General features: G+C 68.4%; 56 protein-coding genes (1 of these 56 cut by a window edge). 21 read left to right on the plus strand and 35 right to left on the minus strand.

The features are described 5' to 3' along the window. The 4 genes from Q8L83_RS02020 to Q8L83_RS02035 form a co-directional block, all read right to left on the minus strand. Positions 1-62, minus strand: the start of a protein-coding gene (locus tag Q8L83_RS02020; protein WP_305284475.1) for a dihydrofolate reductase. Its footprint begins 457 nt before the window's first position; only the first 62 of its 519 coding nucleotides appear in the window; its start codon is at positions 60-62; its stop codon lies beyond the left edge, outside the window. Positions 63-214: 152 nt separating this feature from the next. After that, positions 215-619 carry a VOC family protein gene (locus Q8L83_RS02025; RefSeq protein ID WP_305284476.1) on the minus strand — a complete coding sequence of 135 codons (405 nt, stop codon included), beginning with the start codon at positions 617-619 and terminating at the stop codon, positions 215-217. Between the two features lie 123 nt (positions 620-742). Further along, positions 743-1579: a thymidylate synthase gene (locus Q8L83_RS02030; RefSeq protein ID WP_305284477.1), complete on the minus strand. Its 837-nt coding sequence runs from the start codon at positions 1577-1579 to the stop codon at positions 743-745. Positions 1580-1687: 108 nt separating this feature from the next. Further along, entirely contained in the window at positions 1688-2242 is a 555-nt protein-coding gene (locus tag Q8L83_RS02035) for a DUF924 family protein (RefSeq protein WP_305284478.1), read from the minus strand. Positions 2243-2435: 193 nt separating this feature from the next. Here Q8L83_RS02035 and ilvC point away from each other — a divergent pair, with 193 nt between their 5' ends. After that, positions 2436-3455, plus strand: a complete 1020-nt coding sequence (gene ilvC, locus Q8L83_RS02040; RefSeq protein ID WP_305284479.1) for a ketol-acid reductoisomerase — start codon at positions 2436-2438, stop codon at positions 3453-3455. Between the two features lie 78 nt (positions 3456-3533). Here the strand turns inward: ilvC and Q8L83_RS02045 are convergent, their stop codons facing one another. Together Q8L83_RS02045 and Q8L83_RS02050 are read right to left on the minus strand one after the other, a co-directional pair. Next, positions 3534-4256, minus strand: a complete 723-nt coding sequence (locus Q8L83_RS02045; protein WP_305284480.1) for a M23 family metallopeptidase — start codon at positions 4254-4256, stop codon at positions 3534-3536. Between the two features lie 192 nt (positions 4257-4448). Further along, complete coding sequence (locus Q8L83_RS02050) at positions 4449-5216, minus strand: tRNA1(Val) (adenine(37)-N6)-methyltransferase (protein ID WP_305284481.1); 768 nt, start codon at positions 5214-5216, stop codon at positions 4449-4451. A 107-nt stretch (positions 5217-5323) separates the two neighbouring features. Between Q8L83_RS02050 and Q8L83_RS02055 the strand changes: the two genes are divergently transcribed. Next, positions 5324-6334, plus strand: a complete 1011-nt coding sequence (locus Q8L83_RS02055) for a polyprenyl synthetase family protein (protein WP_305284482.1) — start codon at positions 5324-5326, stop codon at positions 6332-6334. Positions 6335-6349: 15 nt separating this feature from the next. Here the strand turns inward: Q8L83_RS02055 and Q8L83_RS02060 are convergent, their stop codons facing one another. Then, positions 6350-6946, minus strand: coding sequence for a DUF3617 family protein (locus Q8L83_RS02060; protein ID WP_305284483.1), 597 nt, complete (start codon positions 6944-6946; stop codon positions 6350-6352). 79 nt (positions 6947-7025) lie between these two features. On the opposite strand from Q8L83_RS02060, the gene Q8L83_RS02065 reads away from it, so the two are divergent. Next, entirely contained in the window at positions 7026-7301 is a 276-nt protein-coding gene (locus Q8L83_RS02065) for a GNAT family N-acetyltransferase (RefSeq protein ID WP_370868337.1), read from the plus strand. Next, on the plus strand, positions 7298-7462 hold the full coding sequence (locus Q8L83_RS02070; protein ID WP_305284485.1) for a hypothetical protein: 165 nt from the start codon (positions 7298-7300) through the stop codon (positions 7460-7462). Before Q8L83_RS02065 ends, Q8L83_RS02070 begins: the two co-directional genes overlap by 4 nt. A gap of 80 nt (positions 7463-7542) precedes the next feature. Here Q8L83_RS02070 and Q8L83_RS02075 read toward each other — a convergent pair whose 3' ends face one another. The 3 genes from Q8L83_RS02075 to Q8L83_RS02085 form a co-directional block, all read right to left on the minus strand. Continuing rightward, the gene (locus tag Q8L83_RS02075) at positions 7543-7842 is read right to left on the minus strand and encodes a hypothetical protein (protein WP_305284486.1); all 300 of its coding nucleotides are present in this window, start codon (positions 7840-7842) and stop codon (positions 7543-7545) included. 901 nt (positions 7843-8743) lie between these two features. After that, positions 8744-10996 (minus strand): excinuclease ABC subunit UvrB, encoded by a 2253-nt coding sequence (gene uvrB / locus Q8L83_RS02080; protein ID WP_370868338.1) that lies wholly within the window; start codon positions 10994-10996, stop codon positions 8744-8746. A gap of 248 nt (positions 10997-11244) precedes the next feature. Continuing rightward, entirely contained in the window at positions 11245-11424 is a 180-nt protein-coding gene (locus tag Q8L83_RS02085) for a hypothetical protein (protein ID WP_305284488.1), read from the minus strand. Positions 11425-11716: 292 nt separating this feature from the next. On the opposite strand from Q8L83_RS02085, the gene Q8L83_RS02090 reads away from it, so the two are divergent. Next, positions 11717-12877: a cell wall hydrolase gene (locus Q8L83_RS02090; protein ID WP_305284489.1), complete on the plus strand. Its 1161-nt coding sequence runs from the start codon at positions 11717-11719 to the stop codon at positions 12875-12877. Positions 12878-12883: 6 nt separating this feature from the next. Here the strand turns inward: Q8L83_RS02090 and Q8L83_RS02095 are convergent, their stop codons facing one another. Beyond that, on the minus strand, positions 12884-13840 hold the full coding sequence (locus Q8L83_RS02095) for a GlxA family transcriptional regulator (protein WP_305284490.1): 957 nt from the start codon (positions 13838-13840) through the stop codon (positions 12884-12886). Between the two features lie 83 nt (positions 13841-13923). Between Q8L83_RS02095 and Q8L83_RS02100 the strand changes: the two genes are divergently transcribed. After that, on the plus strand, positions 13924-14616 hold the full coding sequence (locus Q8L83_RS02100) for a DJ-1/PfpI family protein (RefSeq protein ID WP_305284491.1): 693 nt from the start codon (positions 13924-13926) through the stop codon (positions 14614-14616). Between the two features lies 1 nt (position 14617). Here the strand turns inward: Q8L83_RS02100 and Q8L83_RS02105 are convergent, their stop codons facing one another. The 4 genes from Q8L83_RS02105 to nadA are packed head-to-tail and all read right to left on the minus strand — an operon-like array spanning position 14618 to position 19781. Further along, entirely contained in the window at positions 14618-16288 is a 1671-nt protein-coding gene (locus tag Q8L83_RS02105; RefSeq protein ID WP_305284492.1) for a glycosyltransferase family 4 protein, read from the minus strand. A 36-nt stretch (positions 16289-16324) separates the two neighbouring features. Further along, a complete protein-coding gene (gene nadC / locus Q8L83_RS02110; protein ID WP_305284493.1) occupies positions 16325-17170 on the minus strand; it encodes a carboxylating nicotinate-nucleotide diphosphorylase in 846 nt (281 codons plus the stop codon). Further along, positions 17167-18696 (minus strand): L-aspartate oxidase, encoded by a 1530-nt coding sequence (locus Q8L83_RS02115; RefSeq protein WP_370868339.1) that lies wholly within the window; start codon positions 18694-18696, stop codon positions 17167-17169. Before Q8L83_RS02115 ends, nadC begins: the two co-directional genes overlap by 4 nt. Continuing rightward, a complete protein-coding gene (gene nadA / locus Q8L83_RS02120; RefSeq protein ID WP_305284495.1) occupies positions 18693-19781 on the minus strand; it encodes a quinolinate synthase NadA in 1089 nt (362 codons plus the stop codon). The genes Q8L83_RS02115 and nadA overlap by 4 nt, the downstream gene beginning before the upstream one ends. Positions 19782-20037: 256 nt before the next feature. Here nadA and Q8L83_RS02125 point away from each other — a divergent pair, with 256 nt between their 5' ends. Then, on the plus strand, positions 20038-21174 hold the full coding sequence (locus Q8L83_RS02125) for a cell wall hydrolase (protein ID WP_305284496.1): 1137 nt from the start codon (positions 20038-20040) through the stop codon (positions 21172-21174). On the opposite strand, the gene Q8L83_RS02130 is transcribed toward Q8L83_RS02125, so the two are convergent. From Q8L83_RS02130 to trxB, 4 genes are all read right to left on the minus strand, one after another. Further along, complete coding sequence (locus Q8L83_RS02130) at positions 21171-21659, minus strand: GNAT family N-acetyltransferase (protein WP_305284497.1); 489 nt, start codon at positions 21657-21659, stop codon at positions 21171-21173. The genes Q8L83_RS02125 and Q8L83_RS02130 overlap by 4 nt on opposite strands. Before the next feature lie 206 nt (positions 21660-21865). Further along, the gene (locus Q8L83_RS02135; protein WP_305284498.1) at positions 21866-22201 is read right to left on the minus strand and encodes a GIY-YIG nuclease family protein; all 336 of its coding nucleotides are present in this window, start codon (positions 22199-22201) and stop codon (positions 21866-21868) included. A 77-nt stretch (positions 22202-22278) separates the two neighbouring features. Further along, positions 22279-23577, minus strand: a complete 1299-nt coding sequence (locus tag Q8L83_RS02140) for a UDP-N-acetylglucosamine 1-carboxyvinyltransferase (RefSeq protein WP_305284499.1) — start codon at positions 23575-23577, stop codon at positions 22279-22281. Positions 23578-23607: 30 nt separating this feature from the next. Next, positions 23608-24609 (minus strand): thioredoxin-disulfide reductase, encoded by a 1002-nt coding sequence (trxB, locus tag Q8L83_RS02145; RefSeq protein WP_305284500.1) that lies wholly within the window; start codon positions 24607-24609, stop codon positions 23608-23610. 77 nt (positions 24610-24686) lie between these two features. Between trxB and Q8L83_RS02150 the strand changes: the two genes are divergently transcribed. Beyond that, entirely contained in the window at positions 24687-24938 is a 252-nt protein-coding gene (locus Q8L83_RS02150) for a hypothetical protein (protein ID WP_305284501.1), read from the plus strand. A 57-nt stretch (positions 24939-24995) separates the two neighbouring features. Continuing rightward, on the plus strand, positions 24996-26057 hold the full coding sequence (gene pseI / locus Q8L83_RS02155) for a pseudaminic acid synthase (protein ID WP_305284502.1): 1062 nt from the start codon (positions 24996-24998) through the stop codon (positions 26055-26057). Here pseI and pseH read toward each other — a convergent pair. The 6 genes from pseH to Q8L83_RS02185 all read right to left on the minus strand — a co-directional run bounded on the left by pseH (position 26054) and on the right by Q8L83_RS02185 (position 31221). Further along, a complete protein-coding gene (pseH, locus tag Q8L83_RS02160) occupies positions 26054-26620 on the minus strand; it encodes a UDP-4-amino-4,6-dideoxy-N-acetyl-beta-L-altrosamine N-acetyltransferase (RefSeq protein WP_305284503.1) in 567 nt (188 codons plus the stop codon). The genes pseI and pseH overlap by 4 nt on opposite strands. Beyond that, positions 26620-27807 carry an NAD(P)-binding protein gene (locus Q8L83_RS02165; RefSeq protein ID WP_305284504.1) on the minus strand — a complete coding sequence of 396 codons (1188 nt, stop codon included), beginning with the start codon at positions 27805-27807 and terminating at the stop codon, positions 26620-26622. The genes pseH and Q8L83_RS02165 overlap by 1 nt, the downstream gene beginning before the upstream one ends. A 76-nt stretch (positions 27808-27883) precedes the next feature. Continuing rightward, positions 27884-28915: a UDP-2,4-diacetamido-2,4,6-trideoxy-beta-L-altropyranose hydrolase gene (pseG, locus tag Q8L83_RS02170; protein ID WP_305284505.1), complete on the minus strand. Its 1032-nt coding sequence runs from the start codon at positions 28913-28915 to the stop codon at positions 27884-27886. After that, a complete protein-coding gene (locus Q8L83_RS02175) occupies positions 28912-29628 on the minus strand; it encodes a glycosyltransferase family protein (RefSeq protein ID WP_305284506.1) in 717 nt (238 codons plus the stop codon). Before Q8L83_RS02175 ends, pseG begins: the two co-directional genes overlap by 4 nt. Positions 29629-29695: 67 nt before the next feature. Beyond that, positions 29696-30427, minus strand: coding sequence for a TylF/MycF/NovP-related O-methyltransferase (locus Q8L83_RS02180; RefSeq protein WP_305284507.1), 732 nt, complete (start codon positions 30425-30427; stop codon positions 29696-29698). Then, the gene (locus Q8L83_RS02185) at positions 30424-31221 is read right to left on the minus strand and encodes a phytanoyl-CoA dioxygenase family protein (RefSeq protein WP_305284508.1); all 798 of its coding nucleotides are present in this window, start codon (positions 31219-31221) and stop codon (positions 30424-30426) included. Before Q8L83_RS02185 ends, Q8L83_RS02180 begins: the two co-directional genes overlap by 4 nt. Positions 31222-31382: 161 nt before the next feature. Between Q8L83_RS02185 and Q8L83_RS02190 the strand changes: the two genes are divergently transcribed. Continuing rightward, positions 31383-31934 (plus strand): hypothetical protein, encoded by a 552-nt coding sequence (locus Q8L83_RS02190; protein ID WP_305284509.1) that lies wholly within the window; start codon positions 31383-31385, stop codon positions 31932-31934. Further along, on the plus strand, positions 31934-32566 hold the full coding sequence (locus Q8L83_RS02195; RefSeq protein ID WP_305284510.1) for an OmpA family protein: 633 nt from the start codon (positions 31934-31936) through the stop codon (positions 32564-32566). The genes Q8L83_RS02190 and Q8L83_RS02195 overlap by 1 nt, the downstream gene beginning before the upstream one ends. A gap of 9 nt (positions 32567-32575) precedes the next feature. On the opposite strand, the gene Q8L83_RS02200 is transcribed toward Q8L83_RS02195, so the two are convergent. The 8 genes from Q8L83_RS02200 to Q8L83_RS02235 all read right to left on the minus strand — a co-directional run bounded on the left by Q8L83_RS02200 (position 32576) and on the right by Q8L83_RS02235 (position 40925). Beyond that, positions 32576-33568, minus strand: coding sequence for a class 1 fructose-bisphosphatase (locus Q8L83_RS02200; RefSeq protein WP_305284511.1), 993 nt, complete (start codon positions 33566-33568; stop codon positions 32576-32578). An 84-nt stretch (positions 33569-33652) separates the two neighbouring features. Then, on the minus strand, positions 33653-34633 hold the full coding sequence (locus Q8L83_RS02205; protein ID WP_305284512.1) for a mitochondrial fission ELM1 family protein: 981 nt from the start codon (positions 34631-34633) through the stop codon (positions 33653-33655). A 60-nt stretch (positions 34634-34693) separates the two neighbouring features. Then, positions 34694-35167 carry a transcription elongation factor GreA gene (gene greA / locus Q8L83_RS02210; protein WP_300575229.1) on the minus strand — a complete coding sequence of 158 codons (474 nt, stop codon included), beginning with the start codon at positions 35165-35167 and terminating at the stop codon, positions 34694-34696. 148 nt (positions 35168-35315) lie between these two features. Beyond that, positions 35316-35816, minus strand: a complete 501-nt coding sequence (locus Q8L83_RS02215) for an ATP-binding protein (RefSeq protein WP_305284513.1) — start codon at positions 35814-35816, stop codon at positions 35316-35318. Positions 35817-35826: 10 nt separating this feature from the next. After that, complete coding sequence (locus Q8L83_RS02220) at positions 35827-36627, minus strand: glucose 1-dehydrogenase (RefSeq protein ID WP_305284514.1); 801 nt, start codon at positions 36625-36627, stop codon at positions 35827-35829. A gap of 121 nt (positions 36628-36748) precedes the next feature. After that, a complete protein-coding gene (locus Q8L83_RS02225; RefSeq protein WP_300575223.1) occupies positions 36749-36916 on the minus strand; it encodes a hypothetical protein in 168 nt (55 codons plus the stop codon). 263 nt (positions 36917-37179) lie between these two features. After that, complete coding sequence (gene carB, locus Q8L83_RS02230) at positions 37180-40485, minus strand: carbamoyl-phosphate synthase large subunit (protein ID WP_305284515.1); 3306 nt, start codon at positions 40483-40485, stop codon at positions 37180-37182. Positions 40486-40718: 233 nt separating this feature from the next. Beyond that, positions 40719-40925: a cold-shock protein gene (locus Q8L83_RS02235; protein ID WP_305284516.1), complete on the minus strand. Its 207-nt coding sequence runs from the start codon at positions 40923-40925 to the stop codon at positions 40719-40721. Between the two features lie 349 nt (positions 40926-41274). On the opposite strand from Q8L83_RS02235, the gene Q8L83_RS02240 reads away from it, so the two are divergent. The 3 genes from Q8L83_RS02240 (at position 41275) to Q8L83_RS02250 (ending at position 43072) form a co-directional block, all read left to right on the plus strand. After that, positions 41275-41685, plus strand: coding sequence for a cupin domain-containing protein (locus tag Q8L83_RS02240; RefSeq protein WP_305284517.1), 411 nt, complete (start codon positions 41275-41277; stop codon positions 41683-41685). 110 nt (positions 41686-41795) lie between these two features. Next, positions 41796-42347: a sigma-70 family RNA polymerase sigma factor gene (locus tag Q8L83_RS02245; RefSeq protein WP_305284518.1), complete on the plus strand. Its 552-nt coding sequence runs from the start codon at positions 41796-41798 to the stop codon at positions 42345-42347. After that, entirely contained in the window at positions 42344-43072 is a 729-nt protein-coding gene (locus Q8L83_RS02250) for an anti-sigma factor domain-containing protein (protein WP_305284519.1), read from the plus strand. Before Q8L83_RS02245 ends, Q8L83_RS02250 begins: the two co-directional genes overlap by 4 nt. A 22-nt stretch (positions 43073-43094) precedes the next feature. On the opposite strand, the gene carA is transcribed toward Q8L83_RS02250, so the two are convergent. Then, positions 43095-44264 carry a glutamine-hydrolyzing carbamoyl-phosphate synthase small subunit gene (gene carA, locus Q8L83_RS02255; RefSeq protein ID WP_305284520.1) on the minus strand — a complete coding sequence of 390 codons (1170 nt, stop codon included), beginning with the start codon at positions 44262-44264 and terminating at the stop codon, positions 43095-43097. A gap of 179 nt (positions 44265-44443) precedes the next feature. On the opposite strand from carA, the gene Q8L83_RS02260 reads away from it, so the two are divergent. The 4 genes from Q8L83_RS02260 (at position 44444) to Q8L83_RS02275 (ending at position 47546) form a co-directional block, all read left to right on the plus strand. Beyond that, positions 44444-44884 carry a DUF1330 domain-containing protein gene (locus Q8L83_RS02260; RefSeq protein ID WP_305284521.1) on the plus strand — a complete coding sequence of 147 codons (441 nt, stop codon included), beginning with the start codon at positions 44444-44446 and terminating at the stop codon, positions 44882-44884. 120 nt (positions 44885-45004) lie between these two features. Continuing rightward, entirely contained in the window at positions 45005-45382 is a 378-nt protein-coding gene (locus Q8L83_RS02265; protein ID WP_305284522.1) for a DUF2946 family protein, read from the plus strand. Between the two features lie 111 nt (positions 45383-45493). Continuing rightward, the gene (locus Q8L83_RS02270) at positions 45494-46501 is read left to right on the plus strand and encodes a TonB-dependent receptor plug domain-containing protein (protein WP_305284523.1); all 1008 of its coding nucleotides are present in this window, start codon (positions 45494-45496) and stop codon (positions 46499-46501) included. After that, entirely contained in the window at positions 46431-47546 is a 1116-nt protein-coding gene (locus Q8L83_RS02275; protein ID WP_305284529.1) for a TonB-dependent receptor, read from the plus strand. The genes Q8L83_RS02270 and Q8L83_RS02275 overlap by 71 nt, the downstream gene beginning before the upstream one ends. A 34-nt stretch (positions 47547-47580) precedes the next feature. Here the strand turns inward: Q8L83_RS02275 and Q8L83_RS02280 are convergent, their stop codons facing one another. Continuing rightward, positions 47581-48678 (minus strand): response regulator, encoded by a 1098-nt coding sequence (locus Q8L83_RS02280; protein WP_305284524.1) that lies wholly within the window; start codon positions 48676-48678, stop codon positions 47581-47583. Between the two features lie 210 nt (positions 48679-48888). Here Q8L83_RS02280 and Q8L83_RS02285 point away from each other — a divergent pair, with 210 nt between their 5' ends. The 3 genes from Q8L83_RS02285 to Q8L83_RS18610 form a co-directional block, all read left to right on the plus strand. Beyond that, positions 48889-49584 (plus strand): HAD family hydrolase, encoded by a 696-nt coding sequence (locus Q8L83_RS02285; protein WP_305284525.1) that lies wholly within the window; start codon positions 48889-48891, stop codon positions 49582-49584. Between the two features lie 43 nt (positions 49585-49627). Further along, positions 49628-51511, plus strand: coding sequence for a DNA primase (gene dnaG, locus Q8L83_RS02290; RefSeq protein ID WP_305284530.1), 1884 nt, complete (start codon positions 49628-49630; stop codon positions 51509-51511). A gap of 98 nt (positions 51512-51609) precedes the next feature. Beyond that, the coding region (locus Q8L83_RS18610; protein ID WP_370868340.1) for a hypothetical protein at positions 51610-51722 on the plus strand (113 nt) is incomplete at its 3' end.

A 51722-nucleotide genomic window follows, 5' to 3' on the forward strand; every position in this document is an offset into this window, starting at 1 on the left:
CGGCCGATGACGCCGTTGCGGGCGCGGGCGATGGGACCGGCGGTGAGGAGGATGCGAGCCATGCACCGGACCTAGAGCATGATGCGATCCGACGAAACCGTCTGATCGTTGAACCGTGCTCTAGACTCCACAGTTTGAGCGCGTTTCATCCGTAAAAGCCGGACGCCACTTTTACGGAACGCGCTCCCGCCGACCCCTGGCCCGCAGGGAAGCCTCAGGCCGCCGCCTCGCCGGACATGTCCATATGCATGACTTCCCAGACGTGGCCGTCGGGGTCCTGGAAGCTCACGCCATACATGGGCCCCATGTCGATGGCCGGAAGCCAGGGCTTGCCGCCGGCGGCCATGGCCTTGGCCAGCAGGCTGTCCACCTCTTCACGGCTGTCGGCCGACAGGCAGGTCAGCACCTCGGTGGCCTTGTGGGCGTCGCTGATCTCGCCCTTGATGAAGGTCCGGAACTTGTCGTGGGTCATGACCATGACGAAGACGTTCTCGTCGATGACGATGCAGGCAGCGGTCTCATCGCTGAAATCCGGATTGTGGCCGAATCCCAGGGCGGCGAAGAAGGCTTTTGAGGCTTCCACGTCGCGCACGGGCAGGTTGACGAAGATCATGCGCATGGGGGGTCTCCAACAGGGTTCGTGCTGAGGACGTCCGGCGTCCGCCGAACCCGACATGTGCGCCTGATAATATCGGTCGGGCCCGCAGCGGGGTGGGCCGGACCGCGCAGACCAGACCCGAACCTAGACGGCGATGGGCGCGGCGATCTTGTCGTGGGCCTTGTAGCCGGTGACCTTGAAGTCCTCGTAGTCGAAGGAAAACAGGTCGCGTTTGTCGGCGATGGTCAGGGTCGGGAAGGGGTAGGGCTCCCGCGTCAGCTGCTCGCGGGCCTGGTCCAGGTGGTTCAGATACAGGTGGGCGTCGCCGAGTGTGTGGACGAATTCCCCCGGCTCGAGCCCCGTCACCTTGGCCACCATCTGGGTCAGCAGGGCATAGCTGGCGATGTTGAACGGCACGCCCAGGAACACGTCGGCCGAACGCTGGTAGAGCTGGCAGGACAGCTTGCCGTCGGCCACGAAGAACTGGAACAGGCAGTGGCAGGGCGGCAGGGCCATGTCGTCCACATCGGCCGGGTTCCAGGCGCTGACAATATGCCGGCGCGAGTGCGGCGTGGTCTTCAGGCTCTCGACCACATTGGCCATCTGGTCGATCACCCGGCCGTCCGGCGCGGTCCAGGATCGCCACTGCTTGCCATAGACCGGGCCAAGCTCGCCGTCGGCGTTGGCCCATTCGTCCCAGATACTGACGCCCCGTTCCTGCAGCCAGCCGACATTGGTGTCGCCGCGCAGGAACCACAGCAGTTCCAGGATGATCGACTTGCGGTGCAGCTTCTTGGTGGTCAGCAGCGGAAAGCCCTGGGCCAGGTCGAACCGCATCTGGCGGCCGAACACGCCCAGCGTACCTGTCCCCGTCCGATCGCCCCGCTGGACGCCGGTCGCCAGGATGTCGGCCAGCAGGTCGAGATACTGCCGCTCCGGATGATCGGCGCGGGACGATGGCGGCGGGACGTGAGCGTTCACGGGCGAGCTTTCAGATCAGCGTCAGACGACGAGCCTCCCATGATTCGCCCAAGGCCTGGCCGGACGGCAAGGCCCGACCTCCGTCCATCCACAGCTCCCTCGCCGCGTTCAGCCCGCGAAGCCGCCCTCGTCGAGGAAGGCCTGCTCGCTGGGGGTCGTGCGGCGACCCAGGGCGGCGTTGCGGTGGGGGAAGCGCCCGAAGCGGACGATGATGTCCCGGTGCAGTTCGGCCCACTTCAGGGTGTCGGCGTCGCCGACGGCCTCATGGTGGGCGGCGCACAGGCGCACGGCCTCGTCCTGGTCTCCCATGTCCTCGGAATGCTCATAGGGAAGATAGAAGAACGGGCGCAGCTGCGCCTCGACAGCCTGGTCGTGGCCGGCCGAAATGGCGGCCCGCGCGATGAGACGCGCCTTGCCGTCGGTGGCGAAGGCGTGGCCGGAGTCCCGGAAGATGTTGCGGGGGATCTGGTCGAGGAGGATCAGCAGGGCCAGGGCGCCGACGGCGTCCTCGGCCCAGCCGTCGAGCTCGCCCCGGGCGGCGGCGTGGTGAGCGGCCTCGAAGTCGCGCGCCAGAGCCCGGTCAAAGGCCTCGTCCTTGGCGAACCACTTGGCCGGCCCGGCCTCCCGCCAGGTGTCGACCACCTGTTTGGCTGTCACGTCCATGGGGCTTCTCCAGTGTGGCTGGGGAGTGTCGGTGCGCCGGGCTTTCGACGCAAGCGGCCTTGAAGATGCAAAGAGAGCGCCCGCGTGACGTTGCGCCGCTTGACCTTTGCGCAAAAAAACGGTCGATAGCGCGGCCTTTGCCGCGGCGCCGTTGCTCGGTTCCGTGGTCGAACCCTGTCCCAGGAGAACAATCATGCGCGTCTACTATGATCGCGACGCCGACCTCGCCCGCATCCTGGACAAGAAGATCGCCATCGTAGGCTATGGCTCCCAGGGTCGCGCGCACGCGCTGAACCTCGTCGACTCCGGCGTGAAGAACGTTGTGGTCGCCCTGCGCCCCGGTTCGGCCACCGCCAAGAAGGTGGAAGCCGATGGCCTGAAGGTCATGACCGTCGCCGAAGCCGCCGCCTGGGCCGACGCCATGATGGTTCTCGCGCCGGACGAACTGCAGCGCGAGATCTACAATAACGAGATCGCCCCCAATATCCGTGACGGCGCGGCCCTGCTGTTCGCCCACGGTCTGAACGTGCACTTCAACCTGATCGAGCCCAAGACCTCCATCGACGTGCTGATGGTGGCGCCCAAGGGGCCCGGCCATACGGTGCGCGGCGAATACCAGAAGGGCGGCGGCGTGCCCTGCCTGATCGCCATCCACCAGAACCCGACCGGCAACGCCATGGACTTCGGCCTGGCCTATGCCTCGGCCATTGGCGGCGGTCGCTCTGGCGTGATCGAGACCACCTTCCGCGAAGAGTGCGAAACCGATCTGTTCGGCGAACAGGCCGTGCTCTGCGGCGGTCTGGTGGAGCTGATCCGCGCCGGTTTCGAAACCCTGGTCGAGGCCGGCTACGCGCCGGAAATGGCCTATTTCGAATGCCTCCACGAGGTGAAGCTGATCGTCGACCTCATCTACGAGGGCGGCATCGCCAACATGAACTACTCGATCTCCAACACCGCGGAGTACGGCGAGTACGTCACCGGCCCCCGCATCATCACGCCCGAGACCAAGGCCGAGATGAAGCGCGTGCTGGACGACATCCAGTCGGGCAAGTTCGTGCGGGACTTCATGGCCGAGAACATGGTCGGCCAACCGAGCTTCAAGGCCACCCGCCGCCGCGGTTCAGAGCATCAGATCGAGGAGGTGGGCCAACGCCTGCGCGCCATGATGCCCTGGATCACCAAGAACAAGCTGGTGGACACCGCGCGGAACTAAGCGCCGGCTCGGGCCACGGCCTGGACTTTATCGAGAAGAGCCCTCTTCCGTTCCGGGAGAGGGCTTTTTCGTGGGCCGTTAGTCGGCGGTGGTCTCGACCGCCTTGTAGCGGGCGACGATCACGTCGGACGCGTCGAAACGCTCTTTGGCCTGGGCCTTGGTCCTGGCCAGTTCCAGGTGCACGTGATCGGTCATGCCGCCGGGATAGCGGGTCTGCAGGGTGCGCGCCTTGCCGATGGGCGCGCCCAGGGCGACCACCTGTCCCTCTTTCACATCCGGATCGATGTAGAAGACGCGGGCCTCATAGCCGAGGGCCGGATTGGTGATCTCGACGAATTTCAGGCCAGGATCGCTGGCATAGGCCACGCCGATCTTGGTCACATAGCCAGAGATGGGCGCCTTGATGGTCTGGCCGGCCTCGGCGGTGTAGTCGACGCCCTCGTGGTGGCGGTGGCCGCCATCTCGCGAGGCGCCGAACGCGCCCGAGCCATAGGCGTCGAAGGTGCGCGGAGCCTGGCCCGTGGGATTGATGAAGTCGGCCGCGCCGTCGCCGTCCACATCGCGCCCTTCCCAGACAAGCTGGCGCGTGACCACGGGTTTGATGACGGGGCGGGGCCCGCGCATGGCGTCGAAGAGCGGCGCGGTGGCCTGAGCCTGGGACAGTTTCTGAACGATGCCGCCGGCGTTGGCCATGGCGCTGGTGGCCATGGTGGCGCAGAGCGTTGCGGCGGTGAGGGCGAACAGGCGGGTGGCCACGAAGCGCCCGTCCATGCGGGCGACCATCAGGTCAAGCGTCTTCAAACGTCTCGGTCTCTTTGATGCAGGCCCCAGGGAACTCGGGGCGAATTGATTTGTTATTGAGGCGAGGCTAGGGCCACCCAAGGGGGCGGCTCTGAGCCAGCCATGTCGCGCGTCTGCAGACTATAGGCCGCGAATGGGGCGCCCATGCGGCGCGTTGTCCCGTGGATTCAATCCCTTATGGTCACGCTTGCTCTAGAGCCAGGGCAGGTCCGCTTCGCCGCGCAGGACCGCCTCCGCCTCGACCGTGTGCTTGCTCGCCCCGTCCCGCGGATGGAGCACCAGCGCCGGCAGCAGGCGTAGCGGCGCCTTCCCGGTCTTGATCGCGCGCACGATCACCCGCTTGGCCGGGGCGTCGGCGAACGGATGGATGGGCCGCACCTGGAATGAGCCGGCGCTCTGGCCCAGCCCTGAGAGAATGTCGGCCAGACGGTCGGCCCGATGGATCAGGGTGATGCTGCCCCCCTCGCGAACCGCCTTCAGCAGGAAGGTCGTCCATGTCGCAAGGCCGCCCTCGGCCATCCAGGCCCCGCGTTTCTCCGCCATGGGCGCGCGCAGGGCTGTGGGGTCGTCGAAGAAGGGCGGATTGGACATCGCTGCGTCAAAGGTCGGCAGGCCCAGGGCGGCGAACCCGGCATTGATATCGCCGCTGATCGCCTCGACGCGGTCGGCCAGGTTGTTGAGCGTGGCGTTCTCGCGGGCCAGGGTCAGGGCCTCGGCGTCCCGCTCGATCCCTGTGAAGCGCGCGTCGGCCTGGCGCATGGCGGCGGCCATCAGCACGGCGCCGGCGCCGCATCCGGCCTCGATCACCCGCGCGCCGGGCGCGGCGTCGCAGGCCGCCGCCAGCAGGGCTGCGTCGAGCCCCGCACGATAGCCTCGGCTGGGTTGACGCAGGATCACACGGCCATCCAGGAGGCGGTTCTCCGTGGGTGGTTCGATCGGGACGGCGGGGAGCTCGGACATGAGCGGCTCCAGATGCGCGGGCGCGCCTTGACCGCCCCCTATCGCGTGACCATTGTCCGGACGCAACGGCGGCCCCGCAATGGGTCGTCCCATTTGGAGACCTTGTCGTGGACGCCGCCGCCGCAGACCCCCGGGCCAAGCCGGTCAGCCTAGATCATCTGCTGAAGCTCGCGGCCACGGACATGGCCGGGGTGGACAGCCTGATCCGCGACCGGATGCAGAGCCCCGTCTCGGTGATCCCGGCCCTGGCCGAGCACCTGATCGGCGGCTCGGCCAAACGCCTTCGCCCCCTGTTGACCGTGGCCGCCGCCCGCCTGGCCGGCTCGACCGAAGACCACTGCCGGAAGTTGGCGGCCGCGGTGGAGTTCATCCACACCGCGACCCTCCTGCATGACGACGTGGTGGATTCATCGGAGCTGCGCCGCGGCAAGGTGGCGGCGCATCTGATCTGGGGCGCGCCGTCCAGCGTCCTGGTGGGAGACTTCCTGTTCGCCCGGGCCTTCGAGCTGATGGTCGAGACCGGCTCCATGTCGGCCCTGGAGATCCTGGCCCGCGCCAGCCGGGTGATCGCCGAAGGCGAAGTGTTGCAGCTCACCCGCGCCCACGATCTGGACCTGGACGAGGCGGTCTATCTGCAGATCATCAAGGCCAAGACCGCCGAGCTGTTCGCCGCCGCGGCGGAGGCCGGGGGCGTCTGCGCCGGCGCCTCGCCCGAGCGCGCCGCGGCCCTGCGTCGCTACGGCCAGGAACTGGGCCTGGCCTTCCAGCTGGTCGACGACGCCCTGGACTATTCCGGCGCCAGCGACACCCTGGGCAAGAACCCGGGCGACGATTTCCGGGAAGGCAAGGCGACGCTGCCTCTGATCCTGGCGATCAAGCGCACCGGCGCCCAGGAGCGGACCTTCTGGATGCGCACCGTAGACGCCCGGGAGCAGACCGAGGCCGACTTCGAACGGGCCCGCACCCTGGTCCAGGACTCCGGCGCCCTTGAGGTCACCCTTGAGACGGCTGCCGGCTATGCCGAGAGCGCCAAGGCCGCTCTGGCGGTCTTTCCCGCCAGCGACTGGCGCGCGGCCATGGAAGATCTCGCCGACTTCGCCGTGGCCCGCCGCAGCTAGGCGCGCAGGTTTAAGTCAGCTTCCAGCGCCTGCCATATCCAGCAGGTTCAGGCGAATCCCGCCCGGCAGCTCCATGTCGCCGGGGCGGAAGCCTTCGGGGCAGGCGCCCTGCCAGGCGCTCTCGATATTGACCTCGCGGGTCCCGTTCATCTGCGGCGCCTCGGCGCCCACGGTCGAACTCTGCGCCTTGACGACGTAGCGCGTGTCGAAGTCGCCGGTCGCGACGCCAGAGGTGGTGGTCTTGCCGCCTGAGCCCATGTCGCAGACCGAGGAAAACTGCCAGCCCCCGTCGGCCCGGCGGGTGACGAGGTTCTTCTCGCAGCCCTCAGTGGTGGCCTGCTGACCCCACCAGCCCAGCCGCTGCTCCAGGGCCTCGTCGATACAGATGCGGCTCACCTGGACCATGCCTTCGGTGGAGACGCGCTGCTCCCAGAGGCCGGGCTTGCGCTGGGGCGCAGCCGGCGCCGTGGCTTGATCGCTGGCCGCAGAGCCCGGCTCCGCAGGTCCGGCGGCTTCGGACGCCGGTTCCTGCGCCCCGTCGCCATTGCGGTTACAGGCGGTCAGGGCCAGCACAGCGAGGCCGACGCCCATCATAGTTGAAAGCCTGCGCATCTTTCCCATCTCCCCTGAAGCCGCCATCGTCCCAGGCTTAGCCGGGATCGAAACCGGGGTTAAGTCCGTTTGGGAGGGCATGATGAGCCAACTGAGAAACAATACCGAGGCCGCCCGCTACGAAATGGACGAGCAGGGCGAGACCTCCTGGGCCGACTATCGCCTGCAGGGCGAGCGGCTCTATATCGACCATGTGGAAAGTCCGCCGGCCCTTCGGGGCACGGGCGCCGCGGGACGCCTTATGAAGGCGCTGGCGCAGGACGCCCGGGATCGGGGCCTGAAGATCACCCCGATCTGCGGCTATGCCTCGGCCTGGCTGCGCCGCAGCCCTGAGTTCAAGGACCTGGTGTCATGAGTGATAAGGACAGACCCGCAGATCCCCCGCGGGAGCCCGGCTCGGACGCCGATCAGCGTCGCCGAGACCTCGAAAACAACCCGGCCCTCAGCCCGGTGGGACCGCAGGGCGGGGCGGCTATCGCCCCACTGCGCCGGAAGGCCGAAGACAAGGGCGACTGAGAACAAGGGCGACTGAGAAACAGAAACGGCCCTCCCATGACAGGAGGGCCGTTTGTCGTCGATCACCTAAGGCGTTCGCCCTAGCCGGCGCGGGCCATGATGGCTTCCAGAGCCTGAGCCTTGACCTCGGCGTCCTCTGTCAGGCGCCGGGCGATCTCGCGGACGCCGGGCGGATAGAACTCGCCGCCGCCGGCGATTTCGGCGCTCAGCCGCTCGACATCGTTAAGGGCCGCTTCAAGGGCGCGCACATGCTCGCCCACGAGGCTGCGGGCCTCCGCTTGCAGCCGGCGCACGCGCTCGGCCACCGCCGTATCTGAATTCGTCCGTTCGACAGTCGCCACCTTACCGCTGGCGGCCACCACACTGAGAGACGGTGACATGGATCACCTCATTCTATTGTTGGTGGAGTTGCGGCGAGCCGAGAAGACGTCTCGCCAAAACCAACCCCTGATCTGAAGCATCTACGAATGGCGAAGCCGGAAGTTCCGTCGCCGCCGTCGTCAGATCTTCATGTGGGGCTTTTCGGTCACGGTGTGAGAGGTGGAGAGGTCGAAAAAAGCTAGGCCTCCTATCAGCAGACCTGAGCCCTAGCGTCCTGGGTGCCCTGCATCTCCAAGGAGGGGCGGTAAGCCGAGAGCGGTCAGGACTCTTGAGCAACCATTTTGAGCGAACTCTATGGAATCCGAATCATTGTGGTTTGTCGGGAATCGGCAGAATCCCGTACCCAGGTCCACTGATGGTGTGAAAGCCGGTGGATATCCCAATATGTAGTGGCTAATCCCGCCTTGACTCCCGGCGGAGCAAGAGTCATGCCTTAACTACACAGCCCACCAAATGGCGAAGCCGCCGGGTCTGGTACACCCGACGGCTTCAATGCGATGGGCTCCTGCAATCCACTGGCTTGAGGGTGCAGGGACCGTTCGCGTGCACGGCAGTTTGTCTCTGCCATAGTCGGTTTTGTCAACCCTCAAGTCGAACCTGAACAGCCTGCCTTTGCAGCAGAACGGGCGGCGTTCAGAGTATTTGAGGTGTTAATATGGCGTCGTATTATGTGAACGACAATGCTCAGGCGGGTGGTGATCACGAAGTGCATGTAGGGTCATGCTCGTATCTGCCAAATGTCTCCAATCGCCGCTACTTGGGTGAGTTTGCTTCTTGCCAACCTGCGGTTCAGGAGGCGAAGAAATTCTACACTCAATCGAACGGCTGCTATTGGTGTTCTTCCGCTTGCCATAGCGGCTGACCTTAGAGGGGGGCGAGCTAGTCTCGCCTCCCTCCTCGTTACAGCTTCCCCTTCCGGAACCGCTCCTGGGCCTCGGCGCGGGCCTCGGCCTTGACGCGCTTCACCGCGGAGCGGTCGACGGTCTCGCCTTCGCCGGTGAGGGCTTCGTTGGCGAATTCCAGGTCCATCAGCTTCAGGCGCTTGATCTCGTCGCGCAGGCGCGCGGCGGTCTCGAACTCCAGGTCTGCGGCGGCCTGGCGCATCTTGCCTTCCAGGTCGCGCAGGGTGGCCTTGAAATTGTCGCCCATGAAGGGCTTGGCCTCCTCGGCCAGCTCCGTGCGGACCAGCGGGCGGTCCTTCTCATAGGCGCTGGCGAGGATTTCCTTGATCTGGCTCTTCACGCTCTCGGGCGTGATGCCGTGGGCGGCGTTGTACTCTTCCTGCCGTTCCCGCCGACGCTGGGTCTCGGCCATGGCGCGTTCCATGGAGCCGGTGATCCGGTCGGCATAGAGGATCACTCGGCCGTCGATATTCCGCGCCGCCCGGCCGATGGTCTGGATCAGCGAGGTCTCCGAACGCAGGAAACCCTCCTTGTCGGCGTCGAGGATGGCCACCAGGCCGACCTCGGGGATGTCCAGGCCCTCGCGCAGCAGATTGATCCCCACCAGCACGTCGAAGACGCCCAGGCGCAGGTCGCGGATGATCTCGATGCGTTCGATGGTGTCGATGTCGGAGTGCATGTAGCGGACCTTCAGGCCCTGCTCGTGCATGTACTCCGTCAGGTCCTCGGCCATCTTCTTGGTCAGCACGGTGATCAGGCCGCGATACCCCTGGGCGATGGTCTGGCGCACCTCGTCGATGACGTCGTCCACCTGGGAGAAGCCGTCCTTGGAGACCGGACGGACCTCCACCGGCGGGTCGATCAGGCCGGTGGGGCGGATCACCTGCTCGACGAAGACCCCGCCGGTCCGTTCCATCTCCCACGCGCCCGGCGTCGCCGAGACATGGACGGTGTCGGGCCGCATGGCGTCCCATTCCTCGAACTTGAGCGGGCGGTTGTCGAGGCAGGAGGGCAGGCGGAAGCCATACTCCGCCAGGGTGAACTTGCGCCGATAGTCCCCGCGATACATGCCGCCGATCTGCGGCACGGCCTGGTGGCTCTCGTCGACGAACAGCAGGGCGTTCTCGGGGATGTATTCGAAGAAGGTCGGCGGCGGCTCGCCCGGCCGGCGGCCCGACAGATAGCGGCTGTAGTTCTCGATCCCGGCGCAGGAGCCGGTGGCCTGGATCATCTCGATGTCGAAGGTGGTGCGCTGCTCCAGACGCTGGGCCTCCAGCAGCTTGCCGTTGGCCACCATCCACTCGAGCCGCTCCTTGAGCTCGGCCTTGATCTGCACCACCGCCTGGTTGAGCGTCGGCCGGGGCGTCACGTGGTGGCTGTTGGCGTAGATCTTTATCCCTTCCAGGTCGGCGATCTTCTTGCCCGTGAGGGGATCGAATTCCGAGATCGACTCCACCTCGTCGCCGAACAGGCTGACCCGCCAGGCGCGGTCTTCATAGTGGGCCGGGAAGATCTCGATGGTGTCGCCGCGGCGGCGGAAGGTCCCGCGCTCGAAGGCCTGATCGTTGCGCTTGTACTGCAGGGCCACGAGGTCAGCCATCAGCTGCTTCTCGTCGATCCGCTCCCCCGGCGCGAGGGTGAAGGTCATGGCGGTGTAGGTCTCCACCGACCCGATGCCATAGATGCAGGAGACCGAGGCGACGACGATGACATCGTCCCGCTCCAGGATCGCCCGGGTGGCCGAGTGGCGCATCCGGTCGATCTGCTCGTTAATCGAGGAGTCCTTCTCGATGTAGGTGTCCGTCCGCGGGACGTAGGCCTCCGGCTGGTAGTAGTCGTAGTAGGAGACGAAGAACTCGACTGCGTTGTCCGGGAAGAAGGCCTTGAACTCGGAATAGAGCTGGGCGGCCAGGGTCTTGTTGGGCGCCAGGATCAGGGCCGGCCGCTGGGTCTCGGCGATGACCTGGGCCATCGTATAGGTCTTGCCCGAGCCGGTGACGCCCAGCAGCACCTGGTCGTGCTCGCGGCCCTCGAGGCCCGCCACCAATTCCTTGATCGCCTGCGGCTGGTCGCCGGCGGGCTGATAGTCGGACACCAGATTGAAGCGCTTGCCCCCCTCCGACTTGGCCGGCCGCGCCGGGCGGTGGGGTTTCCACAGCATCGGCATGGCGGTTTCGTCGTAGTCGAAGGCCCCCGACATGTCGGCGACCCCCTGCAGGGGTGGGGAAGGGGCGGTCTTTGAGCGCGGCATGAGGGAGAAGGTAGGCGTCCAGGAGGCTGGGCGCCAGCGTGGCTGCTGACACCATGGCGCCAGCAGTGCGGTCAGGCCCTAGAAGAAGCCCCCGCCGCTATAGGCCACGGCGCAGGCGGCGGCCAAGACGCCAAGGGAGAACAACAGATGGCGCACCGCCCGCTCCTCGAAGTTCCTGTTCGGAACTTTAGGCGATAGGGCGATGCGCCACGTCGGGCATGATCCAGACGGACTAGGCGGACGCCAGACTACTGGTCGACGCCCTTGCTGACGGCGGTGCCGACGGCTGCGCCGGCCGCGGCGCCCACGGGGCCGCCCACGACGGCGCCAGCCACGGCGCCGGTGGCCGCCCGCTGCTCCACATTGTGGCCACAGGCGGCCAGTAGAAGGCCCGCCGAAACGAGGCAAACGCCAAGGACCTTACGCATGTTGATCTCTCCGAGAGTTGTTCCGAACAAACGGTCGCTAACGGCCAAGGTTCCCGCAGCATTGTATGAGTCTCGGCTGACCCCGCCATGGTGCGGCGCAATAACAGCTTGCGAATCCTTCACGGACCCGTCATAAGCCACGCCACTTTGTCGTAGACCCGTCCTTATCAGTGCGGACGGGCTTCGTTTCGAGACTTCGGTTTGCATGAGGCGACCGGTTCTCAAGCGATGATGTCGGAGGGCGTATCGCCCTCGCCGCACAGGACAGGACGTTTTGCAGAATGATAAGAGGGTGCGCGCCAATTGGCGTGCCCTGACCGGAGCCGCCATCCTTGGCTCGTCGGTCGGAATTGCGCTTGGCGGCGCATACATGGCTGGCGGCATGGCCAGTGCGGCCACCGACCACGCCCGCGCCGCACGGCTGGCGGCGGGCGCGGCGGACGGATACTCGGAGCAGGCGCTCCAGGACGCCGCTGCGCGCATGGACCCCGGCGTGCTTCGCATCGCCCGGCGCCATGACCCCTTCACCGTGGCCGGCGCAGCCGAGCGCGATCGGCAGAGCGCCATCCTTGTCGCTCGCCTGGAGCGGGGGGCCGGCGCGGCCTCCCAGCCCCCGATTCTCCGAGCCAGCCTGAACGCAACGCCCTATCCGGCCGCGCCGTTCCGCCTTGGCGGCGCGTTGGAGGCGTCGCGCGAGGTCGAATGCCTGACCCAGGCGGTCTATTACGAGGCCCGCGGCGAGACCCCGGCCGGACAGGCGGCGGTGGCCCAGGTGGTGATCAACCGCGCCCGGCATCCGGCCTTCCCCAAGACCGTCTGCGGCGTCGTGTTCCAAGGCGCGAACAGCCGGGTCTGTCAGTTCAGCTTCGCCTGCAACGGTGTGATGCGTCGCCCCGTGGAGCCCGCCGCCTGGCGCCGGGCCGAGCGGGTCGCCAACCGCGCCCTGTCGGGCGAAGTGATGGCCGATGTCGGCCACGCCACCCATTTCCACACCACCGCCGTGGCGCCCGCATGGGGGCCGCGTCTCACGCGGGTGACCCAGGTCGGCCAACACGTCTTCTATCGCTTCGGCCGCGGCGCGCCGAGCCGGATGCTGGCCAGCGCCCACGAGGTCACGCAGGAACAGGCCGAGGCGCCGGTCTATGCCCGCGTCGGCGAAACGGTCCAGCAGGCGGCCGCCGAATCGGCCTCGACCGACGACATCCGCCTGACCTCGGCCGTGCTCGTCCCTACGGGCGAGATGTCCATGGGCAAGGGCGGCCCCGCCGAACCCGCCACCGAGCCGGCCTCGGCGCCTGTCGCCTCCCGCAAGGAGGGCGGCAAGCCCGAAGCCTCGGCCAAGGACGCCGACGCCAAGCCCGCGACGTCCGCCAAGGGCGAGGCCAAGGCGGCCCGCGATGAGTCGTCGGCCGACAAGCCGGCGACCAAGCCCAAGGCCGGCCAGACCGCCTAGACAGGCCTATTCGGCCGCCGTGCTTCGCGCGGCGCGCCGCAGGGCCTGGGGCGGCTGTCCGAACGCCCGCAACACCGCCCGGCGCATCCGCTCAGCGTCGCCGAAGCCGACGGCTGCGGCCACCTGCTCGACCGTCTCGGCCTCGGTCTCCAGGCGCGCGCGGGCGGCCTCGACCCGCAGATGCTCCACCGCCTTGGCCGGCGTCATGCCCATCTCTCGCACGAAGGCCCGGGCGAAATTGCGCGGGCTCATGGCCGCCTGACCCGCCAGCCTTTCCACGCCCAGGGGTTCGCTGAGGCGCGCCCGCGCCCAGTCCAGCAGGCTGGCGAACCGGCCAGACGCCCCGCCCATGTCCACCAGGGCCGAGAACTGCGACTGGCCGCCAGGTCGCCTGCGGGGAACCACGAGCTGCTGAGCGGTCGCGCGCGCCACCGCCTCGCCCAGGTCATCGGCGATCAGGGCCAGGGCGAGGTCGATGCCCGCAGTGATTCCGGCCGAACTCCAGAAGGCGCCATCTCGAACATAGATTCGGTCAGGCTCCAGCCGCACCCCGGGAAACCGCCGGCGGAAGTCTGCCGTGCGGCTCCAGTGGGTGGTGGCGCCGCGCCCATCGAGCAGGCCGGCCTGGGCCAGGATATAGGCCCCGGAACAGACGCTGGCGGTCCGCCGCGCGCGCCCCGCGGTCTCGCGCACCCAGTCGATCAGGGCGGCCTCCATCAGGGCTGGCCGGGTTCCGTCGCCGCCGGCCACCACCAGGGTGTCGATGGGCGCGCCGTCCAGCCCTTCGGCGTTCATCGTCGCTCCAGAGGAGCTCGCCACCGCGCCAGCCTGGGCCGCCGCCACCCGCAGGCGATAGCTGCCTGGCGCATGCCGTTCGGCGATCTCGAAGGCCGCAATGGGGCCTGCGGCGTCCAGAAGCTGGAAGTCGTGGAAGATGAGGACGGTGATCGGGCGAGGCGGCATGGCGGAATCCGAGGGATGAATGTCATTTCCGCCACAACCAGCCCTGGCCATGATGCGCTTGTCAATCACTCACGAGGCCTGCCATGACCGCCCCCTGCCGCATCGTCTTCCCGCTCTATGCCGGGGTGACCCAGCTGGACTTCACCGCCCCCCACCAGTTCTTCAACCGCATGCCCGGGGCCGAGACCATCGTCGCCTCGGTAGGCGCGGTCGACGTGGAGGCCGATGGCCTGGTCTTCGCAAAGCTCGCCGATCTGACGACGATCGAGAGCTGCGACGTGCTCTGCGTGCCCGGCGGATTTGGGACCACGGCGGCCATGCTGGACGAGGCCTATATGGCCGCGATCATGCGGCTCGGCGGCGGCGCGCGCTATGTGACCTCGGTCTGCACCGGCTCTCTAATCCTGGCCGCGGCCGGCCTGCTGAAGGGCCGCCGGGCCGCCTGTCACTGGGCCTGGCGGGACCTGCTGCCGCTGTTCGATGTGGAGGTCGATGAGGCCCGGGTCTGCCGGGACGGCAACGTCATCACCGGCGGTGGTGTGACCGCAGGCCTCGACTTCGCCCTGGTGGCCGGCGCCGAGATCTTTGGCGAAGACGCCGCTCGGCGGGTCCAGCTCGGCCTCGAATATGCGCCTGCGCCTCCCTTCGAAGGCGGCCGTCCCGAACTTGCCCAGCCTCACATCCTGGAGCAGGTGCAAAAGGCCATGAGCGCCGCCCTGGCCGATCGACGCGCCGGAGCCGTGGAGGCTGCGGCGCGTCTCAAGGCGCGGGTCTGAGTCACCCCTGGCGCCAGTCGAGCACGCCCATCTTGCACAGCCACAGCAGGCCATAGGTGACGCGCGACCGGCGCTCCGGCGGAATGGCGGCGACCAGGTCGCCAAGGCGGGCGTCGGGGTGTTCGGCGATGTGGGCGGCCAACTGGGCCAGCTCCGGCCGCGGCGCCCGCCAGGCTTCTCCAAAGCTGTCGAGCTCGACGGCGCGGGTCAGGGCCGGATCGCGGCTCAGATCGATCCCGGGTCGAACCGACAGGCGCAGATCGGCGCCGGCGGCCGCGGTGGCGAAGCTGCGGTGGTCGGCGAAGGGGTCGCCATGCAGGGGGTTGAGGCGGGGGCGCGCGTCAGAGGGCGGCGCTGCCCGACGGATCTCGGCCAGTTCGTCGAACAGGGCGCGATAGGTCGGGATCACCTGGCGCCAGTCGAAGGTCTCTCGCACCCGCTGGCGGCCAGCCGCACCCATGCGGGCGCGAAGCTCCGGCGAGCCGGCGAGCTCGGCCAGGGCGCGGGCTGCGGCGCCCACGTCGACGGCGGTGTATTGCGCCGCCTGGCCCACATAGGACTGGTAGGTGTCGATCCGGGCCAGGTGCCGGCGAAGCAGGGCCTCGCTCGGCGGTCCGGCGCCGGGGATCAGGGTGGGAACGAGAAAGCCGTCCTGGCCATGGCGGATGGTGAAGCGATAGCCGTCCCAGTCGCTGGCCACGACCGGCAGGCCCGCGGCCATGGCCTCCACCGGCGCCAGGCCGAAGGTCTCCTGGATGTTGTCCACCAGCGACAGGAAGATGTCTGAGGCGGCCCACATCTGGCCGAGCTGATCGGCGTCATTGCCGTCGATCCAGTGGATGGTCGCGCTCGGCGCATAGGCCCGGGCGGCGGCCTCGAAGTGCGCCCGGTCGGATTCCCGGGCGAACCACCCGGCGAGCGCGAAGTGCAAGGGCCTGCCGGCCAGGCGGCCGGCCTCCTCAACCGCGCGGAACATGGGCTGAGGGGCCGCCTTTTCGAAGAAGGACAGGCGGCCGACCCAGAGAGCCATCACGTCCTCTTCCGCGAGTCCCAGGCGCGCCCGGGTCTGGCGGCGCACGTCAGGGCGGTCGGCCAGGGCCGCGATCGCGCCCATGTCGACGCCCAGCGGCAGGATCGGCAGGTGCGGCATGGGCCGGCGCGGCCCGCCGAACCGCTCGCCCAGATAGTCGGTCCATCCCTCGAACATGGTCTTGATCGATGCGTGCACCGAGGGCGAGGTGCAGATGATGGCGTCCCACGGATGGACCGGCGCCAGGCTGGCCTGGGCGATCTCCTCGCGCGTCAGGGGCGGCGCTATGGTGTGGATCAGGCCGACCAGGCTGAAGGCGCTGTCATTCATGAGGCCGCGCCGCGCCCAGGCCATCTCGGCCAGATCCGCCTTGCCGCGGAAAAGGGTCCCCGCCCGGCGGGCGCGGCCGAGATCCAGCAGCGCCCCTGTCTCGATGGCGGTAGTCAGCGGAAGGTCGCCCGCCAACGCCTCGGCCATGCCGCCCGGGTCGGTCGGCGTCGAGGTCAGCATGTGCAGGCGCTCATAGCCGCCGTGTTGGGCGAAGGCGCGATAGAGGGCGAGATTGGCCACATCGCGGCCAAAGGCGTTGGGGCCAAGGCCGAGCCCGCCGCCGAGGTGATGGATCGCCAGTTCGCCCGACATGTCTGTCTCCGCCGCCGTAACGACGGTCGGCTGTTATCAGACGGCGTCTAGGCCGATGTCCAGCGCCGCGGCGGAGTGGGTGAGGGCGCCGACGCTGATGACGTCTACGCCGGTCTCGGCGATGGCGCGCACGCTCTGCAGATTGACCCCGCCAGAGGCCTCCAGGACGGCTCGCCCCTTGGCCGAGGCCACTGCGGCGCGCAGGTCGTCGAGGGAGAAGTTGTCCAGCATCACCACGTCGGGGCCGTGGCGCAGGGCGTCCTCCAGCTGGTCCAGACCGTCGACTTCGACCTCGACCTTCATCAGGTGGCCGGCGAAGGCGCGGGCGCGGCGGACGGCCTCGGCGACCCCGCCGCAGGCGGCGATGTGGTTGTCCTTGATCAGGATGGCGTCATCCAGGCCGAACCGGTGGTTGACCCCGCCGCCGCAGCGCACGGCGTACTTCTCCAGATGCCGCAGGCCCGGCGTGGTCTTGCGGGTGTCGACGATCCGCGCGCCCGTCCCTTCGACTGCGTCCACATAGGCCCGCGTCAGGGTGGCCACGCCGCAGAGCCGTCCCAGCAGGTTCAGCCCGGTCCGCTCGGCCGACAGAATGGCGCGGGCGTTCCCCTGGGCGCGGGCGAGCACGGCGCCTGGTGAGAGCGGCTGGCCATCGGCGATCAGCGTCTCGAAGCTGGCCTGGGGGTCCAGGGCGGCCAGGGCCAGGCGGGCGCAGGCCAGGCCTGCCGCCACGCCCGGCTTGCGGGCCACGAAGGCGACCGACAGCTCGGCGTCGGCGTCGATACAGGCCATGGCCGTGACGTCGCCGGCCCGCCCCAGGTCCTCGGCCAGGGCCGCTCGGACGATGGGTTCGATCAGAAGGTCAGGCAGGGGCTCGGTCATTCGGCGGCGATGCTGGTGGGCGAAGGGGGCAGGGCGCTCAGGGTCACGAAGGTGCGCTTGGGCTCGGCCGGCGCCTCGGGGGCGTCGATGCGGAAGTGGGCGCCCAGGCTCTCGGCGCGGGTCAGGGCGCAGGCGGCGGTCAGTCGGGCGGCCGTGAGGTCGGCACAGGCGCCGTAAGCGCCCTGCAGGTCGTCGATCAGGCTGATCAGCCGGCCAAGACCGGCGCCGTCGCGCACCACGCCGGCCTCTGCGCTCATGGCGATCCGCAGGCCAGAGAGGGCCGCCTCGGGGAGGACGGGCGAGGCGGCGCTGCGGACGATACGGCTGCGAGCCTCGACGGCCTCGCGGGCGGCGGCGCCGGCGCGGGTTCCGAAGACCGCGGCTTCCAACAGGGAGTTCGAGGCCAGGCGGTTGGCGCCATGCACGCCGGTGGAGGCGCATTCTCCGGCCGCATAGAGGCCCGCCAGACTGGTCGCCCCATGCTCGTCGGTGACGATCCCGCCCATATGATAGTGGCAGGCCGGCGCCACGGGGATTGGCTGCACCCGGGGATCGACGCCGCCAGACAGGCAGGCGGCGAACACGGCGGGGAAGGCGTCCGGGAAGTGGTCGCCGACCGCGGCGCGGGCGTCGAGGAAGGCGCCGCGGCCGGCCGCACGCTCGGCGTGGATGGCGCGGGCCACCACGTCCCGCGGCGCCAGCTCGGCGGCGGGGTGATAGGCGGCCATGAAGGCCTCGCCGGCGCCATTGATCAGCAGGGCGCCCTCGCCGCGCAGGGCCTCGGTGGCCAGGGGCGCGGGGTCACGGCCGATGTCGATGGCCGTGGGATGGAACTGGACGAATTCCGGATCGGCGATCATCGCGCCGGCCGAGGCCGCCAGGCCCAGGCCTTCGCCGCGCAGCTCCGGCGGCGTGGTGGTGACCGCGTAGAGCCCGACGATGCCGCCGGTGGCCAGGATCACGGCCGGGGCGGTGATCTCATGGATCTGCCCGGCCTGCTCGACGATGACGCCCCGGATCTGGCCCTCGGCGTCCTGCAGCAGGCCGCGCAGGCGCGTGCCCGAGCGGACCTCGATATGCGGCTGGGCCAGGGTCGCTGCGGTGACGGCGGCCATGATGGCGCGACCTGCCTGGTCGCCCTTGACCCGGGCCACCCGGGCGCGGCTGTGGGCGGCCTCCAGGCTGAGCGAGAAGCCGCCGGCGGCGTCGCGGTCGAAGGGCGCGCCCAGGGCCGCCAGGGTGCGCACCGCCGCAGCGCCTTCCCGCGCCAGCAGGGCGGCGCGTTCGGGATCCACCAGGCCCGCGCCGGCGGCGACGGTGTCTGCGGCGTGAAGCGCCCAGTCATCCTCGTCCGAGAGGGCCGCAGCCATGCCCCCCTGCGCCCAGGCCGAGGAACAGCCATGGTTCAGGGGCGCGCCCGTCAGGACCAGCGCCTTGCGGGGCGCAGCGGCCAGGGCCGCCGAAAGTCCGGCCAGACCCGCACCGACGACGAGGACGCCGTCGTGCTGGGTGCGATGGGCCATCAGATCAGCTCCACGTCCACATGGTGGCGAGCCTTGACCAGATCATAGCGGGCCGGAATGGCCGGGGGCGGCAGGTCGATCATCCGCTGCACCGCCAGTCGGGCGCGGTCGGCGATGACCGGATCGACCGTCACCTCGTACTGCTCCTTGACCAGGGCCTCGTAGATGTTTTCGAGGCTGATCCGCTTCATGTGCGGGCACAGATTGCAGGGGCGCAGGAACTCGGTGTCCACGGCGTCTACAGCCACATTGTCGGCCATGGAGCACTCGGTGATCAGGATCACCTGCTTGGGCTTCTTGGTCAGGACATAGTCGTTCATCGCCGCCGTCGAGCCGGCGAAGTCCGAGACCTCAAGCACTTCGGCGGGGCATTCGGGGTGGGCGAGCACCTGGGCGCCCGGATATGCGGCCTTTAGGTCCAGGATGTCCTGGGCCTCGAAGCGTTCGTGCACCTCGCAGCGACCCTGCCAGGCGATGATCTTGACCTCGGTCTGGCGGGCCACATTGCGGGCCAGGAACTCGTCGGGGATCAGGATCACCCGATCGACGCCCCATTCTTTGGCCACATGCTCCACCACCTGAACCGCATTGGCGCTGGTGCAGCAGACGTCGGTCTCGGCCTTCACGTCGGCGGTGGTGTTCACATAGGTGACCACCGGAATGCCGGGATAGCGGGCCTTGATCAGCCGGACGTCCTCGCCGGTAATCGAAGACGCCAGGCTGCAGCCGGCGCGCAGGTCGGGGATCAGGACGCGCTTGTCCGGCGACAGGATTTTCGAGGTCTCGGCCATGAAGTGCACGCCGGCCTGGACGATGATGGCGGCGTCGGACCGGGCGGCCTCCTTGGCCAGGCCCAGGCTGTCGCCCACATAGTCGCCGACCCCGTGGAAGATCTCGGGCGTCATATAGTTGTGGGCCAGGATGACGGCGTTCTTCTCGCGCTTGATGCGATTGATCTCGGCGATCAGCGGGGCCTGCAGCCGCCACTCCATGGGGGTGACGTGCTTCTTGACCCGGTCCCAAAGCGCTTGGGTTTCGGCTTCGACTTCAGGGGTGAAGGCGAGCGGAGCAAAACCGTCTGCGGCCATGGCGTCCTCCTTATGCTCATGATGAGCATTTCTATGGCCCAAAAAAGACGCCTCCGGGCTCGGGTATCAGCGAGGCGCCTCCGATATGCTCACTCAGAGCATAACTCGTCTGTCACAGATATAGACCCTTGAACCCTCGATGCAAGCGCTCAAGCCAGGGTATAGGCCGCATCGCCCGCTTTTTCGCCGTGTTCATGTCGCCTATAGCTTGCCCGGTGCGGAAGGATTTTCCGCAGCCTCGCCAGGACAGCCGTTCTTGATCTCGCCCCTTCGCTCGGTCGCCCTGTTCGTTGCGACGCTCGCGTTGAGCGGCTGCCTCACCAGCTATGACCGTCCGCTCAACGATGGCAGGGCCGCCGGTCTCGCCACTGTGGCGCGCAACCTCTCGGACGAGGGTCTGCGCCGGGTGAGCGCCGACATGGACCCCGCCATGCTGGCCCTGGCGCGGCGCCACGACCCGGCGCCCGCCACGGACTATTGGGGCCGGGTCAGAGGGTGGGAAACCTACGACCTCGCCACCTTGCCGACCTTGGGCTTCGGCACCGCCTTCGACATGGCGGCGCGCGAGATCAATGCGCTGAAGCCCTTCGCCGACTTGCCGATCAATCCCATGGAGCCGTTCATTCTGCGGGCGTCACGGCAGGATCGCGCCCAGGCCCTGCGGTGCCTCAGTCAGGCCATCTATTACGAGGCCGCCCGCGAACCGCCCGAGGGCCAGAGGGCGGTGGCCCAGGTGGTGCTGAACCGCGTGCGCCACCCGGCCTATCCCGACTCGGTCTGCGGCGTGGTGTTCCAGGGCTCGGCGCGGCGCACCGGCTGCCAGTTCAGCTTCACCTGCGATGGCGCTCTGACCTGGGCGCCGGAGCCGGGGCTGTGGCGTCAGGTGGAAGCGGTGGCCAGGGAAGCCCTGGACGGCTTCGTCGAGGCAGATGTGGGCTCAGCCACCCACTATCACGCGGACTATGTCGCCCCCTACTGGGCCCCGACGCTGGTGAAGATGACCAAGGTTGGCGCGCACATCTTCTATCGCTGGACCGGCCCGATGGGTGAGCCGCCAGCCTTCACCAGCCGCTATGCGGGCGGCGAGACGAACCTGACGGTGGCGATCCTGGGCGGCATCGACGCCCGCACCCAGGGCCTGCTCAATCCGAGCGGGCAGGGGATCGCGCCCGGCCGCCAGATCACCCTGGACCTGGCCGGCGACGTCCGCACCTATGAGGTGGCCGCGCCGGAGGCCGGTGAGGCCCAGACCCGGGTGGCCGGCGTTCTGACCCCCAGCCGCCGTCAGCCGACGCCCGAGGAGGTCCAGCAGATCAATGAACGCTTGGCCCAGGTCGAGGCCGAACTGGACGCCGAGCGCGAAGCTGCGCCGGCGGCCGGTCCCACCGACTAAAGGCCGTTGAAGGCGTCCGGATAGGCCAGGGTGAGGGGCGCGTCGAAGGCGTCGTCCTCGAGGGCCTTGGCCATGAAGGCCGGCGATCCGGCATAGGGCGAGCGGATCTGGGCCGCGGTTTCCGGAGAGAATCCGAAGCGCGGATAGTAGTCGGGATGGCCCAGGACCACGACGCCGTGGGCGCCATACTCCTTGCAGAACTCCAGGCCGCCCCGCACCAGGGCCGAGCCGACGCCCTGCCGCTGCTCATCGGGACGCACCGCCATCGGCGCCAGGGCGACATAGAGATTGGCGCTGTCGGCCCACAGCCGGCTGAACAGGATGTGGCCGACGACCTCGCCCTGATCCTCGGCGACCATCTCGAACACCACGTCCCCGTCAGCGCGCAGCCGCTCGATCAGATCGGCCTCGGCAGGCTCCGGAAAGGCGGCCAGGTTCACCGCGCGGATGGCGGCATGGTCGGCGGAGCGGGCGTGTCGGATCATGGTGTCGTCTCTCTACTGTCAGCCGGCACGGTCGAACCGCCCACGACCACCGTCGAATTCCAGTGTTCATGGGTCCTCGGGTCAAGCCCGAGGACGACGGGTTAGGAGGTGCGCCTGGCTGGACACAGCCGTCACACCCCTCTGTTCACCGTCATGCTCGGGCTTGACCCGAGCATCCATGAACACCGGCCTCTCACAAGCGTGCGCTAGATCAGGCTCGGATACAGATCGTCCCAATCAGGGTTCGCCGCCTCGATCAGGGCGATCTTCCAGTCACGCCTGTAGCGCTTCAGCGCCTTTTCTCGACGGATCGCCTCCGTGATCAGGTCGTGGGGCTCGTACCAGACCAGATGCTTGAGGCCGTAGGTCTCCGTGAAACCCGGATAGACGCCTTCGCGATGCTCCCAGACCCTGCGTGGAAGATCTCCCGTCACGCCGACGTAGAGCGTTCCGTGCCGTCGATTGCTCATCATGTAGACGGCGGGATAGGTCCCCACGCTCTCCCCCAATCCGTCCTGCTCGGGCTTGACCCGAGCATCCATGCACACCGTCGAATCCCAGTGTTCATGGGTCCTCGGGTCAAGCCCGAGGACGACGGGTTAGAGGTGGCTCGTAAACTTCAATCCCCCAACACCCACTCCACGTCGGCGCCCAGGGCGTTGAGGTTCTCGACGAAGTTGGGGTGGGCGCGCTTGATCGGGGCGGCGTTGAGGATGGTCGACTTGCCCTCGATGCTGGCGGCCAGCATGAACAGCGCGATGGCCACGCGGATGATGTACGGGCTCTCCACCTGCGCCGGGAACAGCGGCTTGCCCCCATAGGTGATCACCCGGTGGGGGTCGCAGAGCACGGCGTGGCCGCCGAACTTGGCGAGCTCGGAGGTCCAGCCCAGCGCCCCTTCATAGACCTTGTTCCAGAACATCACCGAGCCCTCGGCGCGGACGCCGAGCGCGATGAAGATCGGCAAGAGATCCGCCGGCACATAGGGCCAGGGGGCCGCCTCGACCTTCTGCAGGATGTGGCTCGTATAGGGCTGGCGAACATGCAGAGGCCCGTCCAGCCGCGCGCGGGACCAGCCGTCCTTGTGCTCCACCTCGACGCCGAACTTGGCGAAGGTGCGGTCGATCAGGGGGAAGGATTCCGACGCGCCATTGCGCACCACCACATCGCCGCCGGTGATCGCGCCCATGGCCAGGAAGGTGGCCACCTCGTGGAAGTCGTCCTGGAAGGTGAAGGTCGTGCCGGCCAGTCGCTCGACGCCCTCGATGGTCAGGGTCGAGGCGCCGACACCCTGGACGTTGGCGCCCATCTGGATGAGGAAGCGGCAGAACTCCTGGACGTGGGGCTCGCAGGCCGCATTGACCAGTTGCGAGGTTCCCTTGGCGGTGGCCGCACAGATGGCGAAGTTCTCGGTGGTGGTCACCGAGGCGTAGTCCAGCCAATGGCGGGTGGCGTGGAAGCCCTCGGGCGTCGAGATCAGGATGGCGCCGTCGCGGGTCTCCACCCGGGCGCCGAAGGCCTCGAACACCTCCAGGTGCGGATCGATCTCCCGGGCGCCGAGGGTGCAGCCCTTGGCCTCGTCCTCCAGGCTCGCCTGGCCGAAGCGGTGCAGCAGGGCCGGGATCAGCATCACCGAGGAGCGCATGCCGAGCGGCAGGTGCGCGCCTGCAGGGTCCAGGTTCTCGCCGTGGTGCAGGCGCAGGGTCCCGGTGGCGTAGTCCATGTCCACCTGGCTGCCCAGGGCCTGGAAGAATTCCACGATCTTGCGCACATCGGTGATGTCCGGCACCCGGTGCAGCACCAGGGGCGCATCGCTGAGCAGGGTCGCGCACAGCACCGGCAGGACGGCGTTCTTGTTGGCGGAGGGCGTGATCTCGCCCCGCAGGGGGCGGCCCCCGCGTACGATCAGATTGCTCATAGGCCCTCGTCTAGTCGTCGGGGGAAACCCCTACCAGGCGCCGATCTTCTCGGCTTCGGCGTGGCTGATCGGATTATGCGCCTTGCGGTGATCTTCCTCCGCCAGGAATCGCACAGCCTCAAGCGCCGCCATGCAGCCCATGCCGGCCGCGGTCACCGCCTGGCGATAGACATCGTCGGTCACGTCGCCGGCCGCATAGACGCCTTCGATCTCGGTGGCGGCCGTGCCGGCCTTTACGTCGAGATAGCCGGCGGCGTCCATCGACAGCTGGCCCTTGAAGAGCTCGGAGGCGGGCGCGTGGCCGATGGCCACGAAGACGCCGGCGCAGTCGATCGTCTGGGTCGCGCCGGTCTTGACGTTCGTCAGGCGCACGCCGGTGACGCCCAGGGGATCTGTGTCGCCCAGCACCTCATCGATGGCGCTGTCCCAGATCACCTCAACCTTGGGATGGGCGAACAGGCGCTCCTGCAGAATCTTCTCGGCCCGCAGTTCGTCGCGCCGGTGAACCAGGGTGACCTTGGAGGCGAAATTGGTGAGGAACAGGGCCTCTTCGACCGCGGTGTTGCCGCCGCCGACCACCACGACCTCCTTGCCGCGATAGAAGAAGCCGTCGCAGGTGGCGCAGGCCGAGACGCCGAAGCCCTGGAACTTCTGCTCGCTGTCCAGACCCAGCCAGCGGGCCTGGGCGCCGGTGGCGATGATCAGGGTCTCGGCAAGCCAGACGTCCCCGGAATCGCACACCAGGCGGAACGGACGCTTGGAGAGGTCGGCCTCGATGACGATATCGTTGATGATTTCGGTGCCCACATGGGCGGCCTGGGCCTGCATCTGCTCCATGAGCCAGGGACCCTGGATCGCCTCGGCGAACCCCGGATAGTTCTCTACATCCGTGGTGATGGTCAGCTGGCCGCCGGGCTGGATGCCGGCGATCATGACGGGGTTGAGCAGGGCGCGGGCGGCATAGATGGCGGCGGTGTAGCCGGCGGGGCCAGACCCAAGGATGAGGCAGCGTGTGGTGCGGGGCTCGGACATGGCCTCTATTTAGAGAAGATTCCGCGTAGTGCGAGGGCGTGCGCGCAACAAGCGGCGACGCCATGCGTTTCGGCGCCATGACTGACAGCCTCACCACACCGCCCCTGCCGCCGCAAACGCCGGCCCCGCAGTCCGACAATCCGCCGCCGGGGCCCCCCAGCCGGACGGACCTGCGCACCACCGGAAAGTGGCTGGGCGTCGGTGTGGCGCTCGGCGCCGCCACGGGCGCAGCCCTTGGGAGTCTCGCCTTGGGGACGGCCTTCGGGGTCGGCCTCGGCGCCGCCTTTGGCGTGGCCCGGGCGCGAAAGGGTCGCGGTCCGCAGAGTTAACGCGCTGTTTCGAGGCCGGCGTTAGACTTAGCGCGTCACCACCGGAAGAAGCGCTTCGTGTCCGACCTGCCCCCTATCGAGATCGCCGGCCGCCCGATCGGCCCTGGCTACCGCCCGTTCGTGATCTGCGAGCTGTCGGGCAACCACAACGGCGACCTGGACCGCGCCCTGGCCATGATCGATGCGGCCGCCGCCACCGGCTGCGACGCCATCAAGATCCAGACCTACACCGCCGACACCATCACCATGGACGTCGACAGGCCCGAGTTCCGCATCCACGGCGGGCTCTGGGACGGCCGCAGCCTGCATGAGCTCTATCAGGAGGCCCAGACCCCCTACGAATGGCACCCGGCCCTGTTCGCGCGGGCGCGGGATCGTGGCGTGATCCTGTTCTCCAGCCCGTTCGATGAGACGGCGGTCGATCTGCTCGCAGGCCTGGATGCGCCAGCCTACAAGATCGCTTCGTTCGAAGCGATCGACCTGCCGCTGATCGCCTATGCCGCCCGCCACGGCAAACCCCTGATCATCTCAACCGGTATGGCCAATCTGGCCGAGATCGAAGCCGCGCGGGACACGGCCCTGGCGGCCGGCGCCGGCGGCGTGATCCTGTTGCACTGCGTCTCCAGCTATCCGGCCAGTTTCGCCGACGCCAACCTGCGCACCATTCCGGACATGGCGGCCCGCTTCGGCTGCCCCATCGGCCTATCGGACCATACGCCGGGCACGGCCGCAGCCGTGGCGGCGGTGGCGCTCGGCGCCTGCGTGATCGAGAAGCATTTCACCTTGGCGCGGTCCGATGGCGGCCCGGACGCCGCCTTCTCCCTGGAGCCCGCGGAGTTCCAGGCCCTGGTCAGCGACGCCCGCTCGGCCTGGGAGGCTCTCGGCCAGGCGCAGTATGACCTGCTGGGCTCAGAACGGGCCAACGCTCAGTTCCGCCGATCGATCTATGTGGCGGCCGACGTGAAGGCCGGCGCGGTGATCGCCGCCTCGGACGTGCGCTCGATCCGCCCGGGGCTCGGCCTGGCGCCGGCGCATCGCGACGCCGTCATTGGCCGCATCGCACACCGAGATCTGAAGCGCGGTGAGCCGATGTCCTGGGACATGCTCGAAGGAGGTTAGTCCAGGACATAGCCCTTGGACTGCAGGCGCTCGCGGCTGGCCTCGCGCACGGCCGCCCAGTCCTGCGCCAGGAGGCCGAGGCCCACCACGTCCCGGGGCTCGCCGTTCTTCCACACGTGCTGGCGCAGCAGGGCCTCTCGGCGGAAGCCGAAGGACTCGTGCAGCCTCCACACGGCCTCGTTCTCCACCAGCACCTCGCACCAGAGCTTGGCGAAGCCGAGCACGCCGAACACGTGCTCGATCATCCAGTATTCCACATAGGCGCCGACGCCCTTGCCGCGCACCGCGGGCGAGGCGAGGTAATAGGCCCAGGCGCACCGGCGGTTGGCCGGCGAGATGTCGGCGAGGTTGGCCAGCCCTACGGGCTCGCCATCCAGCTCGATGATCCAGTAGCGGCGGGCAGGATCGGCCACGGCGGCGGCGAACCAGCGGGCGTGGTCCTCAGGCCCGATCACCGCATCGGTGTACATCCACTGGGCGACGTCCGGCTGGTTCCGCCAGTCCCGCAAGCGGTCGCGGTCGGACTCGACGACATCGCGCAGCTCCACCCTTGGCCCGCTCATCAGGCCACCGCGCGGACCGCAGCATCGGCGCCCATCGCGACGCCCAGGCGACCGGCCAGGGCCGAGATCCGGGCCGGCGCATCGGCCGACTCCCAGCCCGCGACCAGGAAGCGGCCGTCATGGTGGCGGTCGAGATCAGCTTCCAGGCGCGCCAGCCGCGTCACCGCCTCGACAGAGGGGCAGGTAAAGCGGGTGCGCATATTGGTCAGGAGGCAGGCCTCCAGGATCATCGGCCGGCGGGCGAAGGGACCCAGCAGGCGAAGGGCCTCGGCCCTCAGCTCGGCGTCGCCGACCTCGTCCACGCATTCGATGCTGACCAGGGTCTCGCCGCGGCTCTCATAGACGCGCAGGGCGCTGATCCTGCCCTCGGCGGCGTAGTTGCGGATGGTCAGGGGCAGGGGGGCTTCGATCCGGGCGCGGTAGACATAGCTCGCCACCCGCTCGCCGATCAGGCGCGGGCGAGGCTGATCGGTCAGGTCGAACAGGGGCAGGGGATCGGCGGCCCAGACGACAATGTCGCCCGTGGTCCGTGAGCCGGCGGCCTCCCGCGGCGAAACCAGGCTGTGCAAATGGATCTGGACGCCCAGGCGGGCCAGGGCGCGGCTGGCGGCGGAGAACAGGCCGTTCAGCCCGTCACGAGGGGTGGCGCCCCGCAGGGGGATCGAGACATTGGGCGCTGGCGCTTCGCCGGGCGCGGTCAGGCGCACATGATCGAGGCCCAGGGCTGGGGCGGCGCTGGCATGGATCTGGTCGAGCCAGACCCCCAGCCGCCATTGGCAGTATTGGGCCAGCGGATCTGCTGCGGCCCGAGGGTAGGCCCGCAGCAGATCATTGAGGGTTTCGGCCTGGCCGTCGCGGGGCGTCATAGCCGAGGCTGTCAGGACCGGCCCGGCGCTCCAGCTGGCCTGGGGGCCGGAAGGCGAGGGGCTGATGGCGCCCACGTGCAGATCGACATCGTCGAAGGCGACGCCGTGCCATTCGAGGGTTTTGCGGATCGGATCCTGGGCGGCGCCGAAGGCGAACTCGCCGTCCCGCAACTCGACCCCGTGGCTGACCCGCGGCAGGCTCCAGCCGCCGAGGCGATCCAGCGCGTCTTCGAGGATGATCTCGCGGGCGCCGAGACGGTGGGCTTCAAAGGCGGCGAGGATGCCGGTCAGGCCCCCGCCGATAATCCGAACCTTGGTCATGCCCTGGCCTCCCCGACCCGCATGTGAACAGGCAGGATGCAGGCCAAGGTCGAAAAACTCGGTTAAGGCCGCTGCGTCAGACCGTCGCGGACTGGATCAGCAGGGGCCAGAAGGCGTCGGCGACCCGCGACGCGCCCTGGCCGTCGCAAAGGGCGGCGCTTTTCTCGGCCAGGCCCTGGCGCAGTGCGTCGTCGACGAACAGGCGGGTCAGGGCCCGGTCGAAGTCGGTCTCGAAGCCCGGCGCACGACCATCGACCGCCAGCACGGCGCCGGCCTTGGCCAGGCTCGCAGCGGCGGCGAGTTGGTTGTCGGCCAGGGTGACGACCACGCTGGGCAGGCCCAGGACGCAGCGCTCCCACATGGCCGAGCCGGCCGCCCCGATGGCGAGATCGGCGGCCGTGGCCAGCTCGGCCATGTGCGGCGTATCTACGTGCAGGGTCAGGCGAGGGTCGTGGGCGGCGATGCGGGTCAGGCCCTTTCGGCTGGGGGCGGCGGCGCCGACCACCACGTCCAGCGCGGTGTCGCCAAACCGCCGGCGCACGCGCTCGACCACCTGGCTGGTGATCCCGCCGACGTCGGTCAGGCCCATGGAGACCAGCACCCGGCGCAGGGGCTCGGCCCGCCGGGCCAGGGCGGTCTCGCGCATGGCGGCGAAGGCTGGGCGGACCGGCGCGTAGCGGGGACCCAGCATCAGTCGCGCCCCCTCGGTCAGTCCCCGATAGTCGGCGTCGGTGCGGTCGGGGCCGGAGTCCAGCACCAGAGTGCCCCCCAGGCGGCGGTCGGCCAGGTCGTCGATCACGATAGAAGGCCGGCCGTCGGCGATGGCCTGGTGCTCGGGCCGCGCCAAGCCGTAGTGGTCGAACACGACGGCCTCGAAGGCCAAAGCCGCGGCGGCCTCCACCAGGGCTTCGGGCGCCAGCGACGTCACCGCGCGCCGCGGCAGGTCCGGGGCGAAGGCCGCCAGGATCGCCTCCACGTTGGCGTCGGCCAGGAACTGGCACTGGGCGCCGCGTTCGGTCAGGGCTGCGGCCAGGGTCAGGCTGCGCATCACATGCCCGCCGCCGACTTCAGGGCCGGCGTTGACGATGAAAAGGACCCGCGGGGTCATAGGCGTCGTTCTCCGCCAAAGGTCACAAGCTCCGGCCGGGCGCGGACAAGGCTGCGCACGTCATCGGAGGAAAAGGCCGCGTTGGCCGGGTAGAGCCCGTCATAGATCTGACGGACGAACTCATAGTCGTCGGCGGTGTCGACGGTCCAGCGCACCTCGCCTTCGTCCACGGACGGATCCAGGCGAGCGATCCGGTAGCGCGAGGGCGCGTTGCGGACAGCCCAGGTCACGTGCTCGCGCGCCTCGGGACCATGGTCCTCCCGCGCCGTGCGCTGCAGGGCGTCGGCGGAGATCACCTCCACATCCTGGCCCTTGGGATAGCCGGACGGATCATAGCGGTTGTGGGTATAGTCGGCGGCCTTGGCCAGATGGAGGGCGATGGTCTGGTCGATGACGCCCGGATCGATCAGCGGGCAGTCGCCGGTCAGGCGCACCACATGGTCGGCCGGCCAGGCCTCCAGGGCGCCGATGAACCGGGCCAGCACGTTGTCCAGGGGGCCGCGGTGAACGGCCAAGCCCGCAGCCTCGACCGCCTGGGCCAAGCGGTCGTCGCTGGGCTCGATGCTGGTCGCCACGACGATCTGGTCGATGCGCTGCGCCCGGGCCACCCGCTCGATCTGGCGCAGCAGCATGGGCGCCCCGGCCAGCGGCAGCAGCACCTTGCCCGGCAGACGGGATGAACTCAGACGAGCCTGGAGAATGGCGAGAATCAATCGTGCGCTCCTGTGCGCGCAAGATAGACCCCATTGCGGCGGCAAGGCGCCCTGTGTGGCGTGCGCCCTACTCCTTGACGAAGAAGCCGCCAGGGGCAGACGCCCAGCCGAACTTCTCGATCCGCGGCGGGGCGCCGTCGAAGAACTCTTCCAGGGCCTCGCTCTCGCCGGGCCATTCACGGATGGCGTATTCGTCGAGCAGCACCACGCCGCCGGTCAGGATGCGCGGCCAAAAGGCCTTCAGCGCCTCCAGGGTCGGCTCATAGAGGTCCATGTCCAGGTGCAGGAGCGCGATGCGCAGGCCGGGGTGCTCGGCCACATAGGCATGCGCGGTCTCCTTCACGTCGCCGTCGATCAGCTCGACCCGCGGCCGTTGCGGCACGAAGGAGTCGGCGTTGAAGGCGTCCACCAGGGCGAACAGGGTGTCGCGGAACTGGGCCGGGTTCCAGCCCTCGGCCGTGTTGCCAACCCGGGCGTCCAGGCCGTCCTTCTCCGAGCGGTCGGCCAGGCCCCGGAAGTGGTCGAAGCCCAGCACCTTGCGGGTGCGATCGCCGGGACTGAACGTCTCCAGGAAGCGGGCGAAGGTCAGCAGCGAGGCGCCCTTGTAGACGCCGCACTCGACGATATCGCCCGGCATGTCCTCGATCAGCTTGAAGACCTCATAGTGGGCGAAGCCCTTCATGAAGTGCATCCGCCGCCCGAAGGAGGCCAGGTTGGCGATGAGGTCGTGATCGTCCAGATGGGCCTTGAGCAGGCTGCGCAGGGTCTCGTCGGCGGGGATCTTGGGGGCAGGAGTCATGGGCGTTCCTCGGAAGCGATCAGGTCCGGGCGCAGGGCCGCAAAGGCCTCGAACCCGTCAGCCCGGCGGTTGCGCCAGCCGCGCGCGATCACCTCGGGCGCAAGCAGGTCGCCAAACCGGACCTGGATGGAATAGCGGTGCCGTGGGCCGGGATTGTAACCCGACCGATGGGGCACGGTGTTGTGGAACATCAGCACGTCGCCGGGCTGCAGCTCGGGCTTGCGGCTGTGGGCCTCGAAGTGCGGATGGAAGTCCTGGGCGATGAAGGCGTCCCGTGTGGCCAGTGGACGGCCGGCCGCGTCGCGCTTCAGGCGGACATCGACCGGATAGAGCCGGGCCTCGGCGGTCTTGACCACATCGACCCCTCCATTGGCCGCGCCGGACGGCGTCAGGGGCGTCCAGGCGGTGACCGAGCGGTCGCAGAGCATGTTGTACGGAAAGTCCTGGTGCCAATCGAAGCCTCGCCAGGGCTCGCCCGCCAAGTCCATCCGGAAGACGGCGTGCTGGAAGGGGCTGTGCAGCCGCCGGGCGCCGGTCACGGCCTGGGCCGCCTGGCGCAGCGGCTCACAGGTGACGATCCGGCGAAAGACGTCGGTCTCGCGCATGGCGTCATAGACCTCGCCCAGGGCGGCGCGATCCGAGGTCCGCAGCGCATCGACCAGGGCGTCGACGTCGTCCGCCTCCCCCGCAGCGCCTCGGGCGCGCAGCATGTCGATGAAGGTCTCCAGCGCCTCGGCCACGAGCGGCGCGGGCAGCAGGCCCTTCAGCTCCTGAACGAGGGGCGGGGTGGTCACGGCAGGGCTCCGGCGCTGGAACGACCGGGCAAGGCTAGGGCGCGCCGTCTAACCAACTGTTAACCGTAAACCCCCTGCGACAAGGCGCCCGTAGGAACCTTTGGAACCGCATCGCCTATGGCGGCGCTTTCCCAGGACCACAAATGTCGAGGGACGCTTTCATGATCCGACTGACCTTGTCTGGCGCGGCGTGCGCCCTGCTTCTGGCCGGCTGTGGCGGCCGGGAAGAGCCGGCGGAAGCTGTCGATCCGGCCGCCGAAGCCGCCGCAGCCCGGGCCGAACCGTCGCCGCTGGCGCAGACGGCCGCGCCGCCGCCGCCAGGACCCGCCGCGACGACAATCCAGACAAATTCAGGTCCGGACGGAACTCAGGTCGATCTGACCCGCGTGCGGGTGACGGGAAACGTCCTCACCGTGGAGCTCAGCTATCGCCCCGCCGGCAATAGCACCGAATGGGTCTATCTGGACGCCGACGAGGTGAGCGTTATCGATGATGCGACCTCGCAGCGCTATGGCATCCTTCGCGACGACAGCAATCAGTGGATGGCCGCGCCGCTGCAGTCGGCCTCTGGCGATCGGATTTCTCTGAGGCTGCGCGACGGGCGACCGGGGATCATCTGGTTCAAGTTCCCCGCGCCGCCGGCCAGTTCGCCGACGGTCTCCATCAACATTCCTGATGTCAGCCCCTTCGACGGGGTGGCGGTTCAAAGGTGATGTCGCCTTGGCGCGCCTCGGCGCTTGGCGGTGTTGTCCTGATTCTCCAGGCCTGCGGCGCGCCATCCGACGAGGCGCAGACCTCGCCAGCGGGTCAGGGCTCGGCGCCCGTCGCCACGCTCGAGGGCGGCCCGCCTATGCGTGGCGCGATGGCGCCGGCGCCCACGCCCTCGCCCTTGGGTGAAGGGGCGGGGTTGAAGGGCGCCGTCGGCGGCCTCAGCGGCGCCATCACCGGCTTCCAGGTCCGGGAAACGGCCTCGACCTTTGTGGTCGAGCTGGCGAGCGACGTGCTGTTTGCGTTCGACAGCGCCGACCTGGCGCCGGGCGCCGACGCCCAACTGCGCCGGACCGCGAGCCTGGTGGCTCCGGGAGCGCAGAAGATCGAGGTGGTGGGCCACACCGATTCCGTGGGCGAGGCGGACTACAATCTGGCCCTGTCTCTGCGCCGGGCCCAGGCGGTAGCCGACTGGCTGGCGCAGGAGGGCGGCGTGCCGGAGGCCCGGCTGGCGGCGTCGGGCCTGGGTGAAGCTGATCCGGCTGCGCCCAACCAGACGGCCAGCGGGGCCGATGATCCGCAAGGTCGGGCGCTGAACCGCCGTGTCGTCGTGGTGATCCCAAAAGCGGCGGGCTGAGCGCGCCGTTCAGGCGGCGTGATAGTCCCGCAGCCTGGCGATTTCGGCCTTGGAGCCCATCATCACCGAGGCCCGCTGGTGCAGGCTGGTGACCTCGGCGTCCAAGGTGTCGCCCACGCCGTCGAACGATGCGCCGCCGGCCTGCTCCACGAGCAGGGCCATGGGATTGGCCTCGTACATCAGGCGCAGCTTGCCCGGCCGGTTGGGCTCGCGCTTGTCCCAGGGATACATGAAGACCCCGCCGCGGGTGATCACCCGGTGGACGTCGGCGACCATGGAGGCGACCCAGCGCATGTTGAAGTCCTTGCCCCGCGGCCCTTCGACGCCGGCCAGGCATTCCTCCACATAGCGGCTCACCGGCGCCGCCCAGTGGCGGGTGTTGGCCGTATTGATGGCGAACTCCTTGGTTTCGGCGGGGATCGCCATCGCCGGATTGGTCAGCACCCAGTCGTCGCATTCCGGATCGAGGGTGAAGGCGCAGACGCCATCGCCCACGGTCAGCACCATCTGGGTCTGGGGGCCATAGACCACATAGCCGGCGGCGACCTGATGGCGGCCGGGCTGCAGGAAGTCGGCCTCGGTTACGGCTCGGCCGGAGCTATCGGCTGGGGTCGGCAGGATCGAGAAGATGGTGCCGATGGAGACGTTGACCGCGATGTTGGACGATCCGTCCAGGGGATCGAACAGCAGCAGATAGCCGCCCTCGGGACCGACTTCGCGCACCGGATGGATGGTCTCCATCTCTTCCGACGCCATGGCGCTCAGGCCCTCGGCCTTCGCGCATAGGGCCAGCAGGATGTCGTTCGACAGCACATCGAGCTTCTGCTGCACCTCGCCCTGGACGTTCTCGCTGCCCAGAGCGCCCATGATCTGGCCGGCGGCGCCGCGGCGGACCTGGGCGCTGATCTCGACGCAGCCCTTGGCCACGGCCGCAAGCACCTCGGCCAGGCGCGGCGGAATGCTCGACTGAGACAGGTAGGCGGCCAGGTTCGTCGTGCTCACGTCACACCTCTTTGGGTCTTGGCCGCAGGCGTCCCTGCGGTCGGCGGCGCGGGTAACGCGCCTGGAGCGGCCTGTCCACCCGGTCTACGCCCGGTTGTCGTACCTGCGCAGCACTTCGCTCGCGGCGCGGTCGGTTTCGGCCAGGGGCGGATAGGTCCAGCTATGGAACGCGCCGCCGAACGGCCGGGCTGCGCCCAGGCGTTCCAACTCCTCGTGGAAGAGGCGGAACTTCAGGCTTTCCCCCTCCATCTTCAGGACGAAGACCGGCTTGCCGGTCGATGCGGCCTCGGCGGCCATATTGGTGGATTCCTCGGTGACGAGGATGTAGTCGGCCGCCGCCAGGAAGGCGAAATAGGGATTGTCGCCCGAACCATCCCAGACCATGCCGGGCAGGTGGCGGAGACGGGCGGCGAGGATCGCCTGGGCGGCCTCAGGGGTGCGCCGCGAGAAGGTGACCATCACCGAACCGCCGTCCTGGGTCACGGGCAACTCGATCTCATGGGCCAGGGCCGCGGCCCGCTCCGGCGAGATGTCGAAGGCCTTGGACTTGCCGCCGATCAGCACCGCCACCCGGGGGCGGGGCAGGGCCGAGAGCTGCGCGGCAAACCGCGCGTGGTCCGCCGCCAGACGCTCAGGCGTGACCCGGTGGGGCGATCCCAGGATCGGGAAGACATTGTCGCCGCGCATGCGGTCATGCTTGGGCGGGATGACCAGGTCGAAGGCGGATGGCGGGGCGCGGGGGTCCTGAAGCTGGACCACCATGGTCCGGCCCTGGCTCCACCGGCGCATGCGAAGCGACAGGGGGAGGGTGGCGCGTCCGACGGCGATCCAGATGTCGGGCCAGGGGGGTGCGATTTCGCTCCCTGGCGCCAGCAGCCGCAGGGGCGCGGGGTTCAGCCACCAGGGCAGGCGGCCAAAACCGCCGCGCCAGCCGATACGCTTGACGCTGAGGTCGACGGCCCGCTGACGCGAGATGGCCTCAACCAGGCCCAGGCCCTGGTTCTCGATGCCCGTGCGGCCGTCGGAGACGACCCAGATGCGCAGGGGAGAGGGGGCTGATGTCACGGAAGATTAGCCGCCGCCGCCCGGTTCAGATCGCGGACCTGAACCGGCCAGGCCTCGGGCTCAGACCCAGTCGACCTTGAGGACCTCATAGGACTTCACGCCCCCAGGGGTGTTCACCTCGACCACATCGCCGATCTCCTTGCCGATGATGGCCCGGGCGATCGGAGAGGAGATCGAGATGCGGCCGGCCTTCACGTCGGCCTCATGCTCGCCGACGATCTGATAGCGGGCCTCTTCTTCGGTGTCCTCGTCGACCATGGAGACGGTCGCGCCGAACTTGACCTGCTTGCCGGACAGTTTGGAGACATCGATCACCTGCGCGCGAGCGAGCTTGTCCTCGATGTCGGCGATCTGGCCTTCAATCCAGCCTTGCCGCTCCTTGGCGGCGTGGTATTCCGCGTTTTCGGACAGGTCGCCGTGCTCTCGCGCCTCAGAAATGGCGGAGATGACAGACGGCCGTTCGACCGTCTTCAAACGCTTCAGTTCTTCGTCGAGAGCTTGATAGCCCCCGACGGTCATCGGGACTTTTTCCATGGCGGGTGAGGACTCGAGTAGTGCGCCTAAGGGAATTCTCCGGCCGCGGGCGCCAACGTCCGGGGGTGAGACGATATGAGTGTGCGCTGCGAAACGCAAGTGCCGCAGGCTTCGATCCCATTCAGGCGAAAGAGTCCCGAGGGACGCTTCAGGCGCTTTCGCTGACCATGCAGCCGGCCAGTTCGTCGGCGTCCGGCGCCTCGTAAACCTTCTCGGAGAAGTGGAACATCTCCGGGGTGATCAGCAGGCGGAAGCCCTCGCCGGCTACTTCCTGACGGCCCAGCACCCGCTCGCGGCGAACCTCCAGGGGGGCGGTGACGAAGTGGAACTGCAGGGGGATTTCCACGGCCTCGGCGATCTCGGCCACCCGCTGGCGGTCGCTGCGCCGCATGAGGCCGAGGTCCAGCACCACCGAGGCGCCGGCCGCCAGCACGCCGGCGGCGGTGGACCAGATCTGCGCTTCGCAGCGCTCGACCCGGTCCATCATCCACTGGAACTCCAGCGGCTCGGGCATGTCGGGGCCAAACAGCCGCCCCATCCAGTCGTCGATGGCGAAGCCGACGGCCGGCAGCCGCCGCGCCAGGTCCTTGGCGTAGGTGGACTTGCCGGCGCCCTGGGGCCCGAAGATCACATGCAGCGTGGCGGTCATGGGCGCCGACTTAGCGGACCGACAGCCCGCCGTCGATCACCAGTTCGGCCCCGGTCACATAGCGGGACTCCGCACTGGCCAGCCACAGGACGCCCTCGGCGATGTCAGAGGGATCGCCCTTGTAGCCCAGCGGCGTGGCGGCGCCGGCCATGGCGTCCAGGGTGGCGCTGCGTTGAGGCGCAGCATTGGCCCCTGGCCCGCCCGTGCCGATGATCGAGTCCCAGATCGGGGTTTCGATGATGCCCGGATGCACGGAATTGACCCGCACCTTGTCCTGCGCGCCCGCGCATTCCAGGGCCACAGCCTTGGTGAACAGGCGCACCGCGCCCTTGCTGGCGCAATAGCCGGCCAGGGAGGCGGCGCCCTTGAGCCCCGCGACGGACGACATGTTGATGATGGAGCCGCCCTCGCCGCTTTCGCGCATCAGGGGCAGGGCGTGCTTCACACCCAGGAAGACGCCTTCCACATTGACCGCCATCTGACGGCGGAAATCATCCAGGCTCATCTCGATCACAGAACCGCCAAGGCCGATGCCGGCGTTGTTCACCAGGATGTCGAGGCGGCCGTGGGTCCGCCGGACCTGGGCGATCACGTCGATCCACGCCGCCTCATCGGTGACGTCGTGGTGGAGGTAACTGGCTTCACAGCCCTTGGCGACCAGTTGAGCGGCGACCTCGGTCCCCTGCGCATCCGAGAGATCGCTCAGCACCACGCGGGCGCCCTCGGCCGCCAGCCGTTCAGCGCAGGCCTGGCCGATGCCGCTCGCCGCGCCGGTCACCAAGGCGACCTTGCCCTCTACCCGTCCCGTCATGATGTCCCTCCGTTCGGCGTCTGCACGCGCCGTCCGATGGGCCTAGCTTACAGGCGGGCCGGAGGGAAGACTGCGCCGCCCAGGCAGAGGCCCGAGGCGGGCGCAGGTCACGCCGTTTCGCCTATTGCATATAGGCGGGGCTGCCGCCGGCGGTCAGCAGACCAAACAGCATCGCTCCGCCCAGCAGGACGATCAGCGCGACCACCATGAGATCGGTGACGCCTTCAAAGCGGCGCAGCAGGTTCTTGCGGCGGGGGTGATGGGTTTCGTGGCCTTCGTCGACGTGCATGACGAGCTCCCTATACAGTCTCTGGTTACGGGCCTCAGCTCTCTGGCTGGGTCCGACGCCGGACTGGGGCAGCTTTCACGGGTAGACGCTGCGTTGCGGGCGACCGCGTACTGTTATCTGGGCCGCCCGTAAGCGCCCGTGCCTGCCGAAGTCAGGCGACTGAGGAAAGCCTGCGCCTGACTCAGGGCCACGTCAACTTTATCCGAACAAGGTTTTGTCATCTGAGGCGAAAAGTCGCCGCAATTTTGAACACGATGTCAAAATTACCCCGTCCAGGATCGCCCATAGGTCTGAAGCGGCCGTACATCCAGGCTGTCGCTGGCCGTGGCGGCGATCGCCTGGGCCGCGGCCAGCGCGCCGGCTGCGGTGGTGAAGTAGGGCGTCTTCATCATCAGGGCCGTGCGGCGGATCTCGAAGGAGTCCGACAGGGACTGCTTGCCCTCGGTGGTGTTGAAAACGAGCTTCACCTCGCCGTTCTTCATGGCGTCGACGATGTGGGGACGCCCCTCGAGGACCTTCTTCACAGGCTGCACGCTCAGGCCGTTCTCGGCCAGATAGTCGCAGGTGCCGCTGGTCGCCAGGATGGAGAAGCCCTGCGCCAGCAGGAGGCGCACCGGCTCCAGGATCCAGGGCTTGTCGCTGTCCTTCACCGAGACGAACACCGCGCCGGACTTGGGCAGGACCGTACCGCCGCCGAGCTGGCTCTTGGCGAAGGCCCGGGCGAAGGCCGCCGAGGAGTCGGGCTCGCCGGGCCGGCGCCAGTCCAGGCCCATGACTTCGCCGGTGGAGCGCATTTCCGGGCCCAGGACCGTATCGACGCCGGCGAACCGGGCGAAGGGGAAGACGGCCTCCTTGACGGCCACGTGGTCATAGGGGGCTTCGACCAGGTCGAACTCCGAAAGCTTGCGCCCGGCCATCACCTTGGCGGCGATGGCGGCCAAGGGCCGGCCGATGGTCTTGGCCACGAAAGGCACGGTGCGGCTGGCCCGGGGATTGACCTCCAGCACATAGATGCGCGGGCTTTCGCTATGCGGTTCTTCGATGGCGAACTGCACGTTCATCAGGCCGCGAACCTGCAGGGCGTGCGCCATGGCCTCGGTCTGGCGCTTCAGCTCGGCGATGGTCTCAGGCTTGAGCGAGAACGGCGGCATGGAGCAGGCGCTGTCGCCGGAATGGACGCCGGCTTCCTCGATATGCTCCATCACCCCGGCCACGAACACGGCCTCGCCGTCGCAGATGGCGTCCACGTCCACCTCGGTGGCCCGCGACAGGTACTGGTCGAGCAGGACCGGGCTGTCGCCGGAGACCTGCACGGCGTCGCGGACGTAACGGGCCAGTTGCTCGTCGTCGCGGATGATCTCCATGGCCCGGCCGCCCAGCACGTAGGACGGGCGGATGACCACCGGATAGCCGACCTGGTGGGCGGCCTTGAACGCCTCTTCGTCAGAGCGGGCGATGGCGTTGATCGGCTGGGCGATCTTCAGGCGGTGCAGCAGCTGCTGGAAACGCTCCCGGTCCTCGGCCAGGTCGATGGCGTCGGGGCTGGTGCCCAGGATCGGCACGCCGGCGTCCTCAAGGGCCTTGGCCAGCTTCAGGGGCGTCTGGCCGCCGAACTGCACGATCACCCCCAGCAGGGTCCCGGCGGCGCGCTCGACCTCGATCAGCTCCAGCACGTCCTCGGCGGTCAGCGGCTCGAAGTACAGCCGGTCAGAGGTGTCGTAGTCGGTCGACACGGTCTCGGGGTTGCAGTTGACCATGATCGACTCCACCCCGATGTCGGCCAGGGCGAAGGCGGCGTGGCAGCAGCAGTAGTCGAACTCGATCCCCTGGCCGATCCGGTTGGGCCCGCCGCCGAGGATGATGGCCTTCCTGGCCTCGGAGGGCTCGCTCTCGCACTCCGGGATCTGTCCGAGGGAGCCGGTCTCATAGGTGGAATACATGTAGGGCGTTTCGGCCCTGAACTCGCCGGCGCAGGTGTCGATGCGCTTGTACACCGGCCGCACGCCGAGCGCCCGGCGCTGCTCGCGCACCTCGGCCTCGGTGGTATGGGTCAAGGCCGCCAGACGGGCGTCGGCGAAGCCCTGGGCCTTGAGCGCCCGGAAGGCCTCAGCCGTGCCGGGCAGGCCGTCGCGGGCCACCCGGGCCTCTTCGGCCACCAGGTGCTGCAGCTGACGCAGGAACCAGGGCTCGTACGAACAGGCGGCGTTCACCTCCTCGACGCTGAGGCCGTGGCGGAAGGCCTGGGCGATCACCCGCAGGCGATCGGGCGTCGGCTGGCCCAGGGCGCGGACGATGGCGGCATGGCCCATCTCCGGGTCGTCGGCGTTCTCGATGGCGATCTCGTCGAGGCCGGCCAGGCCGGTCTCCAGCCCGCGCAGGGCCTTCTGCAGGCTCTCGGCGAAGGTCCTGCCGATGGCCATGACCTCGCCCACGGACTTCATCGACGTCGACAGGGTGGCTTCGGCGCCCGGATACTTCTCGAAGGCGAAGCGCGGGATCTTGGTCACCACATAGTCGATGGACGGCTCGAACGAGGCTGGCGTCGCCCCGGTGATGTCGTTCATCAGCTCGTCGAGGGTGTAGCCCACGGCCAGGCGGGCGGCGACCTTGGCGATCGGGAAGCCGGTGGCCTTGGACGCCAGCGCCGACGAACGCGACACCCGGGGGTTCATCTCGATGACCACCATGCGGCCGTCGGCGGGGTTCACCGCGAACTGCACGTTGGAGCCGCCGGTCTCGACGCCGATCTCGCGCAGCACCGCGATCGAGGCGCGGCGCATCCACTGATATTCCTTGTCGGTCAGGGTCAGCGCCGGGGCGACGGTGATGGAGTCGCCGGTGTGGACGCCCATCGGATCGATGTTCTCGATGGAGCAGATGATGATGCAGTTGTCCGCCTTGTCGCGGACGACCTCCATCTCGTACTCCTTCCAGCCGAGCACGCTCTCCTCGATCAGCACCTCGGTGGTGGGCGAGAGGTCGAGACCGCGCTCCACGATCTCCCGGAACTCTTCGATATTGTAGGCGATGCCGCCGCCGGTGCCGGCCAGGGTGAAGGACGGGCGAATGATCGCCGGCAGGCCGACGAAGTCCAGGCCCTCCAGGGCCTCGTCCATGGTGTGGGCGGCCTTGGACTTGGGGCTTTCCAGCCCGATGGCGTCCATGGCGTCGCGGAATTTCTGGCGGTCCTCGGCCTTGTCGATCACCTCGGCCCGGGCGCCGATCATCTCGACATTGTACCGAGCCAGGGCGCCGGAGGCCTCGAGGGCCAGGGCGGTGTTCAGCGCGGTCTGGCCGCCCATGGTGGGCAGCAGGGCGTCGGGGCGTTCCTTGGCGATGATCTTCTCGACCATCTCGGGCGTGATCGGCTCGATATAGGTCGCATCGGCCACGTCCGGGTCGGTCATGATCGTGGCCGGGTTCGAGTTGACCAGGATGATCCGATAGCCTTCGGCCCTCAAAGCCTTGCAGGCCTGGACGCCGGAATAGTCGAACTCGCAGGCCTGGCCGATGACGATCGGGCCGGCGCCGATGATGAGGATCGAGGAGATGTCGGAGCGTTTGGGCATGTTTCTTCCGCGCGCAAGGACGGCCGCGCACATCAGCGCGCCCGACACCGGTCAGAATGCAGGTTAAGTCGCCCGTTTAGAGAGGGAGTCGGAGGCGTGCAAGCGCGACCTTCGCCACGGCGGTTAATGGCCGTGCACGGCGGGCTATGACGGGCCTGAAATGCAAAGGGGGCCGACGCATTCACGCCGGCCCCCAGAAAGTCTTGTGCCTTAAAGCCTGCGGCTCGCGGCGCTCAGACCTGCAGGTTGGCGGCGGCCATCTTACCGCTGCGGCGGTCGCGCTCGAGTTCGAAGGTGATCTTGTCGCCTTCATTCAGGGTCCGCAGCCCGGCGCGTTCGACGGCCGAGATGTGAACGAAGACGTCCGGGCCGCCTTCGTCAGGCGTAATGAAGCCAAAGCCCTTTTGGCCGTTGAACCATTTTACGGTGCCGGTAGACATGGAGAGTATCAGTCCTTGGAGGTCAGTCAGCCACCCGCAAGCGCATCATCGCGGGGGATCAAGCATCGATGAGGGTTCGGGAGAGCAAATCCGGGGCCGGATAAGGCTGGAGAGTTCGACCGTGCCCTTGCGAGATTGACATACTCAGGTTGGCCGAAATTCGGGCGAACCGCAAGTCGAATCGCGGCTCTGAATACCCCTCAATCCCTGTCGCCGCCTGGGATTTCAGCCCCAGGCCGATGGACCGACTGCCGGTCTGGCGCGTTGGTCCCCTGGCGCGAAGCCGGGCGCCAAATTGGTTGGCGAGCCTGGCGCCCTGCGTGCTACGGCAGGGTGAGGGAGGATCATTATGAGAAAATTAACCCTTGCTGTTTGCGTCGCGGTTTTTGCGACCCCGGCCCTGGCCGTCGCCGCGCCGGGTCAGCCGCCCAGTTTCGACGCCGGCGGCCCGGCGGCCATGACCCTGGCCCTGCCGCAGACCGAAGACCCTGTCGAGGGCGAGAAGGTCCGCATGACCGTGGTCCAGGCGACCTTGGCCCCAGGCGAAAGCCTGCCTGACAACGCCCGCACGGCCCTGCGCTACATCTATGTGAAGTCTGGCCGCCTGCAGGTCTCCAACCTGGTCACCGGCGACGAGCAAGAGATTCTCGCCGGCGAGTTCGCCGTCGAGTCGGCCGGGCAGTGGCATACGGGCCGCGCCCTGGGCGCCGAGCCCGCCGAGGTTCTCCTGATCGAACAGGCTCCGTCCGCCGACTTCTGATCGGCTCGGCCGACCGTCGGGTCGGCAGACGCAACAGTCTTGCCCCGACCCGCCCGGGTGGGCAGGTTGGGCCTGCGAAGATTCTCGCCCCGCTGAACCCAAGAGCCGCCGTGCCTGCTGTCACCGCCGACGACCTTTCAGCTCTCATGACCCAGATCGCCGCGGGCGACCGGGACGCCCTGCGACAACTTTACCAGGCCACCTCCTCGAAGCTATTCGGCGTCTGCCTGCGTATCCTCTCCGACAAGGATGAGAGTGAGGACGTGTTGCAGGAGGTCTATGTCACCATCTGGCGCCGCGCCGACCGGTTCGACGCAAGCCGGGCCAGCGTCATGACCTGGATTTCCACGATCGCGCGCAATCGGGCCATCGACCGTCTGCGGGCCCGGGGGCCCCTGGCGCGGGCCGAACAGATCGATGAGATGGAGATCGCCGACGGGGCGCCCAGCGCCACCGCCCTGCTGGAATCCGCCGAGCGGGTCGGCGCCCTGCAGCAATGCCTCTCCGAGCTCGACGAGCGGACGGAGAAGGCGATCCGCACGGCCTTCTTCGAAGGCGTCACCTACGAGGCCCTGGCCCAGCGGCTGGATACGCCGCTCGGGACGGTGAAAAGCTGGATTCGGCGGGGGCTGATGAAGCTGAAAGGGTGCCTGGAGCCATGAGCGACACGGGTCCTGAAATGGTCGAGCCGGAAGCCCTGGCCGCCGAACACGCCCTGGGCGTACTGACGGCGCCCGAGCGCGCGGCGGCTGAGCTGCGCATGGCCAGCGATGCGAGCTTCGCCCAGGCGGTGGACGCCTGGCGCGTGCGCCTGGGTCCCCTGGCCAGCGAAGTCGCCGACGTCGCGCCCTCCGACAAGGTCTGGCCGCGGATCGAGCGCGCCCTGCCGGTCAACGACAACAATCCGCAGCTGGCGCGTCGCCTGGCCTTCTGGCGTGGCGCGACGGTGGGCGCCATGGGCTTGGCCGCCGCCAGCCTGATGGTCGCGGTCTATCTGGGCAGCCGTCCGCCCGTGGTGATCCCCGCGCCCGCCACGGCGGCGCCGCCCATGTTGAACGCCAGCCTGAACACCGAAGGCGGCCAGGCCCTGTTCGTGGCCTCCTATGACCCGCAGCGTCAGGCGCTGATCATCACCTCGCTGGTGCCGCCGGGGACCGATCCCCTGCATGTCCACCAGCTGTGGCTGATCCCGCCGGAGGACGGCGTGCCGCGTTCGCTCGGCATGGTGGAGCCGGGCACGGCCAAGACCATGCCGCTGGACGCCTCCCTGTCCCAGATGGCCCACGAGGGCTCCCAACTGGCGGTGTCGGTCGAGCCCATGGGCGGCTCGCCTGAGCCCGGCCCCAGCGGGCCTGTGGCCGCCATCGGCGCCCTGGGCGAGATCTAGCGGTCCAATCCGCCGAACGCTCTTAGCGCGCGGCGTCCATCATCTTGGCGAAGCGGTCGAACAGGTAGAGCGAATCCGTGGGGCCCGGCGAGGCTTCCGGATGGTGCTGGACCGAGAAGACCGGCCGGTCCTTCAGGGCGATCCCGGCGTTTGTGCCGTCGAACAGAGACACGTGGGTCTCCGTCACCGGCGCCGGCAGGCTGTCGCGATCCACGGTGAAGCCGTGGTTCATGGAGACGATCTCCACCTTGCCCGTGGTCAGGTCCTTGACCGGGTGATTGGCGCCGTGGTGGCCCTGGTCCATCTTCACCGTGCGGGCGCCGAGCGCCAGGGACAGCATCTGGTGGCCGAGGCAGATGCCGAAGACCGGCACGCCGCTCTCCACCAGCTTGCGGATTTCCGGCACGGCATAGGCGCCGGTGGCCGAGGGATCGCCCGGCCCATTGGAGAGCAGGACGCCCTGCGGCTTGCGGGCCAGCACATCCTCGGCCGAGGTCGAGGCCGGCACGACGGTGGCCCGGGCGCCGACGCTTGTCAGGGCGCGCAGGATGTTGCGCTTGACGCCATAATCCATGACCACGACCTCGAACTTCGCCTCCGGGGCGGGCTGGGCGTAGCCCTCGGGCCAGTTCCACAGGCCTTCGCCATAGGTGAACGGCTGCAGGCAGGAGGCGTCCTTGGCCAGGTCCAGGCCCACCAGGCCGTTCCACGCCTTGGCCTGGGCGATCAGGGCCTCCAGGTCGAAGCGGCCCTGCGGATCGTGGGCGATCACGGCGTGCGGCATCCCGCGCTCGCGGATGCGGCGGGTCAGCGCCCGGGTGTCGACCCCGGCCAGGCCGACGACCCCGCGCCGGGCCATCCACCCGCTCAGGTCGGAATCGGCCCGCCAGTTGGCCGGCGCGGTGGGAACATCGCGGAAGATGGCCCCCCGGGCCGAGGTCTCGGCCGCCCCGGACATCTGCTCGACGTCGTCGATATTGGTCCCCACGTTGCCCACGTGGGGGAAGGTGAAGGCGATGATCTGGGCCATGTAGGAGGGATCGGTGAGGATCTCCTGGTAGCCCGTCATGGCGGTGTTGAAGCAGACCTCGCCGACCGCGTCGCCCGTGGCGCCGACGCCGATCCCCTGCAGGACGGTCCCATCGGCCAGGACCAGCACGCCGGTCGCGCCGGAGAGAAGTTGGCTCGTCATGGGAGACTCCTTTGAAGGCGGGCTATGGTCGCAAAAAGGCGGGCGAGGGTGAACCCCGCCCGCCGTGCAAACGGCGGCGTAGGTACTGAGTCCCGCCGCCCGGGTCAATGCAAGGTGACCCCGCCGGCGCCTCGGACTAGGCTTTCCACCCAGACGGCCACCAAAAGCAAGGGGAACCCGTGTCGCAACCTGGCCATATCGATCCCGACCGCGCGGCGTGGGCGGTGTTCAAGTCCCTGCCGCGGGACGAGCCAATCCACATGCTGAACCTCGTGCGCCTGAGGCCGCTGGCGACCTATCCCGAGGATCATCCCGATCACGGCAAGGGGCTGACGGGCTTGCAGGCCTATCAGGCCTATGGCCGGACCACCGCGCCGATCTTCCGGCGCCTGGGCGGATCGCAGGTCTGGGTGGGCCGGCCGCAGGTGACGTTGACGGGGCCGCAGGATGAGGCCTGGGACCTCGCCTTCATCGCCGCCTATCCCAACGCCGAGGCCTTCATCGCCATGGTTCGCGATCCGGAATACCAGGTGCTGGTCGCCCACCGCACGGCCGCAGTCGCCGACTCCCGCCTGGTCCGCATGGCGCCAGCCGAACCCGGCGAAGGCTTCGGCGAGTAGGCCTCACGGCTTCGGTCTCGACAGGGGCCTGAGCGGATGACAGTTCGGGCGTCCTGAGCTAACCACGCCGCCATGACCAGCGGGGCTCGGCGACAGGCGACTCGGCGCCCAGCCCTTCTGGTGCTGGCCGTCCTGGCGATCATGATGAAAATCATGGTCCCGCCGGGCTTTATGCTCGGATCTCCGACAGATGATCTGTCGTCGGCGATCACGATCTGCACCAGCCAGGGCGCGGTCACCCTCCCGGCGACAGACCTGTCAGATTCAGCTGATGGCGGCGATCCCGATCGCTCGCCCTTCAGCCTCGCCCACGATGGGCCTTGTACCTTCAGCGGTCATGGCGCGGGCGGCTCGCCGCCGGCTGGCGACCTGGAGGCTCTGGCGAGCCGAATTACGCGCCGGGCGGCCCCCGCATTCGGCGTCGTCAGCCCCGAACCGAGTCTGGCGAGGGCCGGGCCGCCTCTACCGGCCCGCGGCCCGCCGTTTCTGGCCATCTGAGCTGGTCTGATCAGAGGCGCCGCAGCTCGCCGCCGTCTGACCGACCACCCGCGCGCCTCATCCAGTTTCACATATGACGGGCGGTCCCTTGGGCCGTCCAAGGATACCGTCATGAAAAACCTGCTTCTGGCCACGAGCGCCTTGCTCGGCCTGGCCTCGCCCCACCTCGCCAGCGCGCAACCTGCGGCGGCGAACACCGTCGAGCGGCTCATCGTCACAGGCGATCGTTCAAGTCTGACGGCCCCAGACACCGTAGCCGCGACCGCTGAGATTCGGCGCACCCCTGGCGCCGTCGAGGTTGTGTCCGACACAGCCTTCAAGAACACGCCGGTCCAGACCCTCAAGGACATCCTCGGCTATGTGCCCGGCGTGATCGCCCAGCCGCGCTTCGGCGACGATGCGCGCCTGTCGATCCGCGGGTCGGGACTGTCGCGCAACTATGGAAACCGGGGCTTGTCGATCTATATGGACGGCGTCCCGATCAATACGTCCGACGGCCTGGTGGACCTCTTCGAGGTTGATCCCAGCGCCTATCGCTACGTCGAGGTCTTCAAGGGCGCCAACGCCCTGCGCTACGGTTCGAACGCCTTGGGTGGGGCCATCAATCTCGTCACCCCGACCGGCCGGGACGCCGCCGAATTCGACAGCCGCCTTGATGGCGGCAGTTTCGGCTATCTCAAAGGTCAGGCCAGCACCGGGGGGACCTCGGGCGCCTACGACTACTTCGTCACCGCCTCGGGCCAACGCGCCGATGGCTACCGCGAGCACAGCGACGGAGACCAGGTTCGCGCCAACGTCAATGTCGGCTATCGCGTCTCACGGGACCTCGAGACGCGCTTCTACCTGAACGCCAGCCGTGTCCGTCAGCACATTCCCGGCGAAGTGACGAAGGGTCGAGGCCCTGACCTCGCCGGAGGCGGCCAATCCAGAGTGGGTCCGCCAGAACCAGGCGCGGGATATCGATGCCGTGCGCGTCGCCAACAAGACCACTCTGCGGAGGGGTCCGACGACGGTCGATATCGGTCTGTTCGGCGTCAACCGGCACGTCATGCACCCCATCTATCAGTGGCTCGACTATACGGTGGAGGACTATGGCGGCTTTGTGCGGGCGGTCGATGAGCGTTCTGTGGGAGGCTTGCGCAATCGGCTCGTCGTCGGCGTAAATGTCCATAACGGCGTCATCGACACCGAGCAGTTCATCAACCTGACCGGCGGCGTGAAGGGCGATCTGGCCGCCTCGATGGTCGACAGGTCCGCGAACGTGTCCGCCTATGTGGAAAATACCGTCGATGTCCGCCCCAAGGTCGCGCTGATCGGAGGGATTCAGTTCCTGCACGCCAGCCGGGAACGACGCGATCGTTTCCTCACCGACGGCGACCAGTCAGGCTCCCAGACCTTCGACCTCTGGAGCCCCCGCGTCGGGGTGACGTGGGATCTCGCCGATGAGGTCCGGCTATTTGCGAATGTGTCGCGCAGCGCAGAGATACCGACCTACGACTCGAACTCCTTCGCCTCGCCGTCGAGTTCCGGTCTCGACGCCCAGACCGCAACCACCTACGAAGTCGGCGCCCGCGGCCAGGGCCCTTCGTTCCTTTGGGATATCTCCCTCTATAGGGCGGAGGTGGAAGACGAATTGCAGTGCCTGACCACGGCGCCCTGGAGTCCTTGCAGCGTGGTCAATGTGGACAGGACCATTCACCAGGGCCTGGAGGCTGGCGGCAGCGCCGCGATCCTGGGTTCTGTCCTGGCGCTGGACGACCAAGTTTGGCTCAACGCCGCCTACACCTACAACGACTTCACCTTCGACGCCGACCCGGCCTACGGCGACAATCGGTTGCCCGGCGCTCCGCGGCAATATCTGCGCGCCGAGCTTCTCTACAGGCACGTCTCAGGGCTCTATGCCGGCCCAAATATCGAGTGGTCCCCGGACGCCTACTTCGCCGACAACGACAACACTCTCGAGGTTGACGCCTACGCGCTCTGGAACTTCAAGATAGGCTACGACACCGGACGAGGGTGGTCGGCCTATCTCGAAGGCCGCAACCTCGCCGACGAGCGCTACATCTCCAGCGTCGCGATCGCCGGCACGGCCAGCGAGGGCTCAGCCATTTTCAACCCGGGCGTCGGGCGCGCAGTCTACGGCGGGCTTCGCTACCACTGGTGAGCCTGGCCTCACGGCGGGAGGCTGAGCCTTGGGCTCAGCCTTCCAGCACCTCGGAGATGGCGCCGAAGAGAGTTTCGGCGCGGATGGGCTTGGCGATATGGCGGTCGGCGCCGGCCTCGGCGCTGGCCGCCCGGTCTTCGGGCGCGGCGTTGGCCGAGAGCACGATGATCGGCAGGCGGCCTGCGCCCTGACCTTCGTGGGCGCGGATCGCTCTGATGGCTTCGAATCCGTCCATGACCGGCATCCGCAGGTCCATCAGCACCAGGTCGAAGGCCTCTTCGCGCAGGGCGTCCAGGGCCTGGGCGCCGTCCTCCACGCTCACCACCTCGATGCCGGCGGCGTCGAGCATCAGCTCGACCACGCGCCGATTGGTCGGGTTGTCGTCGGCCAGAAGCACCCGAAGGTCGCCCGAACCTGAGGCCGCCGCCTCGGCCACCGCCTGGACGGTGGCTTGGGGGTGGGACGTAACGTGGGGCTCATATTTCAGCAGGCCCCCCACCAGGGCCTCCAGTCGCACGCCCGACTCCACCAAGTCGCCGACAATGGCGCGTTGGGCGGCGTCCAGGTCTGTCGCGGCCAAGGCCTGGGCCAGACCCATGACCCCATTCAGCGGGGTCCGCAGTTCGTGGCTCATATCGGCCAGGAATTCACTCTTGGCCCGACTGGCGGCGGCTTCACGACCCAGGGCGCCTTCGAGGGCGGCGGCCTGGCGCTTCATCTCGGTGATGTCCACGCGTAGGCCGATCAAGCCGCCATCGGCGGTGCGGCGGTCCTCGATCATCAGCCAGCGGCCGTCGGAAAGCTGCTGTTCCAGCCGTTCCCCATCGGGGTTGGCGAGTTTGGCCAGACGGTCCTCGAGCCAGGCTTCTTCCTGCCCGAGGGCCTCGGGATAGTCGCCCCGCTCGACGCCGATGCGCAGAGTCTCGGCCAGGGCGCGGCCAGGGGCGAACAGGTCGGCCGACCGGTGATAGATTTCGGCGTAGCGATCGTTCCAGAGGATGTAGCGGCCCTCGCGGTCCAGAAAGACCACGCCCTCGGGAAAGGCGTCGATGGCCGCGCGCAGGCGATCGCGCGCCGCCTTGGCCTCGGCCTGGGCCTGCAACAGAGCCCGCCCGCCGATCAACCGATCCAAGGCACGGACTATGGCTCGGCCGACGGCGCCGATCCCCACACCTGACATGAAATACTCCAACCCGCCTGACCGCGGAGAGCAAACCCCACCATGTGTTGCCGAAGTCCTGCCGAGGGCCGAATTCCTTGGCGAGGCAGGGACCGCGTCGGATCACCGCCCAGATTCTAGGCGCGTGGTTCGCAAACCGCCGAGATGGCGCTATCAGGCGCCATGACCATCACGACCCTTGGCTTGGACGCCGACGACACCCTCTGGCACAACGAGACGATCTTCCGCCTGACCCAGGCGCGGCTGTTCGATCTGCTCGCCGACGTGGCCGACATCGACACCCTGGGCGCACGTCTGGCCGAGGTGGAAGGCCGCAACCTGCGGCTCTATGGCTATGGGGTGAAGGGCTTCACCCTCTCGATGATCGAGACGGCCATGGAGCTCACCGGCGGCGAGGCGCCGCCGCATATCGTGCGCGAAATCCTGGCCGCGGGCCGCGCCATGCTGACCGAGCCGGTCGAGCCCCTGCCGGGGGTGGACCAGGCGTTGGCTGAGCTTTCCGAACGCTACCGGCTGGTGCTGATCACCAAGGGCGACCTGCTGCATCAGGAACAGAAGCTGGCGGCCTCAGGCCTGGGCGATCTGTTCGCCGCCGTCGAGATCGTCAGCGAAAAGGACGCCTCGACCTATGAGCGGGTCTTCGCCCGCCACGGGACCGGCGCAGCCCAAGGCGCCATGGTGGGCAACTCCCTGCGCTCCGATATCCTCCCGGCGCTCGAGGCCGGCGCCTGGGCCGCGCACATTCCCTATGCGGTGACCTGGGCCCACGAGATGGCGGACACGCCCAAGGGGCATCCCCGCTTCGCCGAACTGGCCAGCATTTCGGAGCTGCCGGCCTGGCTCGACCGGATCAGCTGAGCCGACTGATGATTTTTCCCGCTCCCCGGCGCATATGTCGGGGGTGAAGTTCGACGAACGGTTCCTCGACGAGATCAAGGCCCGCCTGCGCCCCTCCGACGTGATCGGGCGCACGGTGAAACTGCGCAAGCAGGGCCGGGAGTTCGTCGGCCTGTCGCCCTTCACCAAGGAGCGCAGCCCGTCCTTCTTCGTCAATGACGACAAGGGCCAGTTCTTCGACTTCTCCTCCGGCAAAAACGGCGACCTGATCACCTTCCTGCAGGAGACCGAGCGGCTGACCTTCATGGAGGCCGTCGAGCGCCTGGCCGCCGAGGCGGGCGTCCCCATGCCGACCCCCGATCCGCAGTCGGCCGAGCGCGACCGGGTGCGCCAGGGCCTGGCTGAGTGGCTGGAGCAGGCCGGCGCCTGGTTCCAGGCCGAACTTCGCCGCCCGGTGGGGCGCGAGGCGCGGGACTATCTCGCCGCCAGAGGTCTGCCGGAAGCGGAATGGGCCAGGTTCGGCATCGGCTATGCGCCGGGCGGGCGCACCGCGCTGAAGGACTATCTGGTCGCCAAGGGCGCGCGGCCCGGCGAGCTGGTGGAGGCCGGCCTGCTGATCGCGCCGGAGGATGGCGGGGCGCCCTACGACCGTTTCCGCGACCGGATCATGTTCCCCATCGCCGATGGGCGAGGGCGGTTCGTCTCCTTCGGCGGCCGGGCCATGGATCCCAAGGCCCGCGCCAAGTACCTGAACGGGCCGGAGACCTCGGTCTTTCACAAGGGCCACGTGCTCTACGGCATGGGCGAGGCCCGCAAGATCCTGGGCGCCGCGCCCACCGGCGAGAGCCCGCCCCTGGTGGTGGTCGAGGGCTATATGGACGCCATCGCCTGTCATCGGGCGGGCGTCGCCGCCGTCGCGCCCATGGGCACGGCGTTGACCGAAGAGCAGATGGAGATGCTCTGGCGGCTGCATCCCGAGCCGACCCTGTGCTTCGACGGCGACCGGGCCGGTCGCCAGGCCGCCTTCCGCGCCATGGATCGCGCCCTGCCGATCCTCAAGCCCGGCAAGAGTTTCCAGTTCTCCCTGGTCGAGGGCGGCAAGGACCCCGACGACGTGTTGCGCGAACTGGGGCCGGTGGCCCTGCGCCAGCAACTGGCCGCGACCACGCCCTTCGCCCAGGCCCTGTTTGAACGCGAACGTGATCTGGAGCCCCTCGATACGCCCGAGCGACGGGCGGGCCTGAAGGGCCGGCTGCGGCAGGCGGCGGCCTCCATCGCCGACAACGACCTGCAGCAGGCCTATCGCCAGGACCTGCTGGAGCGCTACGACAGCCTGTTCCGCAAGGCCGATGGGGGGCAGGGGCCCCGACCCCCCTGGCGTCCGCAGGCACGCCGCAACGGCCGCTGGAAGGGGCCTGGGGAGGCCTGGGCCGACGCCCAGCCGCCCACCGCCCAGGGCAAGGCTGCGGCCGGCCGGCTGGCCTCGGGGCTCGAGCCGGCGCCGGCGGCCCTGGCGGCCTACGCCCTGACGCGACCGACGGTTCTGGACGACCACCTGGAGGATGTTTTCGCCACCGAAGGTTTCGGCGAACCGGGCCTATGCGAATTGGTGAGGGAAATCATCCGCCTGCGTCTGGAGTCGGACCACCTTGACTCTGACAGCCTGACGCGCCATCTCCGATCCTGCGGGTTTAATGCGCTGCTGACAGACATCGACCGGGCCGCTGCGAAATCGGGCGCGCCCTTTTTGAAACCGGATGTCTCCCTCGAAGCCGCGAATTCGCAGTGGTCGCAAGCCTTCGCGAGCCTTTCCAGGCTGGCGTCGCTCGACAAGGCTCTCGACGCCTCGAAGGGAAACCTTCGGGAGCGGTCGGATATGGAGGCCTTCGAGCGTCTCAAGGGGGAACGCGACGCACTCAGACGCGCGACCAGAGAGTGGAACGATTAAGGCCGGTTACGGGTCGTACTCATACGGCCTTCGCGGTCCCTGTTAGTCATGATCGGCCCGTTCCTTGCATGAGGCGGCGGACCGAACCGGAGAATTCGATGAGCACCAATACGGCCGAAGCGGAAACGACCGAAGCCCAGACCAGCGATGGTCCGCTGCTCGACCTGACGGACGCCGCGGTCAAGAAGTTCATCAAGCAGGCCAAGACCCG

Source organism: Phenylobacterium sp. (assembly GCF_030680185.1).
GTDB lineage: Bacteria > Pseudomonadota > Alphaproteobacteria > Caulobacterales > Caulobacteraceae > Phenylobacterium.

What these genes read in the sequence shown, in the direction of transcription:
- Q8L83_RS02025 (WP_305284476.1), bottom strand. Translation starts at nt 619, where the DNA reads ATGCGCATGATCTTCGTCAACCTGCCCGTGCGCGACGTGGAAGCCTCA.
- Q8L83_RS02035 (WP_305284478.1), bottom strand. Translation starts at nt 2,242, where the DNA reads ATGGACGTGACAGCCAAACAGGTGGTCGACACCTGGCGGGAGGCCGGG.
- ilvC (WP_305284479.1), top strand. Translation starts at nt 2,436, where the DNA reads ATGCGCGTCTACTATGATCGCGACGCCGACCTCGCCCGCATCCTGGAC.
- Q8L83_RS02050 (WP_305284481.1), bottom strand. Translation starts at nt 5,216, where the DNA reads ATGTCCGAGCTCCCCGCCGTCCCGATCGAACCACCCACGGAGAACCGC.
- Q8L83_RS02060 (WP_305284483.1), bottom strand. Translation starts at nt 6,946, where the DNA reads ATGCGCAGGCTTTCAACTATGATGGGCGTCGGCCTCGCTGTGCTGGCC.
- Q8L83_RS02065 (WP_370868337.1), top strand. Translation starts at nt 7,026, where the DNA reads ATGATGAGCCAACTGAGAAACAATACCGAGGCCGCCCGCTACGAAATG.
- Q8L83_RS02070 (WP_305284485.1), top strand. Translation starts at nt 7,298, where the DNA reads ATGAGTGATAAGGACAGACCCGCAGATCCCCCGCGGGAGCCCGGCTCG.
- Q8L83_RS02075 (WP_305284486.1), bottom strand. Translation starts at nt 7,842, where the DNA reads ATGTCACCGTCTCTCAGTGTGGTGGCCGCCAGCGGTAAGGTGGCGACT.
- uvrB (WP_370868338.1), bottom strand. Translation starts at nt 10,996, where the DNA reads ATGCCGCGCTCAAAGACCGCCCCTTCCCCACCCCTGCAGGGGGTCGCC.
- Q8L83_RS02085 (WP_305284488.1), bottom strand. Translation starts at nt 11,424, where the DNA reads ATGCGTAAGGTCCTTGGCGTTTGCCTCGTTTCGGCGGGCCTTCTACTG.
- Q8L83_RS02095 (WP_305284490.1), bottom strand. Translation starts at nt 13,840, where the DNA reads ATGCCGCCTCGCCCGATCACCGTCCTCATCTTCCACGACTTCCAGCTT.
- Q8L83_RS02100 (WP_305284491.1), top strand. Translation starts at nt 13,924, where the DNA reads ATGACCGCCCCCTGCCGCATCGTCTTCCCGCTCTATGCCGGGGTGACC.
- Q8L83_RS02105 (WP_305284492.1), bottom strand. Translation starts at nt 16,288, where the DNA reads ATGTCGGGCGAACTGGCGATCCATCACCTCGGCGGCGGGCTCGGCCTT.
- nadC (WP_305284493.1), bottom strand. Translation starts at nt 17,170, where the DNA reads ATGACCGAGCCCCTGCCTGACCTTCTGATCGAACCCATCGTCCGAGCG.
- nadA (WP_305284495.1), bottom strand. Translation starts at nt 19,781, where the DNA reads ATGGCCGCAGACGGTTTTGCTCCGCTCGCCTTCACCCCTGAAGTCGAA.
- Q8L83_RS02130 (WP_305284497.1), bottom strand. Translation starts at nt 21,659, where the DNA reads ATGATCCGACACGCCCGCTCCGCCGACCATGCCGCCATCCGCGCGGTG.
- Q8L83_RS02135 (WP_305284498.1), bottom strand. Translation starts at nt 22,201, where the DNA reads ATGGATGCTCGGGTCAAGCCCGAGCAGGACGGATTGGGGGAGAGCGTG.
- Q8L83_RS02140 (WP_305284499.1), bottom strand. Translation starts at nt 23,577, where the DNA reads ATGAGCAATCTGATCGTACGCGGGGGCCGCCCCCTGCGGGGCGAGATC.
- trxB (WP_305284500.1), bottom strand. Translation starts at nt 24,609, where the DNA reads ATGTCCGAGCCCCGCACCACACGCTGCCTCATCCTTGGGTCTGGCCCC.
- Q8L83_RS02150 (WP_305284501.1), top strand. Translation starts at nt 24,687, where the DNA reads ATGACTGACAGCCTCACCACACCGCCCCTGCCGCCGCAAACGCCGGCC.
- pseH (WP_305284503.1), bottom strand. Translation starts at nt 26,620, where the DNA reads ATGAGCGGGCCAAGGGTGGAGCTGCGCGATGTCGTCGAGTCCGACCGC.
- Q8L83_RS02165 (WP_305284504.1), bottom strand. Translation starts at nt 27,807, where the DNA reads ATGACCAAGGTTCGGATTATCGGCGGGGGCCTGACCGGCATCCTCGCC.
- pseG (WP_305284505.1), bottom strand. Translation starts at nt 28,915, where the DNA reads ATGACCCCGCGGGTCCTTTTCATCGTCAACGCCGGCCCTGAAGTCGGC.
- Q8L83_RS02180 (WP_305284507.1), bottom strand. Translation starts at nt 30,427, where the DNA reads ATGACTCCTGCCCCCAAGATCCCCGCCGACGAGACCCTGCGCAGCCTG.
- Q8L83_RS02190 (WP_305284509.1), top strand. Translation starts at nt 31,383, where the DNA reads ATGATCCGACTGACCTTGTCTGGCGCGGCGTGCGCCCTGCTTCTGGCC.
- Q8L83_RS02195 (WP_305284510.1), top strand. Translation starts at nt 31,934, where the DNA reads ATGTCGCCTTGGCGCGCCTCGGCGCTTGGCGGTGTTGTCCTGATTCTC.
- greA (WP_300575229.1), bottom strand. Translation starts at nt 35,167, where the DNA reads ATGGAAAAAGTCCCGATGACCGTCGGGGGCTATCAAGCTCTCGACGAA.
- Q8L83_RS02215 (WP_305284513.1), bottom strand. Translation starts at nt 35,816, where the DNA reads ATGACCGCCACGCTGCATGTGATCTTCGGGCCCCAGGGCGCCGGCAAG.
- Q8L83_RS02220 (WP_305284514.1), bottom strand. Translation starts at nt 36,627, where the DNA reads ATGACGGGACGGGTAGAGGGCAAGGTCGCCTTGGTGACCGGCGCGGCG.
- Q8L83_RS02225 (WP_300575223.1), bottom strand. Translation starts at nt 36,916, where the DNA reads ATGCACGTCGACGAAGGCCACGAAACCCATCACCCCCGCCGCAAGAAC.
- carB (WP_305284515.1), bottom strand. Translation starts at nt 40,485, where the DNA reads ATGCCCAAACGCTCCGACATCTCCTCGATCCTCATCATCGGCGCCGGC.
- Q8L83_RS02235 (WP_305284516.1), bottom strand. Translation starts at nt 40,925, where the DNA reads ATGTCTACCGGCACCGTAAAATGGTTCAACGGCCAAAAGGGCTTTGGC.
- Q8L83_RS02240 (WP_305284517.1), top strand. Translation starts at nt 41,275, where the DNA reads ATGAGAAAATTAACCCTTGCTGTTTGCGTCGCGGTTTTTGCGACCCCG.
- Q8L83_RS02250 (WP_305284519.1), top strand. Translation starts at nt 42,344, where the DNA reads ATGAGCGACACGGGTCCTGAAATGGTCGAGCCGGAAGCCCTGGCCGCC.
- carA (WP_305284520.1), bottom strand. Translation starts at nt 44,264, where the DNA reads ATGACGAGCCAACTTCTCTCCGGCGCGACCGGCGTGCTGGTCCTGGCC.
- Q8L83_RS02270 (WP_305284523.1), top strand. Translation starts at nt 45,494, where the DNA reads ATGAAAAACCTGCTTCTGGCCACGAGCGCCTTGCTCGGCCTGGCCTCG.
- Q8L83_RS02275 (WP_305284529.1), top strand. Translation starts at nt 46,431, where the DNA reads ATGCACCCCATCTATCAGTGGCTCGACTATACGGTGGAGGACTATGGC.
- Q8L83_RS02285 (WP_305284525.1), top strand. Translation starts at nt 48,889, where the DNA reads ATGACCATCACGACCCTTGGCTTGGACGCCGACGACACCCTCTGGCAC.